This is a genomic window from Enterococcus sp. DIV0086 (genome assembly GCF_050498705.1).
Classification (GTDB): domain Bacteria; phylum Bacillota; class Bacilli; order Lactobacillales; family Enterococcaceae; genus Enterococcus; species Enterococcus faecalis.
Window position 1 is genome coordinate 2460687 of sequence record NZ_JBNIDN010000001.1, and the last position, 57671, is coordinate 2518357.

Here is a 57671-nt window from a genome sequence, read left to right on the forward strand (position 1 = left end):
GTTGTCGTTCTTCGGCACATGGTCTTAGCCCACCATGGATTGTTGGAATATGGCTCACCTGTGCGACCAAGAATTATGGAAGCGGAAATCTTACATCAAATTGATACCATGGATGCGTCCATTCAAATGATGCTAGGGGCAATTCGTCAAACACAGCCTGGGGAGTATACGGAACGAATCTTTGGTTTAGATAACCGCAATTTCTATGTTCCAAAAGATAAATAAAAAAAGAGAGTGGTCAATCGACCACTCTCTTTTTTATGCTTATTTAGAAGAAGATTCTGTTGTTTTGCTTGAAGAATCTGTTGCTTTTTCAGAGTCGCTTGTTTTGGTATCGCTTGTTTTAGAATCACTTGATTTTGATTCTTTTTTCTCTGAAGAAGCGCTTGAAGATTCAGTTTGCATGTAGCCTGCTAAAGCGTTCTTGAAGGCATCATCTTTAATTTTCACATTGGCCGCTTTTAATTCATCGCTAATAACTGTTGTTTGGAATGTTGTATCGGATAATTTTTCTTTTTCAGCAATTTTCTTGATCTCTTTTTCATAAGGTTTCATGTCATTGCCTTTTGCTTTGTTTTTCGTCATTTTCACTACATAGTAAGTTGTTTGGTACGTTTGTGCGTTTGTTGCAGCAATTGGTTCTGATACTTCGTCATCTTTTAGTTTGAAGGCTGCTTCTTTAACTTCTGCAGGAACAGTTGTTGATTGTGAATCAAATTTAATTTTACCGCCGTTTTTTTTCGTTGCAGCATCTGTTGATTTGTCTTTGGCAATTTTTGCGAAATCACCGCCGTCAGTGATTTCTTTCTTGACAGCTTTTGCATCATCTTCTGAAGCAACTTGTATAATTTGTGCTTCTACTTCTGGATGGAAGTTTGCCCAAGCTGTTTTCAAGTCTTTATCTGTAATTTTAAGATGTGCTTTCATGCCTTCTTGGAAAGCAGCAGTTTGTTTTAATTGTTTTTTTAAATCTTTTTCAGTTAAGCCGTATTGTTTTAAAGCATCAGTGAATTTTGTACCTTGTGCTTCCAGTTGTTCTTTAGTATCGTCAAATTTCTTTTGAACATCTTTATCAGTGACTTTATTACCATATTTATCTTCAAAGACTTTATAGACAACCATTTGGCTAAACACTTGTTGGCTAGTGCTTTGCCCTTTAATTTGGTTATAAAAATCATCAACAGTAATTGTTGAACCTTTCATTGTTGCGATATCTTTTGAACCGCTTGAACACGCTGCTAAACTAAAAACGGCCATTGCGCCCGCTGCAGCTAAGATTAGTTTTTTCTTCATTCTCTTATGCACTCCTGTTTTTTTTAGTTTTATTTCTGTTATAACTATACCATACCTTATTTTGAAAAAGAAAGAGTCTCAGGCATAGTTTCAAACAAAATTCGTATTTACGTCACACTTTTTATTTTTTTAATAACAAAAGAAATAATTAACATCAAAGACTTTACTTTTGCTTGTTGGTTTGTGTGTCAGGTAATTCAGCCGTGATTTTGGCAATTTGTTCTTTAATTTGAGCAATCCGAGGTTCCGCTTGGAATTTGAAATCAGTGATTTCTTGTTGCAGGTCTTTTGAAAATTCAGTTGCCAGAGGAACGTTTTCTTCGACAACTGCCAAATTTCGTTGCACCTGATCCCAGTCATTCGTGACTTGATTTTTCAGTGAACGATAGTCCTCTAGCTCATTGATTAAATGTTGGCGTGTTTCTTTCCCGCTTCTTGGAGCAGCCAACAAGCCGCCAATGGTACCAGCAGCTGCGCCAAAAAAGAGACCTTTAATAAATTTTTTCATTTAGTTCACCTGCTTTGCAATGGTCTCAGCAATTTCTTGCATCGCTTCGGCGGAGTAGTCCTCTTGATGGTTGCCAAAATGAATAGAGAAATCATCTTCTTTTGAATAACGGGGAATCAAATGAATGTGGGAATGGAAAACGGATTGATAAGCCACTTCCTTATTGTTATTTAAAATGTTTAATCCTTCCATTTCTGGAAAAGCTTTTTCTAATGCTCGTGCTACTTTAGGAATACGAGCAAAGACGTCGCTTGCTAAAACGTCATTATATTCAAAAATATCAGCAACGTGTTGTTTTGGAATCATTAAGGTATGCCCTTTGGTCACTTGTGTAATGTCTAAAAACGCGTAGACTTTCTCGTCTTCATAGACTTTATAACTTGGGATTTCGCCGTTGATAATTTTACAAAAAATACAATCATTCATGAAAAATTCCTCTTTTCTCTAGGTTCTTTCCTTTACTTTACCACAAGTTGATTTCTCTGTGGATGAAAAAGTACGTGAGTTCGCTAAAAAGTTCGTTTCATTTCGTGTATAATAAGAGAAAGAAAAAAATCCATTTAATTAAGGGAGTAATTTTTGAATTCTTGGTTCGCTTAGGGTTTAATAATGGTAGAGAGAAAAGGTTGGAGGCAAAAGAAATGAGCTTAACAATTGAACATTTAACAGGAGGTTACGGCCATATTCCTGTCTTAAAAGATATTAATTTTGACGTCAAGTCTGGTGAAATGGTTGGTTTAATCGGCTTGAATGGTGCGGGAAAAAGCACCACCATCAAAAATATTATTGGGTTACTTATGCCACAAAAAGGCAAAATTATGATTGACGGGGAAACATTGCAACAAGCCCCTGAAGAATATCGTAAAAAAATCGGGTATATTCCGGAAACACCTTCTTTATATGAAGAATTAACATTGAAAGAGCATATCGAAGTAACGGCCTTGGCTTATGATATTCCATTAGAAGAAGCGTTCAAACGAGCAGAACCATTACTAAAAACGTTCCGTTTAGACAATAAATTGGAATGGTTTCCTGCTAATTTTTCAAAAGGCATGAAACAAAAAGTCATGGTACTTTGTGCATTCTTAATTGAACCGAGTTTATATATTATTGATGAACCTTTTCTAGGCTTAGATCCTTTAGCAATTCATGCTTTATTAGAATTAATGGATACGATGCGTAAGCAAGGGGCAGCGATTTTAATGTCCACGCATATTTTAGCAACAGCTGAAAAATATTGTGATCGCTTTGTGGTGCTACACGAAGGGAAATTACGGGCAAACGGTACAATGGCTGAATTACGTGCAGAATTTAATTTACCAGAGTCTTCTTTAGATGATATTTATCTTGCCTTGACAAAGGAAGAAAAGGTGGGGTAACATGGGCGAATTTTTTAGTCAACGTTTGTCACGGCATTTCCAAAAAATGTCCAAGTACTTGCGCTATATTTTAAATGATCATTTTGTTTTAGTCTGTATGTTTTTATTAGGCGGATTAGGTCTGTACTATTCCCAGTTGTTAAAAGAATTACCTCGTGATTTTGTTTGGGGCAGGCCGTTAATTCTGTTGGGTTGGCTGCTACTCATTCAAGTTGGTAAGTTGGCCACTTTGACAGAAGAGCCAGACAAGGTGTTTTTATTACCAAAAGAAAAACAATTCGCTGCTTATCTGAAACGAGCACTGCGCTACTCTTTACTTTTACCGATTGTGGTCAGCTTTCTAGGAAGTGGCCTATTGATGCCGTTGATTGTAGTGACAACAGGCTGGTCGTTTCAAACCTTCTTTTTATTTTTGGTCATGCTAGTTTGTATGATTTATACACATCTTAGTTTACAAAGCTATGGGCTCTATCATCTTTCGCCAACCACTTACCGTAGTTGGTGGTTCGTTTGGTTGATCAGTAGTCTCTTGATTATGACGGGAGCCATTTACTGGACGCCTTGGGTTGGTGTGATTGGTGGTATCGTTCTGGCCGTTTGTTTATCGAATATTTGGCAAAATAAGATGAAACAGAGTTTCTTGGATTGGGAAAAAATGATCCAAAAAGAACAAAACAGAATGCATAGAATTTATAAATTCATTCAGCTGTTTACAGATATTCCTGAAGTGAGTAGTACAGTGAAACGCCGTAAATACTTAGATCCTCTCCTCGGAGTAGTCAAAAAAACATCTGAGAACACGTATGCTTACTTATTCATTCGGAGCTTTTTACGAGGTAGCGAATATAGCGGCTTATTGTTTCGTTTGATTTTGGTTGGTGGCGTGCTACTCTTCTTTTTACAAGAATTCTGGATTGCGTTGGTAGTTGCTTTATTGTTTGTCTATTTAATCGGGTTCCAGTTGATTCCCATGTACACGCAATTTGATTATATGGTGATGACACAGCTATATCCAATTTCAATAGAAAAAAAACAAGCAGCGATTCGCCGGTTAATTAGCGGCGCATTATCTGTTGCGGCCATTATTTTTGGTGGGATTGTCTGCCTTCGTTTAGGCAGTTTGCAAAATAGCTTGATCATTCTGGGTGCCTTAATTGTAGAAGTTGTGATTTTCACTAAAATGTATGTTCCAATGCGCTTGAATAAGTTATAAAGATGAGAAAACCCAGCAAAATTTACAAAAGAACCACATAGAAGCTTGACGAAGCAAGGTTTGGCGACTAAAATGGTAATTGCTGTAAAAATTGCAATAAAATTGTGTTGAGATAGGAGATAATTTCCATGGAATTTCAGTTGGATAAAGACTGGCGTCTGCAGCCGATAAAGGGCGCAACTGGTCAAACATACATGGGAATAAAAGAAACAGAGAAAGTGTTCATTAAACGAAACACTTCTCCACTTCTTGCAGCATTGTCTAAAGAAGGGTTAGCCCCGAAGATGATTTGGACAAAGCGGACAGCGAATGGCGACGTACTAACAGCCCAAGAATGGCTGGAAGGACGTTTATTACATGCGGACGAAATTGGCAAACGCAATGACGTGATTGACGTGTTATACCAATTGCATCATTCCAATTTGCTGAAAGACATGTTGAAAAAAATTGGTGGGGAAGTTTGTACCCCGCTAACAATGTTGAAAGAGTATAAGCGTCAACTACCTAAAGAATTAAAACGAAACAGTTATTTAAAAGAAGTAATCACTTATTTATATAATCATTTACCAGAATATCCAGAAACTAGTTATGTAGCTGTTCACGGCGATGTGAATCATCGGAATTGGTTAGTCTCGAATAATTATCTCTATTTAGTAGATTGGGATTCTGTGATGGTCGCGGACCCAGCGGTAGATTTAGGAATGATTTTGAGTCATTATGTCCCTCGTTCCGGCTGGAATCAATGGTTACTATCTTATGGTTTAATCCCGAATGAAAGTACGGTTCAACGAATTTATTGGTATGGTTTATTTAGCTTTTTACAAGAGATTGTTCGTCATCACCAAGAGGGCGAAAGAAGAGCAATGACTGCAGAAATTTTACAATTAAAACGAATGTTTAGTAGTTAAACTAATTCATTTAACATCCACACAGGCTGGCGAATTTCACCAGTCTGTTTTTAAAAGAAAGGAATTTTAAATATGCGTGTAAGAAATAGACCCGGAGCAGCAGAATATATGGCAAAATATCCACAATATGTGGTAGAAGGTCCTGAAAAATGGCAAGGGAAATGGCAAGAACGTTTTGGCAATAATCATCCCATTCATATTGAAATTGGTTCAGGTAAAGGTCGTTTTATTTATGAAATGGCTAAAGCACATCCTGAAATTAATTATATTGGTATCGATATGCAATTAAGTATTTTATCGATTGCATTAGATAAGCTAGTGGCCGAGCCGTTACCTAATCTACAGTTATTGCGAGTAGACGGCGAAGCATTAACAGAATATTTTGCTGAAAATGAAGTAGATTTAATCTATTTAAATTTTTCAGATCCTTGGCCAAAGAAAAAACATGAAAAACGTCGTTTAACGTATAAAAACTTTTTAGCGACAGATGAAATTATCTTAAAACCAAATGGAGAAATTCATTTTAAAACGGATAATCAAGGGCTCTTCGAATACTCATTAAGTAGCTTTTCTAAATATGGCATGATTATTGAACGTGTATGGCTAGATTTGCATAATAGCGAGTTTGAAGGCAACATTATGACAGAATACGAAGAAAAATTTTCTAGTCGTGGTCAACGAATTTATCGAGTAGAAGCACGTTTTGTTGCAAAATAAAAAACAAGCATTCCTTTATTTTAAGTGAAGGAATGCTTGTTTTTTATTATTTAAGAAAGCCTAAGTTGTCGTTCTTAAAGCATAGGCGTCCAATAAAATTCTTGCCAGAATGGATAATGGTAACCGTGAACGCACTTCATAATCGGGGAAAAAAGAGCCTTCTGATTTGAAACCCACGAACGGAATTTCAATATATTTCATTAAACTAGAGTGTTTGCTTGCAGTTAAAAGGATAGTCCCAATTTCTGAGTCGTAACAGTTTTTACCAGCGACAACTAATTCTTGGGTTTCTCCGTTTAAAGAAACAAAAAGAGCCACATCTTTTTTTGATAACTTTTTACTAATATTTTTAATAATTTCTGGGTCCGTATGCAGTTCACAGTATTTGCCAGCCAATTGAAACTTAACCATCATTTCCTGAGCAATTAATTCTGAAAAACCTCTAGCAAAGATAATAATCCGTCGAGAAGCCTTGATTTTTTGGATCGCATCTTCGATATTACCAATTTCAATCATGTTAATCGTGCGAGTTACTTCTTCTTCATTCTTTAAAATGGCTGTCCGAATTCCTCGGTCTACTTTTTCTAATGCTGAAAAATTTATATTTTGGTTTTCTTTATCTTTCAAGTGATGCTTGAAGGATGTGAAACCTTCATAGCCTTTCTTTTTCATGGTTCTTACAATCGTCGCAGTTGATACGTTGGCTCGTTCGCTTAATTTTACAATGGAATAATCAGGGATTTCTAAAATATGTGTTTCGATAAAATGCCAGAGATATTGCTCTGACTCACTCAATTTTTGTTCCATAATGACCAGCCCTTCTTTCTTTCACTAAAAAAACATTTATAAGCCTATTTTTAATGAAAAAAAATAAAAAAGCTAGAGAAATTATGAAATTGTAAATGTTTTCTATATTTTTGCGAAAGAATGAAAACCTTTACATGGCATTTTGAGACATAATAAAGAGGAGAAAGGAGGAACTACAGTGACTATTTATACATGTACATTAAATTTAGCCATTGATTTATTTATCGAAACAGAAGAGCTAGTTCCTTTTGTCGTGAATCGCACGAAGGAAGATGATATTCAAGCAAACGGGAAAGGAGTCAATGTTTCCCTAATTTTAAAGATGTTAGGGATTGATAATACCGCTTTGGGAGTCAAAGCTGGTTTCACTGGGAACTATGTCGAGGATTATTTAAAAGAAAAAGAAATAACCACTGATTTTATCGAAGTCGCTGGCACAACGAGAATCAATGTGTTTACAAAAGTTACCCAAGATCAAAAGGAATACAAATTAGTCAATAAAGGACCAAAATTATCTGAAGAACATGTACAACGTTTTTTGAAAAAAATTTCAGAGTTACGTAAAGGGGATTATTTGTGCGTATCAGGAAGTTTACCACAAGGGGTTTCGCCAAGTATTTTGATTGAAATTAGCCGAATTTGTTTTGAAAAGCAGGTGTTCTTAATTTTAGACAGTAGTTATGAAGAAATTTTAGATTGTTTGCCTTATCAACCATTTTTATTGAAACCAAATGAAGAAGAACTTCAAGAGTGGTTTCATACAGAAGTGCAGACTAAGGACGATTACATTTTTTACGGACAAGAATTACTGAAGCGGGGAGCCAAAAATATTTTACTTTCTTTAGGTAGTGAAGGGGCTTTATTTATAAATAATGAAAAGGTTCTTTCAGGTAATTCACCAACTGGAATGGTTGTGAATACAGCTTGTTCAGGGGATGCAATGTTAGGTACCTTTTTAGCTGGCTGGCATCAAGGACTTTCATTGGAAAAAAATTTAAAAAGAAGTATTGCAGCAGGTAGTTCAACAGCATTTCGCAAAGGATTGACAGATTTTTCAGATGTTCAGGAGTTAGAGCAACAAATAAAGATTCAAGAGGAGGAATAAACAGATGGCTACGTATCAATTAATAGCTGCTACAGGTTGTCCGACGGGAATAGCGCACACGTATATGGCACAGGAGGCATTGGAACAAGCTGCGAAACGTAAAGGTATTACGATTAAGGTTGAAACACATGGTCAGATTGGTATAGAAAACGAGTTAACACCTGCAGAAATCCAAGGAGCGGAGGCAGTAATTATTGCCGCCGACAAAGACGTTCAAGCAGAACGTTTTGCTGGGAAACGAATCATTGATGTCCCTGTCAGTGTGGGGATTAAAGAAGCAGATCGCTTAATTGAAGAAGCGCTCGCAGGAAAAGGATCGATTGCGGCCGAAAACCAAGCAGTGGACGAACTTGAACAGGAAACACAAATTTCTTCAGGAAATGTTGGACATAGTATTTATAAAAACTTAATGAATGGCGTCTCTCACATGTTGCCGTTTGTAGTAGCAGGCGGCGTTTTAATTGCTCTTTCTTTTGCTATTTGGGGTATTTATTCATTTGATCCAGAAAGTAGTCAGTATAATGCTACCGCTGCTATGTTAAAAAGTATTGGTGATGCCTCAATGGGCATGATGGTGCCAATCTTATCTGCGTATATCGCAGAGGGGATTGCCAAACGACCTGGTTTGGTTGTGGGCTTTGTCGGTGGTTTGATTGCTAACACTGGTGGCACTGGCTTTTTAGGAGGGATATTATCTGGTTTCCTTGCTGGGTATTTCATTCTTTTATTACAAAGAGTATTTAAAGGTTTGCCTAAATCATTAGATGGTTTAAAAGCAATTTTCCTTTATCCAGTCATTGGCGTTGCAGTTATTGGTATCACTATGTCTTTACTAGCAGATCCGATGAAAGCTGTTAACGAAGGAATGATGAGCTTTTTAGCTAGTTTCCAAAACTCCAGTCCATTGGTTTTAGGAATTATTGTGGGTTGTATGTGTGCCTTTGATATGGGAGGTCCAGTTAATAAAGCGGCCTATGTTACTGGGACGGCACTCTTAGCTCAAGGAAATACTTCTTTTATGGCAGGAGTTTCTGCTGCCTGCATAGCGCCACCTTTAATTACAGGCTTTGCTACATTATTCTTTGGAAAATACTTTGACACAAATGAACGCAATGCGGGGCTAGTGAACTTTATTTTAGGCTCCACACATATTACAGAAGGCGCTATTCCGTTTGCGGCAAAAGACCCATTGAAGGTTTTACCAATTATGATGCTCGGATCTTCAATTGCGGCAGTCCTAACGTATATGTTTGGGGTACAAGTGCCAGCACCTCATGGAGGATTTCTTGTTCTACCAGTTGTTACTCACGCTGTTCAATGGGTTTTGGCAATTTTAGCTGGTTCATTGGTAGGTGGCTTATTGCTAGGTTTTGTACAAAAAAGTAGAATCGCCAAACAAGAGCAATCGTTATCAAAAAAATGAAATAACAGGAATTAGGAGTGGATGGAATGGCTTTTATTAAAGAAAATCATATTTTTTTAAATCAACAGTTACAAACGCAAGAGGATGTTTTTCACTTTTTAGCAAAAAAATCAACAGAATTGGAAGTTGCTCAGGACGCACAGGAAGTTTTCGATAAACTGAACGAGCGAGAACAAGAAGGAACAACGGGGATGATGAATGGATTTGCGATACCTCATGCAAAAGCAGCAACGATTCAACAAGCGGCCATTATCATCGTTACCTTGGACCAAGGTGTTGAGTGGCAGAGCCTTGACAACCAATTAACGGAGTTTGTGATTGCGCTGTTTATTCCAGATGCCGAAGCTGGCACGACACATTTGAAATTACTCTCTTCCGTTGCGCGCCTCCTATTAAGAGAAGAAGTTACTTCTGGACTGAAACAAGCAAGTTCGCCAGCTGAAATTGCTACGTTACTAAATAATCAATTAGGAGAGGGAACAGAATGAAAAAAATTAGTGAACAAAAACGTAAACATTTAGAAAATCTGGTAGATGATCAAGGGATTATTGGAGCACTAGCCATTGATCAACGTGGGGCCTTAAAACGCATGATGGGAAAATACAAAGAGGTGACTGCGCAAGAAATCAGTGACTTTAAAGTATTAGTATCTCGTTGCTTAACACCAGAGACTTCAGCAATTTTGTTGGATCCAGAATATGGCCTAGCTGCTGCTGAAAATCGAGCACAGACTTCAGGTTTGTTACTTGCGTATGAAAAAACGGGCTACGATGCTTCGACACCAGGACGGTTACCCGATAGTCTTGATGTTTGGTCGGTTAAGCGTTTAAAAGAAGCGGGCGCAGACGCGTGTAAATTTTTACTTTACTACGATGTTGACGAAAGTGAAGCAATCAATGAACGAAAGAAAGCTTATATAGAACGGATTGGTTCAGAGTGTTTAGCCGAAGAAATTCCATTCTTTTTAGAAATTGTCTCTTATGATGCAAACAATTCGGATAGTGCTTCAAAAGAATACGCTAAAGTAAAACCGCACAAAGTAATTGAAGCGATGAAAGAATTTTCAAAGGATCGCTATAATGTTGATGTTTTAAAAGTAGAAGTCCCTGTGAACATGAATTTTGTAGAAGGTTTTGGCACTGAAAGTCTTTATAGCCAAGATGAAGCGCAGGCCTTTTTCAACATGCAAAGTGAAGCAACACAACTTCCATTTATTTTCTTGAGTGCAGGGGTTAGTGCTGCGATGTTTCAGGAAACATTGAAATTTGCAAAAAAAGCAGGTTCCTCGTTTAATGGAGTCTTATGTGGTCGCGCAACTTGGGCAGACGGCGTGCTTCCATTTGTTCAACAAGGTGCTGAAGCAGCCGTTGCGTGGCTTGAAACAACTGGTAAAACAAATGTTGACGAATTAAATCAGGTTTTAAGAGAGAGCGCAGTATCAGTCTTTGAAAAAATCCAGTAATTAAGCTGAAAATATATACTGAATTTAAACTATTTGGTCATCTGAATTAAATTTTTTCAGAAATCGTCTTCTTTAAGTGAACTCAATGTACGCAAACTCAAAAGATATGATATAATTATTTCGATATCGATGTATGAACACCCAAAAAGTAACATTGCTTTACTTTATTTGGGGAAAGTTGGGGTATTATGGGAATTCCTAAAGAAGGCGAGTTTGTAACCATTCAGAGTTATAAACATGACGGACATTTACATCGAACGTGGCGTGATACGATGGTACTAAAAACGAGCGAGTATTCTTTAATTGGTGTGAACGATCACACGTTAGTAACGGAATCCGACGGACGTCGGTGGGTGACTCGTGAACCAGCCATTGTTTATTTTCACAAGAAATATTGGTTCAATATAATAGCAATGATTAGAGAAAAGGGGGTTTCGTATTACTGCAATCTGGCTTCGCCATATGTTTTAGATGACGAAGCGTTGAAGTATATTGATTATGATTTAGATATCAAGGTTTTTCCAGATGGTGAAAAACGTTTACTAGACGTTGATGAATATGAATTTCATAGCAAACTAATGGATTATCCAGAAGATATTGACTTCATTTTAAAAGAAAATGTCAAGACTTTAGTGGATTGGATTAATAACGAAAAAGGCCCCTTCTCGCCCGAGTATGTAGATATCTGGTATCAACGTTATCAACAGCTATCAAAAAAATAGCCGATGTAAACAGCCCACAAAAGGAGCTTGGAGCATTAGCCAAAATGGCTAATGCTCCAAGCTCTAAATTTTCCGATTTAATTGGTGTTATAGTTCTTTATTCATTTCGTAGTGTTCAATGCCAGCATCCATAAAAGGTGCTCCTGTTTTTTGATAACCTAAACGTTCATAGAAGCCTACAGCGGTGACTTGTGCTCCTAGAGTAATCTTGTGGTAGCCTTGTTCTTTGGCAAAATTTTCCGCCGCTTCCATAATCATTCGTCCATAGTCGGCGCCACGGTAAGCTTTTTCAACGGCCATTCGTTGTAATTTCATAACGCCATTTTCTAGTGGAAGCAAGCGACAAGTTGCGACAGCTACATGGTTCGTGTACAAAACAAAGTGAATACAATGTGCTTCATATTCATCGATTTCCATCTCTTCTGGTACCCCTTGTTCCGCTACGAATACGCGTTGACGAAGCCGGACAGCATCTAAATAAAGATCACTCATGGTATCTTTTGTTTGAGCTACATGCATAGAAAAACCCCCAAGTTCAGAATCTGTTTCTATTTTATTATACCACGAAAAAGTTCTAGCAATGAAGTATTCTCAATGACTGAGGGGGGAAGGTGTGATAAAATAAAACAGCAACAATTGAATAAAAATAAAGGAGGAGCCGCTGTGATTAATCGATTTAAAGAATCGAAATTATTTTTCTGGTCAGTTGAATTACTTGTCGTGGCCATGCTATTATTTATTGCTTCGAAAATTAATTTCTTATTTGCACCGATTGGGACATTCTTTTCAACGTTGTTTGCCCCAGTCTTAGTAGCAGGCTTTTTGTATTATTTACTAAATCCTGTGGTCAATCTACTAATGAAGACGAAAATGAAACGAATTTATGCCGTCTTACTGGTATTTTTATTACTAATCATCGCATTAGTTCTGATCTTATTAACAATTATCCCTAAGTTGGCAGATCAGCTAGCTAGTTTAGCATCAAGTATGCCGGATTTCTTTAAACAAGTGGAGACCTGGATTTATGAGATTGCGGAGTTACCTATTTTTAAACAAATTGATTTAACAAGCTATATTGAAAAAATGGATATTTCTTATGCAAATATTATCCAACAATTTTTAAGTAGTTTATCAAGTAGCTTAGGTTCAATCGTATCAACGGTGGCGTCAACCACCATTGTTTTGGTCACTGCGCCATTTATTTTATTTTATATGTTAAAAGATGGAGACAAGCTAGTACCAGCGATTCAACGTTTTTTACCTGAAAAAAGAAAAGATGATATCGTGGATCTTTTAGGACAATTGAACCAAACCTTATCCAGTTATATTAGTGGACAAGCGATTGAATGTTTATTTGTCGGTACATTTACGATTATTGGGTATTCATTGCTTGGCGTTCGTTATGCCTTTTTATTTGGTGTCATTGCCGGCTTTACGAATTTGATTCCCTATTTAGGCCCTTATCTAGGATTAGCGCCCGCTGTCTTAGTGACCATCTTTAATGAACCCGTCAAAGCAGCCTTATGTTGTTTAGTGGTGCTAGTGGTTCAACAATTGGACGGAAATATTATTTATCCAAACGTTATCGGAAAATCTCTAAAAATCCATCCATTAACGATTATTTTAATTTTATTGGTAGCAGGAAATTTAGCAGGTTTACTAGGTATTTTCCTCGGCGTCCCATTTTACGCAATCTGCCGGACCATTATCTACTATGTTATTGATATGGTCAAAGCGGGTCGTAGTGAAAAAGTTACCAATGCTGTTCTTTTAGGGAATGAAACAAATACGAAAGAAAATAACGGTTAATGATTGAATCCGCTAATCTTTCGTGCTATGATTTTATGGATTAGGATAGAAAATAACCTGTCATAATACTGATTGTGTCTGTTTCTAAGCCTAACCATAAAAAGAGGAAGAACGTTAAAAGAGTACGAAAGTACAGCCTCGGAATTATCAACAATTAAGGAGAGAGAGAACATTATGAATAATGCTGACCCTGAGAGTCAGTCGCTAATTGCGCAACTTCTATTATTAGTCGTGTTGACGTTTATCAATGCCTTTTTGGCAGCGGCGGAAATTGCAGTCGTATCTGTTAACAAGAATCGTGTGGAACAAAAAGCGGAAGACGGCGACGCAAAAGCTCAAAAATTGCTTAAGGTATTGCAAGATCCCAATAACTTTTTATCCACAATCCAAGTAGGGATTACTTTGGTTAATATCCTATCTGGTGCTTCATTAGCAGAGACTTTATCTAGTCGTTTGGCCCCTGTATTAGGTGGCGGCGCCGCAGCTAAGAGTCTTGCCAGTATCATTATCTTAGCATTGTTAACGTACGTTTCTATTGTATTTGGTGAATTATACCCTAAACGAATTGCTATGAATAAATCAGAAGAAGTCGCTCAATTGACTTCTGGTGCAGTCCGCTTTTTAGGAGTTATCGCGCGTCCCTTCGTTTGGTTGCTATCGGCTTCGACCGATTTATTATCCAAAATCACACCAATGACTTTCGATGATGCCGATTCGAAGATGACACGAGATGAAATGCGCTACATGCTTGAAACAGAAGGTGTTTTGGAAAACGAAGAACTAGAAATGCTACAAGGTGTCTTTTCATTAGATACAAAAGTGGCACGAGAAGTAATGGTTCCTCGGACAGACGCATTCATGGTTGACATCCAAGATGATGTCCAAGAAAACATCAATTTAATTTTAGGAGAAAATTATTCTCGGATTCCTGTTTATAGTGAAGACAAAGATAAAATTGTTGGTATTTTACATACCAAAACGTTACTAAAAGCTGCACGTAATTTAGGCTTTGAAAACATTGAATTAGGCGCAATCATCCAAGAACCATTATTTGTCCCAGAAACCATTTTTATTGATGATTTACTTTATGAGTTAAAACGAACACAAAACCAAATGGCGATTTTACTAGATGAATATGGCGGTGTTGTCGGTTTAGCAACACTGGAAGATTTACTAGAAGAAATCGTTGGTGAAATTGACGATGAAACAGATGAAGTAGAAAATTTATATACACAAGTGGCCGACAATGAATATTTGGTTCAAGGACGCATGTTAATTGACGAATTTAATGAAGTATTTGAAACAGATTTACACATGAGCGATGTTGATACAATGGCAGGTTACTTAATTACAGCATTAGGAACCATTCCTGATGAAGGGGAAAAACCTTCTTTTGAAGTGGGCAATATTAAGTTAACTGCTGAAGAAATGGAAGGCACACGTTTGCTAGTCTTACGCGTTCATTTCTACGATGAAGAAACTGTCGATGAAGAACCAGAAGAAAATCGTCGTTTTTTCCGTAAAGAAATGGAAGATGACGAACCAAGACGTTAAAAATAACCTGTGACATCAGTCGTTTTGACTAATGTCGCAGGTTTTCCTTTTAAAAAACAGCCAACAGCAGCTCTTTATTCTCAAGGCTTGACATGATATACTAGCAAAGGTTAATCAAAAATTATGCTGAAGAAAATAAATAAATAAACATCACAAGTGATAAGGAGATTTTTATGACGATCAATCAAAAAGAAGCAGTCGATAGTCGCCGTACGTTTGCGATTATTTCCCATCCGGATGCTGGGAAAACAACGATTACTGAACAATTATTATTATTTGGGGGCGCCATCCGCCAAGCTGGAACAGTCAAAGGGAAAAAAACAGGGAACTTTGCCAAATCTGACTGGATGGAAATTGAAAAACAACGGGGAATTTCGGTAACGAGTTCTGTGATGCAATTTGACTATCAAGACAAACGGATTAATATCTTGGACACCCCAGGGCATGAGGATTTCTCAGAGGATACGTATCGGACCTTAATGGCCGTGGATAGTGCTGTGATGGTTATTGATAGTGCCAAAGGGATTGAAGCACAAACGAAAAAACTTTTCCAAGTTGTTAAAAAACGTGGTATTCCAATTTTTACTTTTATTAACAAATTGGACCGTGACGGACGGGAACCATTGGAACTTTTAGAAGAATTGGAAGAACTATTGGATATTGAATCTTATCCAATGAACTGGCCAATTGGTATGGGAAAAGGCCTAGAAGGTCTATACGATATTTATAATGAACGTGTGGAATTATATCGTCCAGAAAATAATGGCGGGGAGCGTTTTATTCCTTTAAAAGATGGCGATATCCCAAGCGATTTACCATTGCACAATAACAGCGTTTATCAACAAGTGTTGGAAGATGTTGAGTTATTGGTAGAAGCAGGCGATGAATTTAGCGAGGAAAAAATCGCTCGTGGTGATCAAACGCCAGTCTTCTTCGGTTCTGCTTTGACAAACTTTGGGGTTCAAACATTTTTAGAAACCTTCTTACAATTTGCGCCTGCGCCACATGCGCATAAAACAGAAGAGGGTGGCGAAGTAAGTCCTTATGAAAAAGAATTTTCAGGCTTTGTCTTTAAAATTCAAGCGAATATGAACCCAGCCCATCGTGATCGAATTGCCTTTGTTCGAATTTGTTCAGGTGTTTTTGAGAGAGGCATGGACGTGACTTTAGGTAGAACAGGCAAAAAAGTCAAATTAAGTAACGTGACGCAATTTATGGCGGATGCCCGCGAAAACGTCACAGAAGCTGTTGCAGGCGATATTATCGGCGTGTATGACACAGGAAATTACCAAATTGGCGATACTTTATATGAAGGGAAAATGAATGTTCAATACGAAGAGTTGCCGTCATTTACCCCTGAATTATTCATGAAAGTGACTGCCAAAAACGTAATGAAACAAAAATCTTTCCATAAAGGAATTTACCAACTGGTTCAAGAAGGAGCCATTCAATTATATAAAACATATTTAACAGAAGAATATATCATTGGTGCAGTAGGTCAATTGCAGTTTGAAGTTTTCCAATACCGAATGTCCAATGAATACAATGCTGAAGTAGTAATGACGCCAATGGGTTCTAAAATTGCCCGCTGGATTAATCCAGAAGATTTAGATGAACGCATGAGCTCTAGCCGAAACATTTTGGCACGGGACCGTTTCGACCAACCATTGTTCTTATTTGAAAACCAATTTGCGGAACGCTGGTTTGCGGATAAATATCCAGATGTTGAACTGAAAAGTTTGATGTAAAATTAATTTGTAATCAATCAGTAGCTGAATCTTTAGAAGATTGAAGCTCGGCGCAGTCATTCTCAAGATGATTGCGCTGAGCTTTTCTTGTTATAAGGTATTAAAGCAGGCGTGATTGTTTTTTTTTGAGATAGAATACTTACTATAACGAACCTATCAAGGAGTGGACAAGAACATGAATTTTTATGGCATCGAGTATTTAAAAAGCCAATCTAATTTAAATGATTACTTAAAGTATTTTTTTATTTTTGCTTTGTTAATCGGGCTAGTCATTGTGTTTAGTTTTTATGTGCGACATCAAATTCAAACGAAATATCGTGAATTAAGTATTATTATTTTTTTATCATTATTATTTGTTTTAGGGGTTCAATATTCCAATTATCAACTGAACCAAAATCAGCATTCACAATCTTCACAAATGGTACATTTTGTCGAACAAGTGGCACAGGAAAAAAAGGTTTCTCCAGAAAAAGTTTATGTCAATGGTACACAATTGGCTGACGGAACCATAGTTAAAATTGACGAAGTCTTTTATAAAATGAGTTTAAGTACGGATCAGCAGTCTTATACATTACAAGAAACGTATTTATTAACACCAACGATTGAAATCATAAAGTAAAGTGAGGGAAAATTAATGCAGTTTTATAGTCCAATTATTATTAAATTTGCTTTAGGTATTATTTGTTTAATTGTCCAAATTAATTTGATGGGAAAAGGCAATTTGGCGCCCACATCGGCTATGGACCAAGTGCAAAACTATGTATTGGGGGGCATTATTGGTGGTGTTATTTATAATGATTCAATTACGGTGCTCCAATTTGTATTAGTGTTAATTTTGTGGACATTATTAGTCTTAATTTTAAAATTTGCAAAAGAACACAATCGCTATGTGAAGCAAATTGTGGATGGTAAACCCATTACTTTAATCAAGGATGGACAGGTTGTGGTGAAGGAATGTTTGAAAAATGGTATTTCTGCAAATGATCTAATGTTTAAATTACGAGCAAATGGTATTTATGAAGTCCAGCTTGTTAAACGGGCGGTTTTAGAACAAAATGGTCAATTAACAATCGTCGAATATGGCGATGAAAGTATTCGTTATCCGATTATTGTGGACGGTCAAGCCAACATGGATGTCCTAGAGTTAATCAAAAAAGATGAGCACTGGCTATTAACGCAAATCCAAGAACAAGGATTCCAAAGATTACAGGAAATCTATTTAGGTGAGTATTTATCTGGACAGTTAAGTTTATCGCCGTATGAAGAAAAAACGATTGCTTAGCTATACTTTTCATTCTACTTATATTAAAATTAAATGGTAATTCAATGAGTTTTAAAAGGAGGAAAAATGAAAACTAAAAAGATAGTTGTCGGGTTATTTTGTTCAATGATTATTTTAATGGGGTGCCAACCAGATCAACGAACTGAAAAAATGAAAGAAAGTACTGAAGCAGAAGCAGTCCAAGTAACGAGTGGTGCCTCGGCAGCCACTAATGCCACTTCTGTAAAGCAGGAGGAGCAGACAAACACGAATGATCAACCGAAGGAGAGTGCTGCCAAAGTGAGTTATGAGCGTAATGGACATACCTTTGAAGTTGATGCTGTTTCTGGCGCTACAGTAGAAGCTAATAATGGACAATCAGGAATTAGTCCAGAAGAAAAAGCCCAGAAGATGTATTGGTCAGGTCGTCCAGAAATCGGAGAAGTTCAAGGGGATTATTATCATCATGAAGTCGTGTTTGATGGCGGCTATACGGCTTTAATTGATGTCGTTGTTAAGGATCAACAAATTCAGTTAGTGGAATTTGATGAACGTGGACCTAAAAACTATTATTCTGAAGAATGGGCAGGAGTGACAAAACGTTTATCCGGCTATGCAAATTTTCAAGCGAACAACGCCCGAACTGATCAATCGTTAGTGACCGTTGTTAATACGATGACTTTTCTAGAAAATCAAATGGTTGCTGAAAATCGCCTAGATGGCGCATTCCAGACAGCCAAAGGTCAATCCAATAGCGCTAATAATGGTTATCTTCCTGCTGCTAGGGCTTTAGCCAAGGAAATCAAAGAACCTTCAAAAGAACATTATACAAGTCTAACAGAAGATTTTGGGGAGGGGCTTTCTGGACGTTTAACTGTTATTACGTTAAAAGATTCAGGGAAAATAACCGATCTTCGTTATGATGAATATTTTGCAGATACAGAAGAAGAGATTAAAGATGCGAAACTGAAGGCTTATTCTCGCCAATCAAAATATTTTTCAAAAGATTATGCTCAAAAATCGGGGGAAAATTTCAAAAAAGAAGTGGATGACTTAAGAAAAAAAGCAATCGAGAAAAATAAATTAGTCAGTCCGACAAATGAGGAAGCCTGGTCGAAAAATTATCAAAGGCTTGTAAAAAAATAACGTCACAATAAATTAAAAAAACTGCCGAAGTGGGGAAACTTCGGCAGTTTTTTTAGTTTTCCATGAGGGAAACTTTTAATGGAACAGACACTTCGGTCACATGGTTTAACTCAATGATAGAAATTTCATCTGGGTCATAAGCCTCTTTAGGTAATCGTTTTAACAGTTTTGCTAAAATTTCTTTTACTTCTGTCGGACGAATGCGACGATTTTTATTCATAATCAGAACTTCCACATGGTGAGCTGCTTCTGAATAGACAGCGGTCGTGTTTCCTGCTGAGTAGACTTTTACAAAGTAAGCATCCGTGTTTTCCAATTGTTTATTTACTAATTGTTTGTAGCTATTGGTCACATTCACTAATTTCATTTTATCACCTCATTATAGTTGTGTGCTGCAAAAGAGCGTTTCCAATTATGTACAGGAGTTCCAGATTGAATTTTTTCTATGAGGAACAAGTATACGAATATCTTTCTTCTATTATAGTTTTTTTTGATGAAAATAAAAAGTGAAAAGCATAAAAAAATCCGCACGCATTGTTATTAATGCGTGTGGATTTTTGATTATTCTGCTTGGTCAGATGTTGAAGTTTCTGTTTTAGTCACTTCTTGTGCGCCAGTTACGATAATTTTACCTTCGTTATCTAACGCTGCGACTAATTGATGATTTTCAGGATGATCTAGATAGTATTCAGCAATGCCGTCTTCAATTTGTTCTTGAATCGTTCGGCGTAAAGGACGAGCGCCCATTGCAGGATCATAACCTAAATCAACGAGTTTCTCTTTGACTTCTGTTGGAACCTCAATGTGTAATTTTTGTTTAGCTAATAAGCCATTTACTTCTTCTAACATCAAGCTGACAATGTTCATCAGGTTTTCTTTGCTTAATGCTTTGAATTCGATAATACCATCGAAACGGTTAAGGAATTCGGGGGTGAAGAAGTTGTTCAATTGACCTAAAACAGATTTAGTCACACCTTCACGGGCAGCGCCAAAGCCAACGTTAGCTTCCACAGCTCCTGTTCCAGCATTACTTGTCATGATAATGATGGTGTCTTTAAAGCTGACTGTACGACCTTGTGCATCTGTTAAACGACCATCGTCGAGAATTTGTAAAAACATGTGTAAAACATCAGGATGTGCTTTTTCAATTTCATCCAATAAAATTAAACTATAAGGATTACGACGGACTTTTTCTGTGAGTTGTCCAGCTTCGTCATACCCAACATAGCCTGGAGGAGAACCAATCAGTTTAGAGACACTGTGTTTTTCCATATACTCACTCATATCAAAACGAACCATCGAATCTTCTGAACCGAATAGCTCAAAGGCTAATTGTTTTGCTAATTCAGTTTTACCAACGCCTGTTGGCCCAACAAATAAGAAGGAACCAATTGGGCGGTTTTGTTTGCCTAGGCCTACACGATTGCGACGAATCGCTTTAGCTACTTTATCGACGGCATCATCTTGTCCGACAACATGAGCTTTTAAGTCAACAGCTAAATTTTTCAATTGGGTTTGTTCTTTTTCTTTTAAGTCACCAACAGGAATGCCAGTTTTTTGTTCCACAATGGCTTCAATATCTTTTTCAGTGATGACGGGTGTTTCTTCATCGCTGATTTGTTTTTCTTTCATTGCTTGTAATTTATTGATTTGATCACGATAATAAGCCGCTTTTTCAAAATCTTCTTCTGCGGAAGCTTGTTGTTTTTGTTGTTCCGCTTCTGCTAATTTTTTATCAATTGTTTTTGGATCGACGAGTTGGATAGTTAGATTCATTTTTGAACCAGATTCATCTAACAAGTCAATCGCTTTATCTGGTAAAAAGCGATCTTGAATGTAACGATTGGATAAGTTTGCTGCTGCGTTAATCGCTTCATCTGTATATTTAACATGATGATAATCTTCATAACGTTTTTGCAAACCATGTAAAATCGTTATGGTTTCGGCAACGGTTGGCTCATCTACTTGGACTGGTTGCATCCGACGTTCTAAGGCAGCATCTTTTTCAATAATACGGTACTCATTTAAAGTTGTGGCACCGACTAATTGTAATTCACCACGTGCTAAGGCTGGTTTTAAAATATTGCCAGCATCCATATTGCCATCACCAGCAGCACCAGCACCCACAATTTCATGGACTTCATCAATAAATAAAATGACATTTTCAGCTTCAGTGATTTCTTCAATCAATTTTTGCATCCGTTCTTCAAATTGTCCGCGAATACCAGTTCCTTGAACAAGTGAAACCACATCTAAACGAATGACTTCTTTGTCCAATAATTTTTGGGGTACATCGCCATCGACAATTTTTTGGGCTAAACCTTCGACAACGGCTGTTTTACCAACACCTGGTTCACCGATTAAAACGGGGTTGTTTTTTGTACGGCGATTTAAGATTTCAATGACACGCTTAATTTCTTGGTCACGTCCTACCACAGGATCGATATCTCCTTGGCGTGCCGCTTCGGTGATGTTAATCCCATACTCGCTTAGTAAACCTTGACCAGCGCCAGCGCCTCCGCGAGGGGGTTGACCTCCATTACCACCATCACCAAATTGAGTGGGTGGTGTTTGTTGTTCATAAGGATTACCTTGTTGCATTTGGCGAGAAAGAGAACGATATAAATCGTCTAAACTCCCAAAGCCAAAAGGGTCTTGTCCCATATTTTGAGGGGAATTATTTGCTTGATTTTTTAATTTTTGATAGCAGCTTTGGCAATAGTCCAGTTGTTTTCTTTGACCATTCACATTTGCATATAAATGAATTGTTGCTTCATTTTGTTGACAATTTTGACAAATCATTGAATGAAACACATCCTTTCAAAATAACTGAGGCCAGAAAAATAGCTGTTTGCTCTATTATTTCTAGTAAACAGACCATTTTTCCTCAAACCAGCCAAGTGCTAGATAGCAAGAATAAATTCTGTCTACAAAACCACTTGACCATTTTTGACCTTTGAGGTTATTATAGCATTTTTTGTAAGAGAATCAAGTAAAAGACCTTGTTTAAAAAAAGGCAAAGATTCGATTTTTTTACAGACAATTGCGCCATTTTCAAGTAAACTATAAGAGTTGATATTTAAGAGAAAGAGTGGTGAAATCAATGGCTGAAAATCCTTTTGTAGAAAAAATTGCTTCATTAAAAGCTGGAGAAATCTCTGAATTAATCGTGGAGCAAAATGAATTTTTCCAATTTCGTGATGCTTGGATTTCTTTGCCTGACCGCGCGGAAATTGTTGGAGAAGCGGGGTTAAATGGACGAATCATTTATCGTTACCAAAAAGAGGAAGAATAGTCAGTGCAAAACATCACGAAATTTAAGCAAAAAGTGTTGTGTAAGATAGAAAAAAATGGTAATCTTAGAAACTGAAAGGGTCTTTTTTCGAGTAGACGTTTGATTTTAGCGTATCAAGAAAGGAAAACCCTAACATAAAAATTTTTTATTTACGAAGGAGACCGATTTATATGGAAAAGAAAGAATTTCACATTGTAGCAGAAACAGGAATTCACGCACGTCCAGCTACTTTATTAGTACAAACTGCAAGCAAATTTAACTCAGATATTAACTTAGAATACAAAGGTAAATCTGTTAACTTAAAATCAATCATGGGCGTTATGTCTTTAGGCGTTGGTCAAGGTTCTGACGTAACAATCACTGTTGATGGTGCTGACGAAGCTGAAGGAATGGCAGCAATCGTTGAAACATTACAAAAAGAAGGATTGGCTGAATAATGTCTGAGATGCTAAAAGGGATTGCCGCAAGTGATGGCGTTGCTGTTGCTAAAGCTTACCTGCTAGTTCAACCTGACTTGTCTTTCAACAAAACTTCCGTAGAAGATACTGATGCAGAAGCAACTCGCTTAGACGATGCTTTAGCAAAATCTACTGAAGAGTTGCAAGCAATTCGCGACAAAGCAGCTCAAAGCCTTGGTGAAGCAGAAGCGCAAGTTTTCGATGCTCATTTAATGGTTTTATCTGACCCAGAAATGGTTGGTCAAATCAAACAAAATATCCAAGACAACAAAGTCAATGCAGAAGCTGCCTTGAAAGAAGTTACGGATATGTATATTGGTATGTTTGAAGCAATGGACGACAATGCTTACATGCAAGAGCGTGCAGCAGATATTCGTGACGTTGCCAAACGTATCTTAGCACATTTATTAGGTGTGACTCTTCCAAATCCTTCAATGATTAACGAAGAAGTAATCGTGGTTGCCCATGACTTAACACCTAGTGATACTGCACAATTAGACCGTACGTATGTTAAAGCCTTTGTTACAGACATCGGCGGACGTACTTCTCACTCAGCAATCATGGCTCGTTCGTTAGAAATCCCTGCAATCGTTGGTACAAAAGAAATTACTGACAAAGTAAAAGCAGGCGATATTTTAGCAGTGAACGGAATCATTGGGGATGTTATTATTGACCCAACAGATGCTGAAAAATCTGAATTTGAAGCAGAAGCAAAAGCTTATGCAGATCAAAAAGCAGAATGGGATAAACTAAAAAATGCAGAAACAGTGACAGCTGACGGCAAACATGTTGAGTTAGCTGCAAACATTGGTACACCAAAAGATTTAGAAGGCGTACACAAAAACGGCGGCGAAGCTGTTGGTTTATATCGTACAGAATTCTTATACATGGATTCATCTGACTTTCCAACTGAAGAGGACCAATACCAAGCGTATAAAGCAGTTCTTGAAGGAATGGAAGGAAAACCAGTTGTGGTTCGTACAATGGATATTGGTGGGGACAAAGAGCTTCCTTACCTAACATTACCACACGAAATGAACCCATTCTTAGGTTACCGTGCATTACGTATTAGCTTATCAGAACTAGGTGACGGCATGTTCCGTACACAAATGCGTGCATTATTACGTGCGTCTGTTCATGGTAACTTACGTATCATGTTCCCAATGGTTGCTACTTTGAAAGAATTTAGAGCAGCGAAAGCAATCTTTGAAGACGAAAAACAAAAATTAGTCAACGAAGGTGTTGAAGTTTCAAACGATATCCAAGTAGGTATTATGATTGAAATTCCAGCAGCTGCCGTATTAGCTGATAAATTTGCCAAAGAAGTTGACTTCTTTAGTGTTGGAACTAACGACTTAATCCAATACACAATGGCGGCAGACCGTATGAACGAACGCGTTTCTTACTTATACCAACCATACAACCCATCAATCTTACGTTTAATTAAAAATGTAATTGATGCAGCACACGCTGAAGGTAAATGGGCTGGTATGTGTGGTGAAATGGCGGGCGATCAAACAGCTGTTCCATTACTATTGGGTATGGGCTTAGATGAGTTCTCAATGAGTGCTACATCTATCCTTAAAACACGTAGCTTGATGAAACGTCTAGACACAACTAAAATGGCTGAACTTGCTGACCGCGCATTAAAAGAATGCGACACGATGGAAGAAGTCGTTGCATTAGTTGAAGAATATACAAAATAATTAAGTGATTATGAAAGCACATCGACAATTGTCGATGTGCTTTTTTATTGTTGCGCTTCACGTATTTTTTTCTTGAAATAATAAATCGTGCTTCCCAAAATGAATAGAAAAATCAGCGTGATGCTACTCACCAGTTTCCAAGGGAAATTGGTGTGTTTTTCAGGTGGGAGGTTGACGGCGGTAGCATTGTATTTTTTAGCTTCTTTTTCTTGGATGACTAAGTGTTTTTCCCACGAATAGTCTTGATAGCCATCGTTTGCTTTGATTTTTACAGTATAATTTCCAGGAACAAAAGGTTGTTCCTTTAAGTCAATCCGATAATTAAAATTTGTATTAGGGGCCATTGTTAACGACTCTTGGTGATTTTCGTAGCGAGGTTTAGCTTCTTTTTCATAATATAAAGAGGCATCGACTTGTAATTTTTTAATCATAGCCGCTTGTTTGTTTTGGAGATTCATTAATACGCGGTTACGACCGTTAGCTTGATCGGTTTTTACTTCATTTAAAGATAATTCTGGCTGAACAGGTTCATCTGTTTCACTAAGTAAGACGCCGACTACATAAGAAAAACGATTATTGATGGCCACGCCGTTTTCTGAGTGAGCAGGTTGTTCATCTGACTTTTGTTCAAAGTAGAGTCCTCCTAAAACGTACCCATTAAATGGTTTTTCCGGTAAAGTAAGCTGACATTCAACAGTCTTGGTTGAGTGTTTAGGTAGGTGGATTTCTTTTGGTAATTGCGCAATCTCATTAAAAGTAAAAGGTGCAGATGGGTCTTTTTTTGTTTCAGCATGAGAATAATCTGCCAAGCCATTATCATTAGTAATCGCTGCATTGGCTGAAGCTAGCACGGTAATGTCGTTGGCTGTTTGATTCGTTAGTTCGATTTGTAGCTTTTGTGTTTGGTTTGGAGCGACACGTAAATCAAAATAACTTGTTTCTTTGGTTCGTTGATTGTCGGGTAAAATGGCTTTTACAGAAAAAGTCATTTCGCTTGCTTCTACAGAATAAGAGCCAATAAAAAATAAAAAAATGATGACGCTAATAACATGGAGCCATTTAAAAAGCTGCTGATTCATAGTGTGCACTCCTTTTTGACAATTTTTTATAACAAGGTATTGCATGAAACAACTTCATGCAATACCTTGTTTGTTTTCTTTTAAAGTGGTGTATCATCCAAAATCCAAGTAAGCGTTGTTTTATATTGTTTAGCTGCAACTTTTTTCGTTGTCGCAGGAACAGTTAATTGAATGCCTTGAGCAGCGGTCGCTCCGCTACCAAAAGCTAATGTCCAAGTGCCCATTCCTGTTGAAAGAGCGGCAGTCGCCACAGGAGAAGTGGCGGCACCAGTTGGATCCAAGGTTACTGGGACCGTTAATGGCGCCAAAGAAAGTAACTGTGTTGAATTGGGTGTTGCTGCTAAAAAGGTCAAGGACGCATTATCCAAAACAGCGGGTGTTGAATCACTTGTAGCAAATTGCGCACTCTGTTTAACTGATAATTTCCAGCCAAGATTTAGACCACGTTTGTCAGTTACTTGGACATAGTTTGGCACGCTAATTAAATCGCCAGTACTATTTTGTACTTGGTCCAGTTGTGCCGAATAGATTGCTGTTCCGGCTTGAATTTGTTTTGATCCAAAATGGATATTTGAAACATAGTCAATACTAAGGGGTCCGGCTGTACCAGGTTGATGAGGATCAGCAGGATTAGGTGTCACAGGCTGAGAAGGGTTCGTCGGGTTGACAGGTGGCGTGACAGTATTATCAAGAGCAAACGTAATATCAGCGTTGGATTGAATAGAAGCGACTTGGGCTGCTTCAACTTTTGGACTATTTAAAAGCATAAGAGGCGTAGCAACGAACAAAATGCTTGAAATGCGCACGATCTTTTTCATTTTTTATTCCTTCTTTCTTGTTTATTTTTAACTTTTAAAAAAGCTAAATCCTAATTAGAGGGGTGTATCAGAAAGAATCCATTGTAATTCGGCAGTGTAAGATTCTTTGACCGTTAAGTTAAGGTCAGGAGCAACGCTTAAAAAAAGTCCATTTTGTTGGTTCCAAGGAATTTCTACATTGTTATCGTCCGTTGCGGTGTATTGATAAACTTCGGTTGCTAAAGAGGAGATAGGAAAATCACTGCCATTTTTTCGATAAATGAAAGCTTGCTGGATCGTTTTATTTGTAGAAGTTGAATGCATGGGCTGACTCTCTCTTACCAACAAATGCCATGGTGTTTTTGCAACACGACCATCGGCAATGAGGAAAGGAGCGCTAATGGTCGATGGTGAGTAGAGGGTTCGTTTGCTGGGAAAAGGTAAATTTTTAAAGGAAACTGTAGTTGGCATCTGCACAAAACGGAGGGTACCGTTTTTGATAGGTAAAGACTGTTCCTTAGTGATTGGCGTAATTGGCGTTCCGCCACCATCATTGCCAGTAACCGTGCTAGAAAATAAAAGAAATTGGTTTATCCATTCTTCTGTAACCGTTGCTGTATATTGTAAGGTGAATTGTGTATTGGCTTCCGTAAAATTATCTGCTGGCAGCGAATTGTGATAACTCCAATACGGCAAACCAGTGGAACTATCAGTTAAAAGTTGAAGCCCAGCTATTGGCGTACTTAAACCTGCTGCTGATTGTTTTGTTAATGTAGCAGCTGAAAGTTGGGACAGTCCTTTAGGCACCGTTGCTCGTAATTGCTGATTCATCCACGTTGCTGGTTGATTGGTTAAACGTGTGGTTAACGCAAAACGAATGATTTGACCACTTACGACAGAGTTTGCAGCTTCCCAGAGCCCTTGTGCATTTTTCCGCTCAATGATTTGCGTGACCGTTAGTTGAGGCACAGGATAAGCAACTGTTTGAGAAACAGTAGAACTGGTTAGCAAAGGCAGGCCAGTGCGATTGCTGAGCCCTTGGACCCACAAGCTGACCGTTTCTCCTCCTTGGAAAGTGGGTAAATTAGCAAATTGAAAATGGCCATTGGAATCTAAGGACGTTGTGTAAATAGAACCACCATTTATTTGTACTTTAACTTGATAGGTTCCGTTAGATACTTGAGAAGCTTTACCTGAAAGTTGAGTTGAGCCGGCATTGGCGACTACGTTTGTGACTGGTTGGATTGACCAATTGACACTTTGGTCAGCTGAGGGGCTGCTTTGAATATAGTCGGTTGACGTTTTGGAACGAGCAAAGACAATTGTAGAGAGCGTGTCGCCATATTCTAATGGTGAAGCTAACGATGTCGAGAAATTTCCGGCTGCATCGACAGAAATCCCTTTCACCACAATGGGGGTAGTGGTGCCATCATGGCGGTTCAAGGTTAATTGAACAGAGTAGTTATAGTTTGGGTCTTGTACTTGTTGAATGGTCCCTGTTACAGTAGTGTCCAGATGATTTGGTTGAGTTAGTTTGGCTGGTGTGACTTGAGGAACGGGATAATTACCTAAACTAAGTTGAGCTTTGCTAATTATGCCTGTTTTTGTATTATTCCCAATAATAATATTAATTGCGCCTAATCCAGTGCCGACATCTGTAAAGGTTCCTCGAATCGGATAGTCTTTGCCGTTAAGAGCAGAAGGGATTGAAATTCCTCGTTTATAAAGTGCGCCGACATCAAATGAAATGGCGGCAGACCATTTGGTTCCGGGAAGTAACACCAAGGTGCTACTTGGAAAAGTCAGATAAACAGAATGATAAGTGCTACTATAAGAGAGGCTGACGCCGTTAGTTGAACTGTGAATATCTTGAGTGGCTGTTCCTGGATAACTGACAGTCCCTGTTAAAAGAGTCAGAAAATCTTGTTGCTTTAGAGTGTCGTTATCTAACTGGCTTGAAATTTCTGTAGGAAGTTGAATAGCAATAATCGGTCGATCATTAATTGCTAAGCCGATAAGTGTCACACTGTATTCATACGAAAGTGTGATAATATCTTGGTTATACGTTCCCGTGCTTAAGGTACTTTTTAAGGTGCTATTACCAACAGAAACACTAGCTGGCGTAGGTACCATAGGTTCATCGTTTTCAGAGGAAGCATGGGTTTGCTCGGTTTCTTGTTCCACGATATCGGTTGCTTGAGTTGTTTGTTGTTCTGTTGAAACTGAAGTAAATGTTTCACTAAAAGTAGAGGCGTGAGTTGTAGGGTTCAGTGTTTCAGAATGAGCTATCAAAGGTTGAGTCAGCGATAAAAAAAGCCATGATATGATGCAAGAAAAGATTCCCCAGACGAACTTATTCAAAACCATCCTCTCCTTTTTTGATATTATATGTATAATGACGAAAATATATAATGCGTAAATATTGAGTACATACATTCTATAATGGGCCATTCATAAAGTAAAGCGATTACATCCGATGGTGAACAAGATATTTTGTTCACAATCTTTTAGTGTTTTAAGAAGGAAATTTCTCGAAATTCTATGCTTTTTTAATCCGAAAAAATTAAAAAACTGATAGTTTGCTAAAAATCGAGTCTTTCTTTCACTTCTTAGCACTTAAAATATTTACATTTTCCTAGGGATAGTGTACTATTTAAAGGTATGCATAAATAAAGTTTGATGTATAAAATTAAATGTTATTCGGAGGGAAACAAATGTCTGCGAAATGGGAAAAAAAAGGCACTAATGATGGTGTATTAACTTTTTCAATCGAACAAGCAGTAATCGAAAAAGGATTAACGCAAGCGTTCAATAAAGTGAAAAAAAACTTAAACGTACCTGGTTTCCGTAAAGGAAAAGTATCACGTACTGTTTTTAACCGTATGTATGGAGAAGAAGCGTTATACGAAGATGCGTTAAACGCTGTTTTACCAGAAGCATATGAAGCGGCTGTATTAGAAGCAGGAATTGAACCAGTAGCACAACCAAAAATTGATGTTGAAAGCATGAATAAAGGGGAAGACTGGGTTATCACTGCTGAAGTAACTGTAAAACCTGAAGTAAAATTAGGCGAATACAAAAACTTAACAGTGTCTAAACAAGACCGTGAAGTAACAGATGAAGACGTGGAAGCACGTTTGAAACGCGAACAAGAATCTCAAGCTGAATTAGTAATCAAAGAAGATGCCGCTGCTGAAAATGGCGACACTGTAGTTATCGACTTTGAAGGCTTCTTAGGCGACGAAGCATTTGAAGGCGGCAAAGGCGAAAATTACTCATTAGAATTAGGTTCTAATTCATTTATTCCAGGCTTTGAAGACCAATTAGTTGGCAAAAAAGCTGGCGAAGAAGTAGAAGTAAACGTTACTTTCCCTGAAGATTACCAAGCAGAAGATTTAGCTGGTAAAGAAGCAGTCTTCAAAGTAACTGTTCATGAAGTAAAAGCAAAAGAATTACCAGAATTGGATGATGAATTTGCAAAAGACGTTGACGATTCAGTAGAATCATTAGACGAATTAAAAGAAAAATTCCGTAAAGAATTGACAGAAGCAAAAGAAGCAGCAGCTGAAGAAGCAAAAGACGAAGAAGCAATTCGTTTAGCTGTTGAAAATGCTGAAATCGTTGAATTACCACACGTAATGGTTCACGACGAAGTTCACCGTTCAATGGATGAATTCTTAAACAACATGCAACGCCAAGGAATTTCTCCTGAAATGTACTACCAATTAACTGGTTCTACAGAAGAAGATTTACACAAACAATTTGAAGGCGAAGCAGAAACACGCACAAAAACAAACTTAGTGATTGAAGCAGTTGCCAAAGCTGAAAACATCGAAGTAACACAAGAAGACATCGATGCTGAAGTGAAAGATTTAGCAGAACAATACAACATGCCTGAAGCGCAAGTACGCAAAGTATTAAACAACGACATGTTAGAACACGATATTCGTATGAAACGTGCTGTTGAAACAATTACTGAAACAGCTGTTGAAAAATAAACATTTTTAATAAGCTCTTCATTCGATAGAGTTTTCTAAAACTGTAGATGGAAGGTGTCTTTCATCTACAGTTTTTTTCATATAAAATAACTTTTGAAAGGGTGTGTCAAAATGGATAAAAATTATTCGAAAATTAAATATGGATTAGTGGTGTTTGGCATCTTATGCTTGACGTACAATCTCTGGGAATTTTTTACGGCTAAGTATTCAACAAAACAAGGTGTGACGTTTGTTATCGAATGTTTACTTGGAATTGGTCTAATCTTTTTACCGGATCTTGTCAATAAATTTTTAAAAATTATTATGCCACCGACTATCGTTTATTTTTACTGGTTTTTCTTATTTATTTCAGTATTCCTAGGAACCTCGTTGCATATGATCTCAATCATTTCGTTCTGGGATAAAATTTTACACTTTGTTAGTCCGATGCTGTTAACTGCTGTGGGTTATGGTATTGCTGCTTTCCTATTGAAGAAAACGAAGTACGCCGATGTTTCCCCGTGGTTATTTTTATTATTTGGGTTTGCATTTGCAGGGCTTTGTGGCGTCTTCTGGGAATTCTGGGAATTTATCTGCGATTCATTAGGAAACATGAACTTACAACGCTATAATATGTCCAACGGCCAACCATTTATTGGGCGTGCTGCTTTGATGGATACGATGGGGGATTTATTTACCAATACCCTTGGGGCCTTTGTGATGGGCGTGTACACGTATATCAGAAGCAAAGGAAATCCTGAGTATTTAGAAAATTATGCGATAAAGAGAAAATAATAAAAAAGCGATTCAACCATGGTTGAATCGCTTTTTTGCTGTTTTTTTAAGCAGGTACTTCGACAGGTTTTTTCAAAAGTCCGTAGACAATTCCTGAAATAATCGCCCCAATTAAGATGAACAATAGATATAGTAATGGATTACTTAATAGGAAGACGACGAAGATTCCTCCATGTGGTGCCAATAATTTGATACCAAACGCACCAACCAACGCACCAGTAAAGGCAGAACCTACCACGAAACTTGGAATCACACGTAATGGGTCAGCTGCTGCAAAAGGAATTGCCCCTTCAGTGACAAAAGAAAGTCCCATTACAATATTGGTTAAGCCGGCATCTTGTTGATCTTTTGTAAATTTATTTTTAAATAAACGAGTTGCTACGAAAATTGCTAATGGAGGAACCATTCCGCCAGCCATTACAGAAGCCATGACCACGCTGCCACCTTCTGCAACAGTACTTGCTAGCGTAGCTGTACCGAAAACATAAGCAGCTTTGTTAACTGGTCCACCTAAGTCGATGGCCATCATACCAGCTAATAAGGCACCAAGTAAAGCTGCATTTGTGCCATCTAAGCCAAGTAGGAAATGATTTAACGCATCATTAATTGCTTTCATCGGGATGTTAATGACTAACATTAATAAGCCTGTAATAATCAAACCAAAAACTGGATAGAATAAAATGGTTTTAATTCCATCTAATGATTTTGGCAAGCCTTTGAAAACTTTACGTAAAAGAACCACTACATAACCAGCTAAGAAACCACCGATTAGGGCCCCAAGGAACCCAGCTCCTCCAGCGTTTGCTAACGCACCAGCGGCGAAACCAGCAACTAAGCCTGGACGATCCCCGATACTAGAAGCAATAAAACCAGCTAAGACAGGTAACATAAAGCCAAATGCTGCGCCACCAATTTGGTTAAACCAGCTAGCTACGTCATTGTAATTCCCTAAGTTGGCTAATTGATCTTGAGGAACTCCGATAAATTGATCAATCATAAAGGAAAGAGCAATGGCAATTCCGCCACCAATAACGAAAGGTAACATATGAGAAACACCATTCATTAAATCTTTATAGATACGAGAACCGATTGAACCTTCCGCTGAATCCTCTTGGTCGCTTGCAGCCGAGTCACTGCCATGGAAAGTAGGAGCTTCACCACTAATGGCTAAGTTAATTAGTTCTTCGGTTTTACGAATTCCATCACTGACGGGACGATTGACTAATTTTTTACCATCAAATCGATTCATTTCTACTTTTTTATCGGCTGCAACAATCACGCCATCAGCACGAGCAATATCTTCAGCAGTTAAACGATTTTTAATTCCTTCTGAACCGTTTGTTTCTACTTTAATGTCTACGCCCATTTCTTTTGCTTTTTTCTTCAGCGCATCTTCGGCCATGTAAGTATGAGCAATTCCTGTAGGACAAGCAGTCACAGCAATAATATATTTACGATTGCTTTCTGGTGCTGGCGTTGTTTGTTCTTGTTCTGCTTTTTCTTCCGCTTCTTTTTGATCTTCTGCTGCTTGGAAAAGAGCTTGTACTGCTTCTGGAGTTTCCGCTTCTTTCAATTTGCCAACAAATTCTGGATCGATAAGTAATCGAGAAAGGGCCGCAAGCGCTTGGAGATGTGTATCATTGGCGCCTTCTGGAGCAGCAATCATGAAGAATAGATAAGTAGGTTGTCCATCTAGTGCTTCATAATCAACACCTTTTTTACTTTTAGCAAAAAGAACTGTCGGTTCTTTTACGGCACTATTTTTTGCGTGAGGCATAGCGATGCCGTCGCCTAAACCAGTCGATGTTTGTGCTTCGCGTTTTAAAATTCCCTCTTTGTAAGTGTCAATGTCAGAGATGCGGCCACCATCGTATAATTTTTGGACCATTTCATCAATCGCGCCTTTTTTATCAGTAGCTTGTAAATCCATAATCATGACATCTTTTATTAATAAATCATTAATGTTCACTCTATTTTCCTCCCTTAGTGGATTTATTCTGAAATTTTTTCAATTGTTACTTCGTGAATAAGTTCTTGGATAAAATCTTCTGAGGCTAAATCATCAGAAAATGCGGTCGCGCTACCGCAAGCGACACCCCATTTGAAAGCCTCTAAAGGATCTTGTGTTTTTGAAAAGTTGCCAATAAAACCAGCAATCATTGAGTCGCCAGCGCCGACAGAATTTTTCAGTGGACGTTTTAAAACGTTGGAACGATAAACACCTTCTGTTGTGAAAAGTAATGCACCATCACCAGCCATTGAGATAATTACGTGTTGTGCTCCTTCTTCTAGTAACCGATGTCCATAAGGTAAAATATCTTCAACACTTGTAAAGGTTGTATGATATAATTCTGCCAACTCATGATTATTTGGCTTGACCAATAAAGGCTTTTGTGACAAAGCGTTCATTAAATCTTCACCTGTCGTATCAATAACAAATTCTGCGCCTTTTTCCTTCACAATTTGGATTAACTCTTCGTAAAATCCTTTGCGTAGAGAAGCAGGTGTACTTCCTGAAAGAACAACAATATCACCAGCCTGAACACGACTAACTGCTTGTTTTAGTTCTTGAATTTCTTCGTTTGTTAGGGCAGGTCCTAAGCCGTTAATTTCTGTTTCAGTATCTGATTTCAATTTAATGTTGATTCGTGTATCAGCAGACACGGGAGTGAAATTCGTTTGGATTTCTTCTTTTTTCAACCAATCGGCAATGAATGAGCCTGTAAAACCACCTAAAAAACCTAAGGCAGTGGATTCTGTCTCCATACGTTTTAAAATACGTGAAACGTTGATTCCTTTGCCGCCAGGTAATTTAAAATCATTCGTCATCCGATTCAAATCACCAATTTGTAGATGATCGACATGAACGATAAAGTCGATAGAAGGGTTTAAAGTCACTGTGTAAATCATTTGTTTGCCTCCATTAAAATAGTTTTTTGCTGGAATCCTTGAAGCGATTCAGCAGGGCAGTAGTCAGTTAGTAAAGTAACTGACTCTAATTCTTCCACTTTGGTAAACGTTACTTCATTAAATTTTGTATGATCCAGTAAAACATAGGCTGTTTCTGCTTGATGAATAGCCAAGGCTTTTAGCGCTGCTTCTTCGGGATCAGGCGTCGTTAAACCAAACTCTAAATGTGCGCCGTTAGTTCCTAAAAAAGCTTTGTTAAAACGAAAATGTTGTAGCTGTTCCATACTAGTGGCACCAATGATTGCTTTAGTGGAGAGCTTCAAAGTACCACCGAGCATAATAGTGGGAATTTCCATATCGCTAAGTTTTGCAGCGTGATGCACGGAATTCGTCACTACATGGATTTGTTTCCCAACTAAAAAAGGGATCATTTCTAACGTGGTTGAACCAGCATCTAAATAGATCATATCGCCATCTTGTACACAACTAGCGGCTAAAGAAGCAATCTTTTGCTTTTCGTGCGTGTTTTTGATTGATTTTTCCGTCATGTTTTGTTCAAAGCCTAAATTAAGAATACGCTTAGCTCCGCCGTGAATGCGTTCTAACAAATTGGCGTCTTCTAATTCTTGTAAATCGCGGCGGATTGTGGATTCTGAAGCATTGAATAAGTTAGCAAGTTCTTGTGATTTGACGACTGATTTTTGATCTAACAATTGTAAAATTTTTTGATGTCGTTCTTCCGTAAGCATTTTCATCCCTCATTTCATGGATATAATAGCACAAATGAAAACGCTAATCAATCTAAAACGGTCAAAAACATTCAAAAAAATTAAAAAACAGTCATAAGAGAAAAAGAAAGCTGCTGAACTCAGGTTCAGCAGCTTTCTTTAATTCACTAAATCATTCGGTAAAGTTTTTTGATAAATCTCTTTTTTGACTTGGTAAGCGAGTTTTTCATCGGTCAAAATAATGAGCACATCGCCAACATGCATAACAGTATCACCATGTGTTAAAATTTCCGATTCGCCACGCCGAATGGAAGTGAGCAACATTTGTTTAGGCCAGACAAAATCACGTACCATCGTATCATCTAAGGAACTTTCTGCAGTGATAGGTAATTCGATAATCGTTTTGTGGCCACGAATATTACTTACTTTAGAAGGAACCAAACGTTCTAATAAGCTTTCATAAATTGGCTTGCCGCCAAGACTATCGATGGTAATATAACTAACTAAAGCGACAACCCCTAAAGACATTAAATGAGAAAAATTGCCGACCATTTCTGTTACTAAAATAATCGCTGTTAACGGTGCTTTACCAATCGCAGTAAAATAACCAGCCATGGCAAAAATTAAAAAGTTTTTCACAAAAATTGGATCCATCCCTACGTATTGGACAAGTAGACTGCCATACAATGTTCCGATAATGGCACCTAAAGTTAGAATAGGCAAGAAAATACCACCAGGGAGATTCGAACCGTAAGAAACCATTGAAAAAACAAAACGTAAAACCAGTAAGCCGACTAAAGCCCAAATCGTGGCCGGTTGATTGCCTAAAGCTAAAACAATTTGATTCCCACCGCCAAGTAAATGTGGAAAGAAATAACCAATCGGTAAAATCAAAATAAAAGGAACAAAGCCATAATAATTAGAAGAAAGGCCTTTGATTTTTCCATATACTTTTGGTAAGGACAACAATGTTTTTTGATATATCCAACCTAATAATCCTAGCAAAACGCCCAGCAGTACTAATGTCCAATAGTACTCTAAAGGCAAAGATTTAACCGGACCAATATAAAGAACTGGCTGCAATCCGAAGAAATGCAAAGAAACAAAGTTAGCGGAAATGGCCGCAGAAAAAGAGGTTAACCAAACTAAAGGTGAAAAGGAATGGTGAACCTCTTCTAGAACAAATAAAAGTCCTGCGATTGGTGCATTAAAAGCGGCGGCTAAACCAGCACTGGCACCACTACTGATTAAAATTTTTTCTTCAGACTTGGTGCTTTGCCGCCATTGACTATAGCCTTGTCCAACCACTGCACCTAGTTGAATTGAAGGACCTTCACGTCCCAAAAATAGCCCAGGACTAATCGCTAAGATCCCACCGATAAATTTTTTCCAAAGCACTGGAAACCAGTGAATTTCTAATTGACCTTGAAGTTGTCCTTCCACTTGGGGGATGCCACTGCCTTTAATTGCTGGTTCGCTCTTAATCAGTCGTCCTAATAAATAAGCAAGTACGAGAGAAAATAAGAACCAAGGAATCATCCAAAAGGGTTTTTCGTGAAACGTTTGATACAGATGAACGACTTGTTCGCCAATTTTTTCAATGCCTAAGCGAAATAAGCTGACAACAAAGCCGACCAGGATTCCGACGACGATGCCTTTAAGGATAAAGCCGATTCGGGTACCATCTAATTGTTTAATTTCATGTACATCATTATTCATTTCATTTTTAGCCTCCATCACTACTTACTAATGTACTGCGGTTTGACTTGATTTACAAGAAAATTTCATATAAAAAGAAAAAGATTTTTTGTTCTTTTCTAAAGAACTTCAAAGGGATTTTTGGTATACTGTATAAGATTGAAAAAAGAGAGAGGACGTTTAATATGACACAAAAACATGCCTTGGTTCAGGGAATGAATCCTCGACAAGAAGAAGCCGTTTTGCATACAGAAGGACCACTGTTAGTCATGGCTGGTGCTGGTAGTGGAAAAACGCGGGTTTTAACACACCGAATTGCCTATCTAATTGAGGAAAAAGAAGTAAATCCATGGAATATTTTGGCGATTACGTTTACCAATAAAGCTGCTAAAGAAATGAAAGAGCGTGTAAATAAATTACTGGAAACGGGTGGTGAAGATGTATGGGTCTCCACTTTTCACTCCATGTGTGTAAGAATTTTACGTCGTGATGTGGATCAGATTGGTTACAACCGTAATTTTACAATTATTGACCCATCGGAACAAAAAACATTAATGAAACGCATCTTAAACGACTTAAATATTGATTCAAAAAAATATGATCCTCGCTCAATTTTAGGTACGATTAGCAATGCCAAAAATGAATTACAAACGCCTGAAAAAGTTGCTGAAATGCAAGGTTCCTTATATGAAGAAATTGTCGCAAAATGCTATGAAGCCTATCAAAAAGAATTACGTAAAAACCAATGTATGGATTTTGATGATTTGATTATGAATACGATTCGTTTATTTAATGAACAACCAGATACGTTGGCTTTCTACCAAAATAAATTTCACTATATTCATGTGGATGAATACCAAGATACCAATCATGCACAATATACCTTAGTCAATTTATTGGCTGCACGTTTCAAAAATCTGTGTGTCGTAGGTGATGCCGACCAAAGTATCTATGGTTGGCGCGGGGCGGATATGCAAAATATCTTGGATTTTGAAAAAGATTATCCAGATGCCAGTGTAATTTTGCTAGAACAAAATTATCGATCCACCAAAAACATTTTGGCGGCTGCGAATGATGTCATCAAAAATAACCGTAACCGCCGCGAGAAAGAACTGTGGACAGAAAATATAGACGGTGAAAAAATTGTCTATTATCGCGGGGACACAGAACGGGATGAAACACAATTTATTGTGAGCCAAATCCAAAAAGAAATGCGGGAAAATGACCGAATTTATGGTGATTTTGCGGTATTATATCGGACCAATGCCCAATCCCGTGTAGTGGAAGAAATGCTCTTGAAATCTAATATTCCGTATACCATGGTGGGCGGACATAAATTCTACGACCGTAAAGAAATTAAAGATATTTTGGCTTATTTAAGTTTGATTGCCAATCCAGATGATTCGATTAGTTTTGAACGAATTGTCAATGAACCAAAACGAGGAATCGGTAAAAGTTCAATTGAAAAATTACGACTATTTGCGGATACGCATGGTTGGGCTTTGCTGGAAGCTGCCCAAAATGTTGATTTGGCAAATATTTCAGGAAAAGCGGGTAAAGAGCTTGGTAATTTTGGCATGATGATTCAAGACTTAATGAAAACAGTGCCCTATTTAACGATTACAGAATTGGTGAAAGAAACTTTACAACGTAGTGGTTATCGGGAAGCTTTGATGGCGCAAAATAATTTAGAGTCTCAAGCTCGCTTAGAAAACTTGGACGAATTTTTATCTGTGACACAAGAATTTGATAAACGTTTTGAAGCGCAAAACAACGACGATCCAAATGGCGAAGAAACAAAATTGGCGGATTTTTTAACAGATTTAGCCTTGGTTTCTGATCTAGATAATTTAGAAGAGAGCTCTTCACAAGTAACCTTAATGACGTTGCATGCGGCCAAAGGGCTGGAATTTCCAGTGGTCTTTTTAATGGGCTTAGAAGAAGGGGTTTTCCCATTATCACGTGCCATGCTAGAAGAAAGTGAACTGGAAGAAGAACGGCGCTTGGCTTATGTTGGTATCACACGAGCGGAAGAAGCCTTGTTCTTAACGAATGCTTATTCGAGAACATTATATGGTCGCACGCAATATAATCGACCAAGTCGCTTTTTAGAAGAAATTGAGGCGGAGCGTTTAATGAAACAAGGGGCGGCGGCCAATTTACAGAAAGCTCCAGCGCGCACCTTTGATCCTAAAGTATTCAAGCCCAGCGCAAGTAAACCAGCTTATACACAGCCAGCTACAAAATCAGTTAGCAACAAAGTGGCAAGTGGTGGCGAAAAAGTTTCTTGGCAAGCAGGTGATAAGGTCCAACATAAAGCATGGGGCGTTGGTACAGTCGTTCGTGTAGGCGGTTCGGCCAAAGACTTAGAGTTGGACATTGCTTTCCCAGAAAAAGGCATAAAACGGTTGTTAGCGGCATTTGCACCAATTGAAAAAATTTAACATGCAAAATAGGTCAGCGATTTAATGAGAAATCACCATTAGATAAATTCTTTTTATTTTCTATCTTAGTGTAAATGTGTTAAAAAGACGATGAGAGCATTACACTTATGAGGAGGAGTTCTACGATGGAACAACAACCATTAACATTAACGGCGGCGACAACTCGTGCGCAAGAATTAAGAAAACAACTCAATCAATATTCCCATGAATATTATGTCAAAGATCAACCATCCGTAGAAGATTATGTTTACGATCGTTTGTATAAAGAGTTAGTCGATATTGAAACGGAGTTTCCTGATTTAATCACGCCAGATTCGCCGACACAACGTGTAGGTGGCAAAGTTTTATCTGGTTTTGAAAAAGCTCCGCATGACATTCCAATGTATAGTTTAAATGATGGGTTTAGCAAGGAAGACATTTTTGCTTTTGATGAACGTGTTCGTAAGGCGATTGGTAAACCCGTTGCTTACTGTTGCGAGTTGAAAATTGATGGGTTAGCAATTTCATTACGTTATGAAAACGGGGTGTTTGTACGCGGAGCAACACGAGGCGATGGAACGGTTGGTGAAAATATTACAGAGAACTTACGAACGGTTCGCTCTGTACCGATGCGTTTAACGGAGCCCATTTCAGTGGAAGTTCGTGGCGAGTGCTACATGCCTAAACAATCCTTTGTCACATTAAATGAAGAACGTGAAGAAAATGGCCAAGATATTTTTGCCAATCCTCGGAATGCAGCGGCGGGAAGCTTGCGCCAATTAGATACAAAAATTGTGGCGAAACGGAACTTAAATACGTTTTTATACACAGTTGCTGACTTTGGACCAATGAAAGCGAAGACGCAGTTTGAGGCATTAGAAGAGCTTTCTGCAATTGGTTTTAGAACCAATCCCGAACGGCAATTATGTCAGTCAATCGATGAAGTTTGGGCCTACATTGAAGAATACCATGAAAAGCGGAGCACTTTGCCATACGAAATCGATGGAATTGTGATTAAAGTGAACGAATTTGCGTTGCAAGATGAATTAGGTTTCACTGTCAAAGCACCTCGCTGGGCGATTGCCTACAAATTTCCACCAGAAGAAGCAGAGACAGTAGTGGAAGATATTGAATGGACAATTGGGCGCACGGGAGTGGTCACTCCTACTGCGGTCATGGCTCCTGTACGAGTGGCGGGAACCACGGTTAGTCGGGCAAGTTTGCATAATGCAGATTTTATTCAAATGAAAGATATCCGTTTAAATGATCATGTTATTATTTACAAAGCCGGCGATATTATCCCAGAAGTAGCGCAAGTCCTAGTTGAAAAACGTGCAGCCGATAGTCAACCTTATGAAATACCGACACATTGTCCAATTTGTCATAGTGAGTTGGTGCATTTAGATGAGGAAGTGGCGTTACGTTGTATTAATCCAAAATGCCCTGCGCAAATTAAAGAAGGGCTGAATCACTTTGTCTCACGAAACGCAATGAACATTGATGGCTTGGGGCCACGAGTGTTAGCACAAATGTATGACAAAGGATTAGTGAAAGACGTAGCGGATCTGTATTTCTTAACAGAAGAACAATTAATGACTTTGGATAAAATCAAAGAAAAATCAGCAAACAACATTTATACTGCCATTCAAGGGAGTAAAGAAAACTCTGTCGAACGTTTGATTTTTGGCTTAGGGATTCGCCATGTGGGTGCGAAAGCGGCGAAAATTTTAGCGGAGCATTTTGGTGATTTACCAACCTTAAGTCGTGCAACCGCGGAAGAAATTGTGGCTTTGGATTCAATTGGCGAAACAATCGCAGACAGCGTTGTGACGTATTTTGAAAATGAGGAAGTTCATGAATTAATGGCTGAACTGGAAAAAGCCCAAGTGAACTTGACATATAAAGGTCTCCGGACAGAACAATTAGCAGAAGTGGAGTCACCTTTCAAAGACAAAACAGTTGTTTTAACAGGGAAATTAACGCAGTACACTCGCGAAGAAGCCAAAGAAAAAATTGAAAATCTTGGTGGAAAAGTTACAGGGAGTGTTTCGAAAAAAACTGACATTGTGGTTGCTGGCGAAGATGCTGGCAGTAAATTAACCAAAGCTGAAAGCTTAAGCGTGACCGTTTGGAATGAACAAGAAATGGTCGATGCGTTAGATGCAAGTCATTTTTAAGAAGAAAAATTAACGTTGTCAGATTTTATGTAGTAATTTGATGGTATACTTATTTTAGTCATAAAAGTTATATGAACGAGGACTTTCTGAGTTGAGAAAGGAGGTTGATGCTTATGCGCAATTCTTCTTACTTTAACGAAAGGAGCAATGTTTTTGTCCGTTGAAGCAGCGCTAGGACTGATGATTGGTTTTGCAACACTTGTTGTGACCATTATCTTCGGTATCTTAGCGCTTGTCTTAGACAACAAAAATAACCGTTCATAAGCTTTGAGGAGCTGAACGGTTAAGCGTTTGAAATAAAACCAATAACTCAGTAAGCCACCAGTTCTTATAACTGGTAGTGGCTATTAGAGAGGTATGTTCCTGCATATCTCTCTTTTCATTTTCATAATAACATATTTCCGTCATTTTTGCGAGCGACAAATTATCAATGAAATTCAAGGTTTCATCTAAAATATCCGACCATTTTATGGTAGAATGGGAACAGAGTGAGCAGCTGTGCTAAGCTGTTTAAAGAAATACAATCCAATTGATTAATCTGAAAATGAAAATTTCAGTAAATGATAGAAAGAAGGGTATCTATGGCAATTACAGAAGAACAAGTCAAACATGTCGCTAAATTATCAAAATTATCTTTCTCCGAAGAAGAATTAGCGGACTTTACCAATCAACTAGATAAAATTATTGATATGGTGGAATTACTAGAAGAAGTAGATACAACAGGGGTTCCTTTTACTTCAAATGTGAATGAATCAATCAATGTCATGCGTGAAGACGTAGCGACACCAGGAATGGACCGTAAAGAATTAATGCGGAATGTTCCGGAATCAGAGAATGGTTACATTAAAGTGCCTGCAATTATGGATAACGGGGAGGCAGGAGCCTAATGGAAAAATTATACGACAAATCGTTAACAGAGTTACATGATTTATTGGTCTCAAAAGAAATCACTGCAGTTGATTTAACCGAAGAAACATTAAATCGTATTCAAGATACAGAAGAACAACTAGGTTCTTTTATCACAGTTAGTGAAGAAAAAGCAATGGCATTAGCCAAAGCGATTGACTTAAAAGGCATCACTGAAAGTAATCCATTAGCTGGGATTCCTATTGGGATTAAAGACAACATTGTCACAAAAGATATTTTAACAACAGCTGGCTCAAAAATGTTACACAATTTTGACCCAATTTATGATGCGACCGTGATGGATAAAGTCTATCAAGCAGATATGATTCCAGTCGGAAAATTGAACATGGATGAATTTGCCATGGGCGGAAGTACGGAAACGTCTTACTTCAAGAAAACAAAAAATGCTTGGGATCAAACCAAAGTTCCTGGCGGTTCTTCTGGTGGTTCAGCTTCTGCTGTCGCAGCCGGACAAGTCCCAGTTTCTTTAGGGAGTGATACAGGTGGTAGTATCCGCCAACCAGCCGCATTCAACGGTATTGTGGGCCTAAAACCAACTTATGGACGTGTGTCTCGTTTTGGTTTGATTGCTTTTGCTTCAAGTTTAGACCAAATTGGTCCATTGACACGAAATGTTAAAGACAATGCCTTAGCTTTAAACGCAATTAGTGGTTATGACGAAAAAGACGGCACTTCTGCAGGCGTTTCTGTTCCTGATTTTACGGCAGATTTAACTGGCGACATCAAAGGCATGAAAATTGCTTTACCAAAAGAATACTTAGGTGAAGGGGTACAACCTGATGTTCGTGAAGCGGTATTAAAAGCAGCAGAAACATTTAAATCTTTAGGAGCAACGGTGGAAGAAGTTAGTTTGCCACATTCTAAATACGGCGTAGCGGTTTATTATATTATTGCCTCTTCAGAAGCAAGTTCAAACTTACAACGCTTTGATGGTATTCGTTATGGTTACCGTTCCGAAAATGTCCAAAATCTAGAAGATGTCTATGTTAATTCACGTTCTGAAGGTTTCGGAACAGAAGTTAAACGTCGGATTATGTTAGGAACCTTCTCTTTAAGTGCTGGTTATTATGATGCGCACTTTAAAAAGGCTGGTCAAGTCCGTACACTAATCAAACAAGATTTTGAGAATGTCTTTGCGGATTATGACTTAATCATTGGCCCATCCACACCAACAGTTGCCTTTGGTCTAGGGGAAAACATCAATGATCCAATCACAATGTATATGAATGATATTTTAACCATTCCTGTCAACTTAGCAGGACTACCAGGCATGTCAATTCCAGCAGGCTTCTCAGAAGGCTTGCCAGTTGGTTTACAAATTATTGGGAAACATTTTGACGAGCATACAATGTATAAAGCAGCCTATGCTTTTGAACAAGCGACAGATTTCCATACGAAAAAACCAGTCATTTTAGGGGGGAACGATTAATGAACTTTGAAACTGTCATTGGATTAGAAGTCCACGTAGAATTGAAAACCAACTCTAAAATTTTCTCCTCTGCGCCAGCGCATTTCGGAGCAGAACCAAACAGCAACACAAATGTGGTTGACTGGAGTTACCCAGGTGTTTTGCCTGTCATGAATAAAGGTGCCTTAGAATTTGGCATGAAAGCAGCACTTGCGTTGAACTGTGAAATTTCAAAAGAAACACATTTTGACCGTAAAAACTATTTTTACCCAGATAACCCGAAAGCATACCAAATTTCTCAATTTGATCAACCAATCGGACATGATGGTTGGATTGAAATTGAAGTCGAAGGCAAAAAGAAAAAAATTCGCATTGAACGGGTGCATTTAGAAGAAGATGCTGGGAAAAATATTCACGGCACAGATGGCTATTCTTATGTAGACTTGAATCGTCAAGGCACGCCTTTAATTGAAATCGTTTCTGAAGCAGACATGCGTTCACCAGAAGAAGCGTATGCTTATTTAGAAGCGTTGCGTTCAATTATCCAATTTACAGAAGTTTCTGATGTGAAAATGGAAGAAGGTTCTATGCGTTGTGATGCCAATATTTCTTTACGTCCGTATGGTCAAGAAGAATTTGGTACTAAAGCGGAATTAAAGAACTTGAACTCTATGAACTTTGTAAAAAAAGGTTTAGCTTATGAAGAAAAACGCCAGGCCAAAGTCCTATTATCTGGTGGCGAAATTCAACAAGAAACACGCCGCTTTGATGAAGCAACTAGTACAACGTTGCTTATGCGTGTTAAAGAAGGCTCAAGTGACTACCGTTACTTCCCAGAGCCAGATGTTCCTCGTTTTTCAATTGATGATGAATGGATTGAAAAAGTTCGCGCTAGTTTGCCAGAAATGCCAGCCTCACGTCGTGCCCGTTATATCAGTGAATTAGGGTTACCTGAATACGACGCAATGGTCTTGACTTTAACGAAAGAAATGTCAGATTTCTTTGAAGCAACTTTAGCAAACGGTGCAGATGCGAAACAAGCATCAAACTGGTTAATGGGCGAAGTTTCTGCTTACTTAAACAGTGAAAAAGTTGAATTAGCCGATACTAAACTAACACCAGAAAATCTAGCGGGTATGATTACTTTGATTAACGATGGCACAATCAGCTCGAAAATTGCGAAGAAAGTGTTCAAAGAGTTAATTGAAAACGGTGGAGACGCTAAAGAAGTTGTCGAAGCAAAAGGCCTTGTTCAATTATCTGATCCAGCGCAATTATTACCAATGATTAACGAAGTTTTAGACAACAACCAACAATCAATTGATGACTTTAAAAACGGAAAAGACCGTGCAGTTGGTTTCCTTGTTGGACAAATTATGAAAGCAACTCGTGGACAAGCAAACCCAGGTGTGGTTAACAAGTTATTGCAAGAAGAGCTTTCAAAACGATAAGAAAGTAGCAGGCAAACCATGAAAAAAGCTAGAGTGATTTATAATCCAACGTCAGGAAAAGAGTTAATCAAAAAGAACTTAGCCGATATTTTATCTATTTTAGAAGAATGTGGTTATGAAGCCAGTGCATTTGCGACCACACCAGAAGAAAATTCAGCACGCAATGAAGCACATCGTGCTGCGCGTGCAGGATTTGATTTACTAGTAGCTGCAGGTGGAGATGGGACCATTAATGAAGTCGTGAATGGGATTGCTCCGTTGAAGCGGCGCCCTAAAATGGCCATTATTCCCGCTGGAACGACGAATGACTATGCACGGGCATTGAAGATTCCTCGTGATAATATCGTTAAGGCAGCAGAAGTGATTAAAAAAAATCAAACTGTCAAAATGGATATTGGCCAAGCCGGCAAAAATTACTTTATCAATATTGCGGCGGGTGGTCATTTAACGGAACTGACGTATGAAGTTCCATCAGAGTTGAAAAGTATTTTTGGTTACTTAGCGTACTTAGCCAAAGGAGCCGAAATGTTGCCGCGAGTGAAGCCGATTAAAATGCGCATGACGTATGATGAAGGTGTGTACGAAGGCAACGCATCAATGTTTTTCCTAGGGCTGACTAACTCGGTGGGTGGTTTCGAGCAAATCGTACCAGACGCTAAATTAGATGATGGTAAGTTTTCATTAATCATTGTAAAAACAGCCAATATTTTTGAGATTCTTCATTTAGTTGCGTTAATGTTAAATGGTGGAAAGCATGTTGAAGATCATCGACTAATCTATACAAAGACCAGCTATTTACATGCAGAAACGTTAGAAAAGAACAATAAAATGATGATTAATTTAGATGGTGAATATGGAGGCGATGCTCCAATGACCTTTAAAAATATGCATCAACACATTGAAATTTTTGCAAATGGTGATGCACTGCCGTCCAATGCAATTATGGGTTCTGTCTTAACTGGTAGCGATGAGATTGTCGTAGAATCAGAAGACGAAGAGGAAGAAGCATATAACGAAGCTAGCAAAGAATTTGTCAAAGAAGTTGAACGACTAACAGACGAAGATATTGATGGCGATGGAAAGATTGCCGAAAAAGAAAAGCACTAGGTAGTCCGTGAATAGCTAATGAAAGATTTAGTTGATAAGATCTTTCATTGGCTATTTTTTGACTAAGGGAAAGGGTCTCATTCTTTTATTTACCTAAAAAGCTCAAACGGAATTGCTAAATCGCCATGAAAATTCGTTGTTGCTTTTCTTAGGTATTTTCATTAGAATGAGTGAAGTGTATAAAAAGAAGGAGCGACTTATGAAAAATTATCCAGTAAAGAAAAATGACGTCATTGAAGTAGAAATCATTGACTTGACGCATGATGGTTTAGGCGTGGCAAAAGTGGACCATTATCCATTGTTTATTGAAAATGCCTTACCAGGTGAAAAACTTGAAATCAAAGTCTTAAAAACAGGCAAAAGTTTTGGTTATGGGAAAGTATTGACTGTCCTAAAAAGCAGTGAACAGCGTGTTCCCGTGAAAGATGAAAACTTTACAAAAGTCGGGATCAGTCCGTTGCAACATTTAGCGTACGGCGCCCAACTATCATTTAAAACGCAACAAGTAGAAAATGTTATGCAACGTGTCGCTAAATTGCCAGAAGTCCCTGTTTTACCAACAATTGGGATGAACGATCCGTGGCATTACCGGAACAAAGCACAAATTCCCGTGCGTAAAATTGACAACCAACTACAAACAGGTTTTTTCCGGAAAAATAGCCATGATTTAATTCCGATGGAACATTTCTATATTCAAGACCCAGAAATTGATGCAGCAATTGTTAAAATCCGTGACATTATGCGTAAATATAGCGTAAAACCTTATAACGAATCTGATAATACAGGGAACTTACGCCATATTGTCGTTCGTCGTGGCTACCATACTGGGGAGATGATGGTTGTTCTAATTACGAGAACACCGAAATTATTCCCAATTAGTAAAATTGTGCCAGATATTTTGGAAGCTATTCCGGAAGTAGTCAGCATTGTACAAAATGTAAATTCAAAACGAACCAATGTCATTTTTGGCGACGAAATCATCTTATTACATGGGTCTGAAAAAATTACAGATACTATTTTTGATTTGAAATTTGAAATTTCCGCGCGTTCATTTTATCAAGTAAATCCACAACAAACAGAAGTGATGTATCAAAAAGTTAAAGAGTATGCGGCTTTAACAGGCAATGAAATTGTGGTGGATGCCTATTGCGGGATTGGGACGATTGGCTTAACTTTAGCCCAAGATGCAAAGCAAGTTTACGGTATTGAAGTAATTGAAGAAGCGGTCAAAGATGCAGAAAATAATGCTAAATTAAACAACATTGAGAATGCCACTTTCACGGCTGGTTTAGCGGAAGAATTATTGCCAAAATTAGTTGAAAATGGCTTGCAACCAGATGTTGTGGTGGTGGATCCACCACGGAAAGGGTTAGATGGTCAATTAGTAAACACATTAATTGAAACGCAACCTGAACGAATTGTTTATGTCAGCTGTAATCCAGCCACACTCGCTCGCGACATTGCATTATTAACAGAAGGTGGCTATGAAGCAAAAGAAATTCAACCAGTGGATAATTTCCCACAAACGACCCACATTGAATCTGTCACGTTATTAACAAAGGCGGTGGATTAAATGAATGAAAAAGAAAAAATGTTAGAATTAATTAAAAAGAAACAAGGTGGTGGCCGTTCTAAAAAAATGGAAACTCCCAAAAATGATCGTAAAAACATGCGCAAAGGGCCTAAAATTTTTAATAAATAAGCGGTTATCAGTAAAAAGTTGTCGCCCATTAATGAAATGGGCGACAACTTTTTTGTTAAAGCATTCCTAGCCAAACAAATAAGTTGTTATTTTGCTAGTAAATCTGTTATTTTAGACAAAAGACAAGGAGGGCTATTCAGTGGAATATGTAACAACATTAGAAGAATTAGAAGAAAAAATTACAGACAATCGTCTACAAGCCGTCTTTTTGACAGCAAAAAATTGTAGTGTTTGTACAGTTGATAAACCGATTGTCGAAAAAATTGCAACAAAATATGAATTTCCTACATACATTGCAGAAGCTGATAAAAGTCCAGAAATAATTGGACAATTAAATGCTTTTTCTGCACCGACCATTATCTTATACTATGAAGGAAAAGAAATTCATCGCCAAGCTAAAATTATTAACTTTCAAGAAATTGAAAAGAGAGTTCGACAAGTACAAGAAAATAGTTAATCAAAAAGGAAGCCACCGATCACGGAGAGGCTTCCTTTTTAATTATCTCGCTAAATGTTCAGTTTGTTGTTGAGAAAAAAGTTGATAACTGACAAAAACTTCTGCTCTTTTATTTACTTCTAATTTAACGAAAATATTGTGGATATGTGTTTTTACTGTCCCGATTGATAGGAATAATTCGTTGGCTATATCTTGATTTGTTTTGCACTCTAAAAGTAACGAAAGCACTTCTCGTTCTCGCTGCGTTAATTGATAGGCATCACAAAAAGGCGCCAAAAGTACGGGTTCATCTGATTGATTTTCTTCCAATTTAGCAGCGTCTTTTTCAAGAACCGACAGAGGAAAATCACGATTACAGAAGTAGATAATGGCGATGGAGAGAATGATTGTATAAATATCTTCAGAAACGTTTCGGTTGTTAATTTTAAAGACAATATCAGAATATTGGTCAATGTTAAAAATAACGAAGGTATCTTCCAAAAGAATCGCCACACCGAAACCAATGCTTAGCCAACCAATAAAACGAAGATATTTTTTCGCAAGGGCTGATAAAGGATCTATTCGTAATTGATAGAGCGCATAGCATCCAAGGTAAATTAAAAATAGCTGATTGGGTAAATAGTACAACCAAACTTTTAAGGCGGAATTTTGTGAAAATGGAATAGCTAGCATCCATAAACCAATTAAAAATAACCAGACAAATTGATAATTTTTAAAAGGACGACCACTAATAGTATTGATAATAGCCAGATAGGCAAAATTACAACAAATAAAAATGATGGTCTTTAAAAAAGGTGCGGTCATAAAAGTCTGATTATATTCGGTTGCAAACGAATTAATGAACTCAGTCATATAAACAATCACATTGTCACAAATAAAAATAACCATTAAAAAGAGAAGCAATAAAAAAATCGGTTGTTTATTTTTCAAGTAAAGATTTAAGGTAAAGGTTGAAGTAAACGAATATAAAATAATCAACAAGATGTTATAAATAAAAACAAATGTCACGATTGGAAACCCCTTTCATCTTTTATTTTAAGTGAATGATTTTTCAAAATAATTATACCATTTTCAAATCTATGATTGGTCAGAAATTAGAGAGAAATCCGCCTAAACTTTTATAAACCCCTGGTGTACCAACGGTTTATAACCATAAATAAACTTTTTTTACTGAAAAATCACGCCGAAAAAGAAAGCGTTTTCTAACTTTTGGCGGATAGTAAACTCTTCGCTAAACTTGGTAAAGTCAATGTGCAAACAAAAACAACTTTTAGGAGGAACACATCATGAAAAGAGATTACGTTACAACAGAAACATATACGAAAGAGGAAATGCACTACTTAGTCGATTTATCATTAAAAATTAAAGAAGCGATTAAAAATGGGTATTATCCGCAACTGTTAAAAAACAAATCTTTAGGAATGATTTTCCAACAATCTTCAACTCGAACACGAGTATCTTTTGAAACTGCAATGGAACAATTAGGTGGACATGGCGAATATTTAGCACCTGGTCAAATTCAATTAGGGGGACATGAAACGATTGAAGATACCAGCCGTGTATTGTCACGTTTAGTAGATATTTTGATGGCTCGTGTGGAACGTCACCATAGTATTGTTGATTTAGCTAATTGTGCTACCATCCCAGTCATTAACGGTATGTCTGATTACAATCATCCAACCCAAGAATTAGGTGATTTGTGTACCATGGTTGAGCATTTACCAGAAGGCAAAAAATTAGAAGATTGTAAAGTTGTCTTTGTCGGAGATGCGACACAAGTTTGTTTTTCTTTAGGATTAATCACAACAAAAATGGGCATGAATTTTGTTCACTTCGGTCCAGAAGGCTTCCAATTAAATGAAGAGCATCAAGCGAAATTAGCAAAAAATTGTGAAGTTTCAGGCGGTAGCTTTTTGGTCACAGATGATGCAAGTTCTGTTGAAGGCGCTGATTTCTTGTACACGGATGTTTGGTATGGCTTGTACGAAGCGGAATTATCTGAAGAAGAACGTATGAAGGTTTTCTATCCAAAATATCAAGTGAATCAAGAAATGATGGATCGGGCAGGTGCCAATTGTAAATTCATGCACTGTTTACCAGCAACACGTGGGGAAGAAGTAACTGATGAAGTGATTGACGGTAAAAATTCTATTTGTTTCGATGAAGCAGAAAACCGTTTAACATCTATTCGTGGCTTATTAGTATATCTTATGAATGATTATGAAGCAAAAAATCCTTATGATTTAATCAAGCAAGCAGAAGCGAAAAAAGAACTAGAAGTTTTCTTAGACACTCAAAGCATTTAACGGCCAACTGTCCACTGATTGAAAAAATGAATCAGTGGACAGTTTATAAAGAGAGGAAGAGTCTTCATGGAGGGGAAAAAGAAATTTAGTTTAACGAGTGCCATTTTATCAGTCATCTGTGTGGTTTTCGTTGCTGAAGCAGCGGCGCCTGTTGCTGCAATTGGTAATTCTCAGTTTTTTTGGTGGATTTTCTTATTAATTGCATTCCTATTGCCATATGGGTTAATTTCATCAGAATTAGGAACAACTTATATTGGTGAAGGGGGCATCTATGATTGGGTGACCAAAGCATATGGTCATCGTTGGGGTGCCAGAGTTTCTTGGTATTATTGGATTAATTATCCATTGTGGCTAGCTTCATTAGCCGTTATGACGCCAGAACTATTAACGACAATTACAGGTATTAAGTTTTCAACACCGATGATGATTATTGTTGAATTAATTTTTACTTGGATTGTGGTTTGGATTAGTTTTTATCCAGTCAGCGACAGTATCTGGATTCTAAATGGAGCTGCCGTAATCAAGATGGTTTTAGCTGTCTTAATTGGTGGGCTAGGATTGTATGTAGCCTTGACGAAAGGTGTTGCCAATGAATTTACCTTGAAATCAATGCTGCCAACGTTTGACTTAAGGAGTTTATCTTTTATTTCTGTAATCATTTTTAATTTGTTAGGGTTTGAAGTCATCTGTACGTTTGCAGATGATATGGAAAATCCTAAGAAGCAAATTCCACAAGCTATTGTAGCAGCGGGGTTAGTCATTGCGGCCATTTATATTTTTTCAGCCTTTGGAATTGGGGTAGCGATTCCCACCGATCAAATTAGTACCGGCAGTGGTATGATGGATAGCTTTAAGCTATTGACAGGCTCGACAGAAGGTTGGTTCATTATGTTGATGGCTTTCCTATTCCTTCTTACGTTGTTCGGAAACATGATTTCTTGGTCATTAGGAGTCAATAATACAGCTTGTTATGCTGCTGAAAATGGTGACATGCCTAAATTTTTTGAAAAACGTAGTAAGAAAAATGACATGCCAATTGGGGCTGCTTTGATGAATGGCATTGTGGCATCGGTGGTCATTGTATTAGCACCAATTTTACCTAATCAAGATTTATTCTGGGCCTTTTTCTCCTTGAATGTCGTCCTATTCTTGTTATCGTATATCCCAGTTTTCCCAGCTTTTTATAAGCTTAGAAAAATTGATCCCGATACACCACGTCCGTTTAAAGTTAACGGAAAACCAGGATTTTTAAAAGTTTTAGTGGTTTTGCCAATGATTATGATTATTATTTCACTGATTTTCACAGCAGTGCCTTTAGATTTTAGTCCCGCAGCATTAAATGAAAAATTACCAATCACAATTGGGGCAATCATTTTTATTCTGTTTGGTGAAGTAATTATTTACGTGAAAAAAATTAAGAAGGGAACGAAAGAAAATGGCTAAACGAATTGTAGGAAGTACCCCTAAACAAGATGGCTTTAGAATGCCAGGAGAATTTGAACCACAAGAGAAAGTTTGGATGATTTGGCCAGAAAGACCGGATAATTGGCGTGATGGTGGTAAACCTGTCCAAGAAGCTTTTACTAATGTGGCCAAAGCAATTAGTCAATTTACACCGATGAATGTGGTGGTTTCTCAACAACAATTTCAAAATTGCCGTCGCCAATTGCCGCCAGAAATTACGGTTTACGAAATGTCAAACAATGATGCCTGGGTTCGTGATTGTGGACCATCATTTGTCATTAACGACCATGGAGAAATCCGTGGTGTGGATTGGACATTCAATGCTTGGGGGGGATTAGTAGATGGTTTATATTTCCCTTGGGACCAAGACGATTTGGTTGCACAAAAAATTTGTGAAATTGAGCATGTAGATTCTTATCGTACAGATGATTTTGTTTTAGAAGGCGGTTCATTCCACGTAGATGGACAAGGAACAGTCTTGACTACAGAAATGTGCTTATTAAGTGAAGGTCGAAATCCACAACTTTCAAAAGAAGCAATCGAACAAAAATTATGCGACTATTTAAATGTTGAAAAAGTTCTTTGGCTAGGTGATGGAATTGACCCAGAAGAAACCAATGGTCATGTGGATGATGTAGCTTGTTTTATTGCACCTGGTGAAGTGGCTTGTATTTACACCGAAGATCAAAATAGCCCATTTTATGAAGCGGCACAAGATGCGTATCAACGTTTGCTTAAAATGACTGATGCTAAAGGACGCCAATTAAAAGTCCACAAATTATGCTGTCCTGTCAAAAATGTAACCATTAAAGGCTCCTTCAAAATTGATTTCGTGGAAGGAACCATGCCACGAGAAGACGGCGATATTTGTATCGCATCTTATATGAACTTTTTAATTACAAATGATGGCGTGATTGTGCCACAGTATGGTGATGAAAATGATCATTTGGCTTTAGAGCAAGTTCAAACGATGTTCCCAGATAAAAAAATTGTCGGCGTTAATACGGTAGAAGTTGTTTATGGGGGCGGCAATATTCACTGTATCACACAACAAGAACCAAAGCGCTAGGAGGGAAACAGATGTCAAAAATAGTGATTGCATTAGGTGGAAATGCGTTAGGAAATTCTTCGAAAGAACAATTGGCAAAAGCACAAACCGCTGCAAAATCCATTGTTGATTTAATTGAACAAGGCCATCAAGTGGTGATTGCTCATGGCAACGGGCCACAAGTTGGCAAAATTCGCTTAGCTTTTGAGGAAACGAGTCAATCTCCAGAAGATGTCGTGCCGTTTCCTGAATGCACAGCAATGAGCCAAGGCTATATTGGCTATCATTTACAACAAGCAATTGATGAAGAACTAGTAGCCAGAAATTTAGGGGAACAACCAGTTGTTACGTTAATTACACAAGTCGTGGTGGATCCGAAAGACCCAGCGTTTACAAAACCAACAAAACCAATTGGTGGTTATTATGACGAAGAAACAGCCAAACAGTTGATGGAGGAAACTGGGAACGTCTATCAAGAAGATGCGGGTCGAGGCTGGCGACGGGTAGTTCCTTCACCAAAACCAGTCGATATTTACGAAAAAGTTAGCTTGCGAACACTTGTTGATGCAGGACAGATCGTAATTGCTTGTGGTGGTGGCGGGGTTCCTATTGCCTATGATGGTCCAGTCTATCATGGTGTAGATGCAGTCATTGATAAAGACTTTGCGGCAGCTAAAATGGCTGAACTCATTGAAGCAGATGTTTTTGTGGTATTAACTGCAGTAGAACATGTTTTTGTTAACTTTGGTCAAGCAAATCAACAAGCTTTGACCGATGTTACGGTTACGGCAATGCAACAATATATAGAAGAAGATCAATTTGCGCCAGGTAGTATGTTACCTAAGGTGGAAGCGGCCATCAGTTTTGCAGAAAGTAAACCAAACCGCCAGGCGATTATCGGGCTTTTAGAATTAGCTTCGGAAGCAATCAAAGGAGAAAGTGGTACACGAATTACACAATAAATTCTCAGTATTTAACTTTCACAAAAGACTAAAACAAACGCATTTAGCGGACTATCTTAATCGTTAGAGAGTAGGACATCGGTCGTTTTGACGGATGTCCTACTCTCTATTTTGTCTTTTTAACGAACAAAACTGTTAGTTGTCATGCAAAAATAAACATAGTAAGATAATCTTTAAATGGTATAGGAGGATAAAAATGTCTAAATTTTTAAAAGTAATCGGAATAATTGCTGTTTTGTTAGTCATAATAGGCGCTGCAGCGTATTGGTTTATACTCAAAAAGTTCACTCCTGAGGCAGAAACCCCAGCAATGTACAATCAAGAGAGAATCGTTAAAACGATTGAAGACCAATTAAAAGAAACGGATGTACAAAAAGCTCGGACCAAAGCACCGTTGATTATTGAAAAAAATATCACTGAATTACAGCAAGCGATTGCCGACGGAGCATTGACCTATGAAGAACTTACGGCGTTTTATTTGGACCGTATTTTACAGTTCGATCAAATAGATAATGGCATGAACAGCATCTCTGAAATCAATCCGCAAGCAATTAAGGAAGCAAAGGCATTTGACCAACAAGTCTCTCAAACACCGAAGAAGCCTTTGTATGGTATTCCTGTGACTTTGAAAGAAAATATAAATACGACCAACATGATTTCAAGTGCAGGAGCGTATGCCTTACGCACGTTCAAGCCTAAGGAAGATGCGGAAGTAGTTAAGAAGTTAACAGAGGCGCAAGCTTTGATTTTAGGAAAAGTAAACTTATCTGAACTAGCGAATTATATGTCAATGAAAGCACCAAGTGGCTATAGTTCCAAACATGGACAAACACTTAATCCTTATGGGCCACTCAAAATAACACCTTCAGGTTCAAGTTCTGGGAGTGCGGCTAGTGTGACGATGAATATCGGCGCCTTCTCTTTAGGCACTGAGACGATGGGATCGATTGTTTCCCCCGCTTCTCATCAATCAGTGGTTGGTTTTAAACCGACCCACAGTTCAGTAAGTGGCGAAGGTGTTTTGCCATTGGCACCGTCATTAGATACAGTTGGCCCGATTGCCCGAAGTGTCGTTGATGCTGCACAAGGCTATAATGCGTTTAAGAAAGACACGGTTCCGAGCATTGATTCAACGAAATTTACTAAAAATAACTTACAAGGCCAACGCATTGGGTTGCTAGAAATGCCAAGTGCTGAAGAAGAATTTGCGACTGCTAAAAAGGCCCTCCAAAAAGCAGGAGCAGAAGTGATTCCGGTAACACCAGATATGGAAGGGATTGATGGCGGGGCAGTTATTTCCAATGAATTTAAGTTTGCATTGGAAAAATTTGCGAAACGTTATGACTTACCATTTAAAACACTGGAGGAACTAATTGCGTATAATCAACAAGATAAAAAGGTTCGTGCCAAGTATGGGCAAGATTTATTAGAAGCAGATGTTAAAAAGAAACAACCAGATAAAGAAATCATTCAAACAACCATTAAAAAAGCACAGCAAACGTTTGATGCGTTGCTAAAAAAACAACAATTAGACGGATATGCCTTTATTGATTCTGAAGGTACGGGTTTAAGTGCTGTGGCAGGATATCCTGAATTGACTGTTCCTTTGGCGAAAAACAGTGAAGGACAACCTTATGGGCTGACTTTTACACAAACTGCCAATAAAGAGCAAACGTTATTTGAGCAAGCTTACAGCTTTGAACAAAGTACAAAAGGACGGATAGTACTTTCAGACAACGAGCTGTTGGCAAACAGTAAAAAAATAAATAGAGATGAGCAGTAAAGGGAAACTAGGAATGGCGAAACATCCGTATCAAACCTAATAAAGATAATCGACCTACAAATGAAAGGAATTGTTTGTAGGTCGATTATTTAGGTTAGTCGTTTTTTTTTTGCTTTTTTAGGCGAATGTTTTCATGTAATAAGTTAATAAGTGGCCAGATTCGAGAAATAAGGCCGTCAATTTTTAAGCATTTCAATAAAAAGAGTGAACGATGGCTGTGTTTGAAGTATAAATATGTGCGGTTGCTTCCGCTTTCACAACATTAATTTGGAGCGCTACCGTCGTAAAGGGTTCTGCTGCAGGAATTATTAGATGGAAACAAATCCATGAATACATAGAAGATTAAAACAAGATGAAGAAAATATTGTGGCAATAAAGGATATCAGAAAGCTTGCGTAATAACTATATGTAGTGTTTTGATATTTTTCGAATCAATATATAGTATTAAAATATTCTTTTTATTCCGAAATCTGATTGACTTGTTTTTTAAAACGGAGTACTCTTATTGAGACGTCAACAGAGAAAAGTTTGGTTTTAGGAAGGTCGGAAATTTGTCGTGAATAAGAATTTTTTGGTGAATGATTTTAAAGGTTGGGAAACGAGAAGTTACTTGTTTTTAGCTTTGATGGTGGGGGTACAGTTGGTTGCGTTCGCTATCAATCCATCGAATTGGATTACGTTAGTAGGTGGTTTAGCCGGCATCATTTGTGTGAATTTAATTGCCCAAGGAAAAGTCAGCAATTACATTTTTGGGTTAATCAGTGCAGTGATTATTGGCTATTTTGGGTTAGTGACACGGGTATATGCGGAAGTTCTTTTACAAAGCTTCTATATTATTATGGACATTACAGGGCTTTATGCTTGGCTTCGGGCTAGCGAGGATGGCTCGGGTCAAGTAACCGAAGTAAAAGTTTTAAAAGGTATTCAGTGGTTGTATGCTTTTTTCACGTGGCTGCTCATTGGCGTAGCTGCATATATTTTGTTAGGTTTTGTAAATGATGCGCAACAAACATTAGATGCAATCACGTTCAGTGTTTCAGCGACAGGGATGTTATTGATGATTAAACGTTATCAATCGCAATTCGTGTTTTGGCTACTAGGAAATATTTTTTCAATTTTGTTATGGTTCCGAGCAGGGACGCACGCTGGTGGTGATTATGCGATATTTGTTATGTATTGTATGTATACTTTTAACTCAATTTTTGGTATGTTTAATTGGTTGAAGATAAAAAATAAAATGGAAAAAAATAGGTAGGGAGTTCGATGGCAGTGATTGTTTTAGCAGGTACGATTGGCGCTGGTAAATCTAGTTTAACAGCTTTAATTGCAAACCGTTTAGGTTCAGAAGCCTTTTACGAATCAGTTGATGATAATGAGGTATTACCTTTATTTTATGCGGAACCGGAAAAGTACGCATTTTTATTACAAATTTATTTTTTAAATAAACGTTTTGATAGTATTAAACAAGCATTAACGCATGAAAATAATGTATTGGATCGCTCGATTTATGAAGATTCATTACTTTTTCATTTAAATGCAGATTTAGGTCGTGCCAACGAAACAGAGGTCAAAGTGTACGATGACTTATTACAAAACATGCTCCAAGAATTGCCGTATGCTGCGCATAAAAAAAGACCTGATTTGTTAGTTCACATTCGTATTTCATTTCCCAAAATGTTGGAACGCATCAAAAAACGTGGCCGTCCTTATGAACAAATTGAGACAGATCCAACGTTGTATGATTACTATCAAATGTTGAACGAGCGTTATGATCAATGGTACGAAGACTATGATGAAAGTCCTAAAATTCAAATTGATGGCGATAAATATGATTTTGTCGAAGATCCTGAAGCGTGTCAATATGTCTTGGCGTTAATTGAGAAGAAAATTGAAGAATTAGAAAGATAAATAAAAAGAAGCAAGTCCGGACTTGCTTCTTTTTGACTTAAAATGTGGAT

General features: G+C 37.8%; 54 protein-coding genes (1 of these 54 only partly in view). 38 read left to right on the forward strand and 16 right to left on the reverse strand.

Annotated elements, in window-relative coordinates; all coding sequences use genetic code 11:
• Nucleotides 1-225, forward strand: the 3' end of a protein-coding gene (locus tag IGI63_RS11945) for a 3'-5' exoribonuclease YhaM family protein (RefSeq protein WP_429975849.1). 720 nt of this gene lie to the left of the window's left edge; 225 of the gene's 945 nt are visible here — the last part of the coding sequence; its start codon lies beyond the left edge, outside the window; it ends in the stop codon at nucleotides 223-225.
• A 39-nt stretch (nucleotides 226-264) separates the two neighbouring features.
• Here IGI63_RS11945 and IGI63_RS11950 read toward each other — a convergent pair whose 3' ends face one another.
• From IGI63_RS11950 to IGI63_RS11960, 3 genes are all read right to left on the reverse strand, one after another.
• The gene (locus IGI63_RS11950) at nucleotides 265-1293 is read right to left on the reverse strand and encodes a peptidylprolyl isomerase (RefSeq protein ID WP_429975850.1); all 1029 of its coding nucleotides are present in this window, start codon (nucleotides 1291-1293) and stop codon (nucleotides 265-267) included.
• A 163-nt stretch (nucleotides 1294-1456) separates the two neighbouring features.
• Nucleotides 1457-1801, reverse strand: a complete 345-nt coding sequence (locus tag IGI63_RS11955; RefSeq protein ID WP_002355526.1) for a YtxH domain-containing protein — start codon at nucleotides 1799-1801, stop codon at nucleotides 1457-1459.
• Nucleotides 1802-2227, reverse strand: a complete 426-nt coding sequence (locus tag IGI63_RS11960) for an HIT family protein (RefSeq protein WP_002409159.1) — start codon at nucleotides 2225-2227, stop codon at nucleotides 1802-1804. It lies immediately after the preceding gene.
• 215 nt (nucleotides 2228-2442) lie between these two features.
• Between IGI63_RS11960 and IGI63_RS11965 the strand changes: the two genes are divergently transcribed.
• The 4 genes from IGI63_RS11965 (at nucleotide 2443) to trmB (ending at nucleotide 6018) form a co-directional block, all read left to right on the forward strand.
• On the forward strand, nucleotides 2443-3180 hold the full coding sequence (locus IGI63_RS11965; protein ID WP_010826382.1) for an ABC transporter ATP-binding protein: 738 nt from the start codon (nucleotides 2443-2445) through the stop codon (nucleotides 3178-3180).
• A gap of 1 nt (nucleotide 3181) precedes the next feature.
• The gene (locus IGI63_RS11970) at nucleotides 3182-4393 is read left to right on the forward strand and encodes an ABC transporter permease (protein ID WP_010826383.1); all 1212 of its coding nucleotides are present in this window, start codon (nucleotides 3182-3184) and stop codon (nucleotides 4391-4393) included.
• Between the two features lie 128 nt (nucleotides 4394-4521).
• Complete coding sequence (locus IGI63_RS11975; protein ID WP_002355531.1) at nucleotides 4522-5301, forward strand: phosphotransferase family protein; 780 nt, start codon at nucleotides 4522-4524, stop codon at nucleotides 5299-5301.
• Between the two features lie 72 nt (nucleotides 5302-5373).
• On the forward strand, nucleotides 5374-6018 hold the full coding sequence (gene trmB, locus IGI63_RS11980) for a tRNA (guanosine(46)-N7)-methyltransferase TrmB (RefSeq protein ID WP_002355532.1): 645 nt from the start codon (nucleotides 5374-5376) through the stop codon (nucleotides 6016-6018).
• Between the two features lie 60 nt (nucleotides 6019-6078).
• On the opposite strand, the gene IGI63_RS11985 is transcribed toward trmB, so the two are convergent.
• On the reverse strand, nucleotides 6079-6825 hold the full coding sequence (locus tag IGI63_RS11985; protein WP_002363162.1) for a MurR/RpiR family transcriptional regulator: 747 nt from the start codon (nucleotides 6823-6825) through the stop codon (nucleotides 6079-6081).
• Nucleotides 6826-7003: 178 nt separating this feature from the next.
• Here IGI63_RS11985 and pfkB (IGI63_RS11990) point away from each other — a divergent pair, with 178 nt between their 5' ends.
• The 5 genes from pfkB (IGI63_RS11990) to bph all read left to right on the forward strand — a co-directional run bounded on the left by pfkB (IGI63_RS11990) (nucleotide 7004) and on the right by bph (nucleotide 11537).
• Nucleotides 7004-7930: a 1-phosphofructokinase gene (pfkB, locus tag IGI63_RS11990; RefSeq protein ID WP_002375928.1), complete on the forward strand. Its 927-nt coding sequence runs from the start codon at nucleotides 7004-7006 to the stop codon at nucleotides 7928-7930.
• A gap of 4 nt (nucleotides 7931-7934) precedes the next feature.
• Complete coding sequence (locus IGI63_RS11995) at nucleotides 7935-9353, forward strand: PTS fructose transporter subunit IIC (protein WP_002355535.1); 1419 nt, start codon at nucleotides 7935-7937, stop codon at nucleotides 9351-9353.
• Between the two features lie 26 nt (nucleotides 9354-9379).
• On the forward strand, nucleotides 9380-9841 hold the full coding sequence (locus tag IGI63_RS12000) for a fructose PTS transporter subunit IIA (RefSeq protein WP_002358680.1): 462 nt from the start codon (nucleotides 9380-9382) through the stop codon (nucleotides 9839-9841).
• Entirely contained in the window at nucleotides 9838-10815 is a 978-nt protein-coding gene (lacD, locus tag IGI63_RS12005; RefSeq protein WP_010824416.1) for a tagatose-bisphosphate aldolase, read from the forward strand. Before IGI63_RS12000 ends, lacD begins: the two co-directional genes overlap by 4 nt.
• Nucleotides 10816-11003: 188 nt before the next feature.
• Nucleotides 11004-11537: a biofilm phosphatase Bph gene (bph, locus tag IGI63_RS12010; RefSeq protein WP_002355538.1), complete on the forward strand. Its 534-nt coding sequence runs from the start codon at nucleotides 11004-11006 to the stop codon at nucleotides 11535-11537.
• A gap of 87 nt (nucleotides 11538-11624) precedes the next feature.
• Here the strand turns inward: bph and IGI63_RS12015 are convergent, their stop codons facing one another.
• Nucleotides 11625-12056, reverse strand: coding sequence for a GNAT family N-acetyltransferase (locus tag IGI63_RS12015; protein ID WP_429975851.1), 432 nt, complete (start codon nucleotides 12054-12056; stop codon nucleotides 11625-11627).
• Nucleotides 12057-12131: 75 nt separating this feature from the next.
• Here IGI63_RS12015 and IGI63_RS12020 point away from each other — a divergent pair, with 75 nt between their 5' ends.
• The 6 genes from IGI63_RS12020 (at nucleotide 12132) to IGI63_RS12045 (ending at nucleotide 19055) form a co-directional block, all read left to right on the forward strand.
• Complete coding sequence (locus tag IGI63_RS12020) at nucleotides 12132-13346, forward strand: AI-2E family transporter (RefSeq protein WP_002384914.1); 1215 nt, start codon at nucleotides 12132-12134, stop codon at nucleotides 13344-13346.
• A 174-nt stretch (nucleotides 13347-13520) separates the two neighbouring features.
• A complete protein-coding gene (locus IGI63_RS12025; RefSeq protein WP_002363168.1) occupies nucleotides 13521-14900 on the forward strand; it encodes a hemolysin family protein in 1380 nt (459 codons plus the stop codon).
• A 173-nt stretch (nucleotides 14901-15073) separates the two neighbouring features.
• Nucleotides 15074-16648 (forward strand): peptide chain release factor 3, encoded by a 1575-nt coding sequence (locus IGI63_RS12030; RefSeq protein ID WP_002355543.1) that lies wholly within the window; start codon nucleotides 15074-15076, stop codon nucleotides 16646-16648.
• A gap of 175 nt (nucleotides 16649-16823) precedes the next feature.
• Nucleotides 16824-17267: a DUF3290 domain-containing protein gene (locus tag IGI63_RS12035; protein WP_002355544.1), complete on the forward strand. Its 444-nt coding sequence runs from the start codon at nucleotides 16824-16826 to the stop codon at nucleotides 17265-17267.
• 15 nt (nucleotides 17268-17282) lie between these two features.
• Entirely contained in the window at nucleotides 17283-17930 is a 648-nt protein-coding gene (locus IGI63_RS12040; RefSeq protein ID WP_002368017.1) for a DUF421 domain-containing protein, read from the forward strand.
• 66 nt (nucleotides 17931-17996) lie between these two features.
• Nucleotides 17997-19055, forward strand: a complete 1059-nt coding sequence (locus tag IGI63_RS12045) for a hypothetical protein (RefSeq protein WP_429975852.1) — start codon at nucleotides 17997-17999, stop codon at nucleotides 19053-19055.
• 52 nt (nucleotides 19056-19107) lie between these two features.
• Here IGI63_RS12045 and IGI63_RS12050 read toward each other — a convergent pair whose 3' ends face one another.
• Both IGI63_RS12050 and IGI63_RS12055 read right to left on the reverse strand, forming a co-directional pair.
• Nucleotides 19108-19422, reverse strand: coding sequence for a DUF1827 family protein (locus IGI63_RS12050; RefSeq protein ID WP_002355547.1), 315 nt, complete (start codon nucleotides 19420-19422; stop codon nucleotides 19108-19110).
• A gap of 194 nt (nucleotides 19423-19616) precedes the next feature.
• A complete protein-coding gene (locus tag IGI63_RS12055; RefSeq protein ID WP_429975853.1) occupies nucleotides 19617-21857 on the reverse strand; it encodes an AAA family ATPase in 2241 nt (746 codons plus the stop codon).
• A 301-nt stretch (nucleotides 21858-22158) separates the two neighbouring features.
• Here IGI63_RS12055 and IGI63_RS12060 point away from each other — a divergent pair, with 301 nt between their 5' ends.
• The 3 genes from IGI63_RS12060 to ptsP all read left to right on the forward strand — a co-directional run bounded on the left by IGI63_RS12060 (nucleotide 22159) and on the right by ptsP (nucleotide 24514).
• A complete protein-coding gene (locus tag IGI63_RS12060) occupies nucleotides 22159-22350 on the forward strand; it encodes a hypothetical protein (protein ID WP_002366170.1) in 192 nt (63 codons plus the stop codon).
• Between the two features lie 170 nt (nucleotides 22351-22520).
• A complete protein-coding gene (locus IGI63_RS12065) occupies nucleotides 22521-22787 on the forward strand; it encodes a phosphocarrier protein HPr (RefSeq protein ID WP_002355551.1) in 267 nt (88 codons plus the stop codon).
• Nucleotides 22787-24514, forward strand: a complete 1728-nt coding sequence (gene ptsP, locus IGI63_RS12070; protein WP_002361251.1) for a phosphoenolpyruvate--protein phosphotransferase — start codon at nucleotides 22787-22789, stop codon at nucleotides 24512-24514. Before IGI63_RS12065 ends, ptsP begins: the two co-directional genes overlap by 1 nt.
• Before the next feature lie 44 nt (nucleotides 24515-24558).
• Here the strand turns inward: ptsP and IGI63_RS12075 are convergent, their stop codons facing one another.
• The 3 genes from IGI63_RS12075 to IGI63_RS12085 are packed head-to-tail and all read right to left on the reverse strand — an operon-like array spanning nucleotide 24559 to nucleotide 28841.
• Complete coding sequence (locus IGI63_RS12075) at nucleotides 24559-25638, reverse strand: DUF916 and DUF3324 domain-containing protein (protein WP_429975854.1); 1080 nt, start codon at nucleotides 25636-25638, stop codon at nucleotides 24559-24561.
• 35 nt (nucleotides 25639-25673) lie between these two features.
• Nucleotides 25674-26411: a WxL domain-containing protein gene (locus tag IGI63_RS12080; RefSeq protein WP_002358689.1), complete on the reverse strand. Its 738-nt coding sequence runs from the start codon at nucleotides 26409-26411 to the stop codon at nucleotides 25674-25676.
• A 54-nt stretch (nucleotides 26412-26465) separates the two neighbouring features.
• Nucleotides 26466-28841, reverse strand: a complete 2376-nt coding sequence (locus IGI63_RS12085) for a hypothetical protein (RefSeq protein WP_429975855.1) — start codon at nucleotides 28839-28841, stop codon at nucleotides 26466-26468.
• A 263-nt stretch (nucleotides 28842-29104) separates the two neighbouring features.
• On the opposite strand from IGI63_RS12085, the gene tig reads away from it, so the two are divergent.
• Both tig and IGI63_RS12095 read left to right on the forward strand, forming a co-directional pair.
• Complete coding sequence (gene tig / locus IGI63_RS12090) at nucleotides 29105-30388, forward strand: trigger factor (RefSeq protein ID WP_002355556.1); 1284 nt, start codon at nucleotides 29105-29107, stop codon at nucleotides 30386-30388.
• 111 nt (nucleotides 30389-30499) lie between these two features.
• Nucleotides 30500-31162 carry a hypothetical protein gene (locus IGI63_RS12095; protein ID WP_002355557.1) on the forward strand — a complete coding sequence of 221 codons (663 nt, stop codon included), beginning with the start codon at nucleotides 30500-30502 and terminating at the stop codon, nucleotides 31160-31162.
• Between the two features lie 46 nt (nucleotides 31163-31208).
• Here the strand turns inward: IGI63_RS12095 and IGI63_RS12100 are convergent, their stop codons facing one another.
• The 4 genes from IGI63_RS12100 to IGI63_RS12115 all read right to left on the reverse strand — a co-directional run bounded on the left by IGI63_RS12100 (nucleotide 31209) and on the right by IGI63_RS12115 (nucleotide 36519).
• Nucleotides 31209-33131, reverse strand: coding sequence for a PTS fructose transporter subunit IIABC (locus IGI63_RS12100; protein WP_002366176.1), 1923 nt, complete (start codon nucleotides 33129-33131; stop codon nucleotides 31209-31211).
• A gap of 23 nt (nucleotides 33132-33154) precedes the next feature.
• Nucleotides 33155-34072, reverse strand: a complete 918-nt coding sequence (pfkB, locus tag IGI63_RS12105) for a 1-phosphofructokinase (protein ID WP_002363177.1) — start codon at nucleotides 34070-34072, stop codon at nucleotides 33155-33157.
• Nucleotides 34069-34821, reverse strand: coding sequence for a DeoR/GlpR family DNA-binding transcription regulator (locus tag IGI63_RS12110; RefSeq protein ID WP_002389626.1), 753 nt, complete (start codon nucleotides 34819-34821; stop codon nucleotides 34069-34071). The genes pfkB (IGI63_RS12105) and IGI63_RS12110 overlap by 4 nt, the downstream gene beginning before the upstream one ends.
• A gap of 138 nt (nucleotides 34822-34959) precedes the next feature.
• Nucleotides 34960-36519 carry a ClC family H(+)/Cl(-) exchange transporter gene (locus IGI63_RS12115; protein ID WP_002358694.1) on the reverse strand — a complete coding sequence of 520 codons (1560 nt, stop codon included), beginning with the start codon at nucleotides 36517-36519 and terminating at the stop codon, nucleotides 34960-34962.
• A gap of 164 nt (nucleotides 36520-36683) precedes the next feature.
• Between IGI63_RS12115 and pcrA the strand changes: the two genes are divergently transcribed.
• On the forward strand, nucleotides 36684-38942 hold the full coding sequence (gene pcrA, locus IGI63_RS12120) for a DNA helicase PcrA (protein WP_010708284.1): 2259 nt from the start codon (nucleotides 36684-36686) through the stop codon (nucleotides 38940-38942).
• Between the two features lie 125 nt (nucleotides 38943-39067).
• On the forward strand, nucleotides 39068-41098 hold the full coding sequence (ligA, locus tag IGI63_RS12125; RefSeq protein ID WP_429975856.1) for an NAD-dependent DNA ligase LigA: 2031 nt from the start codon (nucleotides 39068-39070) through the stop codon (nucleotides 41096-41098).
• Here the strand turns inward: ligA and IGI63_RS12130 are convergent.
• The gene (locus IGI63_RS12130) at nucleotides 41095-41310 is read right to left on the reverse strand and encodes a hypothetical protein (RefSeq protein ID WP_002382998.1); all 216 of its coding nucleotides are present in this window, start codon (nucleotides 41308-41310) and stop codon (nucleotides 41095-41097) included. The genes ligA and IGI63_RS12130 overlap by 4 nt on opposite strands.
• Between IGI63_RS12130 and IGI63_RS12135 the strand changes: the two genes are divergently transcribed.
• The 8 genes from IGI63_RS12135 to IGI63_RS12170 all read left to right on the forward strand — a co-directional run bounded on the left by IGI63_RS12135 (nucleotide 41276) and on the right by IGI63_RS12170 (nucleotide 48150).
• Complete coding sequence (locus IGI63_RS12135) at nucleotides 41276-41362, forward strand: hypothetical protein (RefSeq protein ID WP_306173767.1); 87 nt, start codon at nucleotides 41276-41278, stop codon at nucleotides 41360-41362. The two genes, IGI63_RS12130 and IGI63_RS12135, sit on opposite strands and share 35 nt — an antisense overlap.
• Before the next feature lie 317 nt (nucleotides 41363-41679).
• A complete protein-coding gene (gene gatC, locus IGI63_RS12140) occupies nucleotides 41680-41985 on the forward strand; it encodes an Asp-tRNA(Asn)/Glu-tRNA(Gln) amidotransferase subunit GatC (RefSeq protein WP_002355569.1) in 306 nt (101 codons plus the stop codon).
• A complete protein-coding gene (gatA, locus tag IGI63_RS12145; RefSeq protein WP_002368026.1) occupies nucleotides 41985-43454 on the forward strand; it encodes an Asp-tRNA(Asn)/Glu-tRNA(Gln) amidotransferase subunit GatA in 1470 nt (489 codons plus the stop codon). The genes gatC and gatA overlap by 1 nt, the downstream gene beginning before the upstream one ends.
• Nucleotides 43454-44884: an Asp-tRNA(Asn)/Glu-tRNA(Gln) amidotransferase subunit GatB gene (gatB, locus tag IGI63_RS12150; protein WP_002358703.1), complete on the forward strand. Its 1431-nt coding sequence runs from the start codon at nucleotides 43454-43456 to the stop codon at nucleotides 44882-44884. The genes gatA and gatB overlap by 1 nt, the downstream gene beginning before the upstream one ends.
• Before the next feature lie 18 nt (nucleotides 44885-44902).
• Nucleotides 44903-45991 (forward strand): diacylglycerol kinase, encoded by a 1089-nt coding sequence (locus tag IGI63_RS12155; RefSeq protein ID WP_002355572.1) that lies wholly within the window; start codon nucleotides 44903-44905, stop codon nucleotides 45989-45991.
• Between the two features lie 199 nt (nucleotides 45992-46190).
• The gene (rlmD, locus tag IGI63_RS12160) at nucleotides 46191-47564 is read left to right on the forward strand and encodes a 23S rRNA (uracil(1939)-C(5))-methyltransferase RlmD (RefSeq protein ID WP_429975857.1); all 1374 of its coding nucleotides are present in this window, start codon (nucleotides 46191-46193) and stop codon (nucleotides 47562-47564) included.
• Nucleotides 47565-47693 (forward strand): hypothetical protein, encoded by a 129-nt coding sequence (locus tag IGI63_RS12165; RefSeq protein ID WP_002355577.1) that lies wholly within the window; start codon nucleotides 47565-47567, stop codon nucleotides 47691-47693.
• Nucleotides 47694-47832: 139 nt separating this feature from the next.
• Nucleotides 47833-48150, forward strand: a complete 318-nt coding sequence (locus IGI63_RS12170) for a thioredoxin family protein (RefSeq protein ID WP_002355583.1) — start codon at nucleotides 47833-47835, stop codon at nucleotides 48148-48150.
• Nucleotides 48151-48192: 42 nt separating this feature from the next.
• Here the strand turns inward: IGI63_RS12170 and IGI63_RS12175 are convergent, their stop codons facing one another.
• Nucleotides 48193-49038, reverse strand: a complete 846-nt coding sequence (locus IGI63_RS12175; RefSeq protein WP_002392183.1) for a helix-turn-helix domain-containing protein — start codon at nucleotides 49036-49038, stop codon at nucleotides 48193-48195.
• A 398-nt stretch (nucleotides 49039-49436) separates the two neighbouring features.
• Here IGI63_RS12175 and ptcA point away from each other — a divergent pair, with 398 nt between their 5' ends.
• The 7 genes from ptcA to IGI63_RS12210 all read left to right on the forward strand — a co-directional run bounded on the left by ptcA (nucleotide 49437) and on the right by IGI63_RS12210 (nucleotide 57621).
• Nucleotides 49437-50456 (forward strand): putrescine carbamoyltransferase, encoded by a 1020-nt coding sequence (ptcA, locus tag IGI63_RS12180; protein WP_002355587.1) that lies wholly within the window; start codon nucleotides 49437-49439, stop codon nucleotides 50454-50456.
• A gap of 66 nt (nucleotides 50457-50522) precedes the next feature.
• A complete protein-coding gene (locus tag IGI63_RS12185; protein WP_002355588.1) occupies nucleotides 50523-51899 on the forward strand; it encodes an APC family permease in 1377 nt (458 codons plus the stop codon).
• Complete coding sequence (aguA, locus tag IGI63_RS12190; RefSeq protein ID WP_002363185.1) at nucleotides 51892-52989, forward strand: agmatine deiminase; 1098 nt, start codon at nucleotides 51892-51894, stop codon at nucleotides 52987-52989. The genes IGI63_RS12185 and aguA overlap by 8 nt, the downstream gene beginning before the upstream one ends.
• 11 nt (nucleotides 52990-53000) lie before the next feature.
• Nucleotides 53001-53930, forward strand: a complete 930-nt coding sequence (gene arcC / locus IGI63_RS12195) for a carbamate kinase (RefSeq protein WP_429975858.1) — start codon at nucleotides 53001-53003, stop codon at nucleotides 53928-53930.
• A 196-nt stretch (nucleotides 53931-54126) separates the two neighbouring features.
• The gene (locus IGI63_RS12200) at nucleotides 54127-55713 is read left to right on the forward strand and encodes an amidase family protein (protein WP_429975859.1); all 1587 of its coding nucleotides are present in this window, start codon (nucleotides 54127-54129) and stop codon (nucleotides 55711-55713) included.
• Nucleotides 55714-56269: 556 nt separating this feature from the next.
• Nucleotides 56270-56968 carry a nicotinamide riboside transporter PnuC gene (gene pnuC, locus IGI63_RS12205; RefSeq protein WP_002364798.1) on the forward strand — a complete coding sequence of 233 codons (699 nt, stop codon included), beginning with the start codon at nucleotides 56270-56272 and terminating at the stop codon, nucleotides 56966-56968.
• An 8-nt stretch (nucleotides 56969-56976) separates the two neighbouring features.
• A complete protein-coding gene (locus IGI63_RS12210) occupies nucleotides 56977-57621 on the forward strand; it encodes a deoxynucleoside kinase (protein WP_002355594.1) in 645 nt (214 codons plus the stop codon).
• Nucleotides 57622-57671: the final 50 nt, after the last annotated feature.

Coding starts and splice junctions, on each gene's coding strand:
- IGI63_RS11995 (WP_002355535.1), top strand. CDS start 7,935: ATGGCTACGTATCAATTAATAGCTGCTACAGGTTGTCCGACGGGAATA.
- IGI63_RS12155 (WP_002355572.1), top strand. CDS start 44,903: ATGAAAAAAGCTAGAGTGATTTATAATCCAACGTCAGGAAAAGAGTTA.
- gatC (WP_002355569.1), top strand. CDS start 41,680: ATGGCAATTACAGAAGAACAAGTCAAACATGTCGCTAAATTATCAAAA.
- IGI63_RS12085 (WP_429975855.1), bottom strand. CDS start 28,841: ATGGCCCATTATAGAATGTATGTACTCAATATTTACGCATTATATATT.
- IGI63_RS12040 (WP_002368017.1), top strand. CDS start 17,283: ATGCAGTTTTATAGTCCAATTATTATTAAATTTGCTTTAGGTATTATT.
- IGI63_RS12115 (WP_002358694.1), bottom strand. CDS start 36,519: ATGAATAATGATGTACATGAAATTAAACAATTAGATGGTACCCGAATC.
- trmB (WP_002355532.1), top strand. CDS start 5,374: ATGCGTGTAAGAAATAGACCCGGAGCAGCAGAATATATGGCAAAATAT.
- IGI63_RS12025 (WP_002363168.1), top strand. CDS start 13,521: ATGAATAATGCTGACCCTGAGAGTCAGTCGCTAATTGCGCAACTTCTA.
- IGI63_RS12210 (WP_002355594.1), top strand. CDS start 56,977: ATGGCAGTGATTGTTTTAGCAGGTACGATTGGCGCTGGTAAATCTAGT.
- IGI63_RS12030 (WP_002355543.1), top strand. CDS start 15,074: ATGACGATCAATCAAAAAGAAGCAGTCGATAGTCGCCGTACGTTTGCG.
- bph (WP_002355538.1), top strand. CDS start 11,004: ATGGGAATTCCTAAAGAAGGCGAGTTTGTAACCATTCAGAGTTATAAA.
- IGI63_RS12055 (WP_429975853.1), bottom strand. CDS start 21,857: ATGATTTGTCAAAATTGTCAACAAAATGAAGCAACAATTCATTTATAT.
- IGI63_RS12075 (WP_429975854.1), bottom strand. CDS start 25,638: ATGCAATACCTTGTTATAAAAAATTGTCAAAAAGGAGTGCACACTATG.
- IGI63_RS12095 (WP_002355557.1), top strand. CDS start 30,500: ATGGATAAAAATTATTCGAAAATTAAATATGGATTAGTGGTGTTTGGC.
- IGI63_RS12045 (WP_429975852.1), top strand. CDS start 17,997: ATGAAAACTAAAAAGATAGTTGTCGGGTTATTTTGTTCAATGATTATT.
- gatB (WP_002358703.1), top strand. CDS start 43,454: ATGAACTTTGAAACTGTCATTGGATTAGAAGTCCACGTAGAATTGAAA.
- IGI63_RS12200 (WP_429975859.1), top strand. CDS start 54,127: ATGTCTAAATTTTTAAAAGTAATCGGAATAATTGCTGTTTTGTTAGTC.
- rlmD (WP_429975857.1), top strand. CDS start 46,191: ATGAAAAATTATCCAGTAAAGAAAAATGACGTCATTGAAGTAGAAATC.
- IGI63_RS12035 (WP_002355544.1), top strand. CDS start 16,824: ATGAATTTTTATGGCATCGAGTATTTAAAAAGCCAATCTAATTTAAAT.
- pcrA (WP_010708284.1), top strand. CDS start 36,684: ATGACACAAAAACATGCCTTGGTTCAGGGAATGAATCCTCGACAAGAA.
- ptcA (WP_002355587.1), top strand. CDS start 49,437: ATGAAAAGAGATTACGTTACAACAGAAACATATACGAAAGAGGAAATG.
- IGI63_RS11950 (WP_429975850.1), bottom strand. CDS start 1,293: ATGAAGAAAAAACTAATCTTAGCTGCAGCGGGCGCAATGGCCGTTTTT.
- IGI63_RS12060 (WP_002366170.1), top strand. CDS start 22,159: ATGGCTGAAAATCCTTTTGTAGAAAAAATTGCTTCATTAAAAGCTGGA.
- ligA (WP_429975856.1), top strand. CDS start 39,068: ATGGAACAACAACCATTAACATTAACGGCGGCGACAACTCGTGCGCAA.
- IGI63_RS12020 (WP_002384914.1), top strand. CDS start 12,132: ATGACTGAGGGGGGAAGGTGTGATAAAATAAAACAGCAACAATTGAAT.
- pfkB (WP_002363177.1), bottom strand. CDS start 34,072: ATGATTTACACAGTGACTTTAAACCCTTCTATCGACTTTATCGTTCAT.
- IGI63_RS11955 (WP_002355526.1), bottom strand. CDS start 1,801: ATGAAAAAATTTATTAAAGGTCTCTTTTTTGGCGCAGCTGCTGGTACC.
- IGI63_RS12080 (WP_002358689.1), bottom strand. CDS start 26,411: ATGAAAAAGATCGTGCGCATTTCAAGCATTTTGTTCGTTGCTACGCCT.
- IGI63_RS12130 (WP_002382998.1), bottom strand. CDS start 41,310: ATGGTCACAACAAGTGTTGCAAAACCAATCATCAGTCCTAGCGCTGCT.
- IGI63_RS12015 (WP_429975851.1), bottom strand. CDS start 12,056: ATGCATGTAGCTCAAACAAAAGATACCATGAGTGATCTTTATTTAGAT.
- IGI63_RS12165 (WP_002355577.1), top strand. CDS start 47,565: ATGAATGAAAAAGAAAAAATGTTAGAATTAATTAAAAAGAAACAAGGT.
- IGI63_RS12065 (WP_002355551.1), top strand. CDS start 22,521: ATGGAAAAGAAAGAATTTCACATTGTAGCAGAAACAGGAATTCACGCA.
- lacD (WP_010824416.1), top strand. CDS start 9,838: ATGAAAAAAATTAGTGAACAAAAACGTAAACATTTAGAAAATCTGGTA.
- IGI63_RS12000 (WP_002358680.1), top strand. CDS start 9,380: ATGGCTTTTATTAAAGAAAATCATATTTTTTTAAATCAACAGTTACAA.
- IGI63_RS12175 (WP_002392183.1), bottom strand. CDS start 49,038: ATGGTTATTTTTATTTGTGACAATGTGATTGTTTATATGACTGAGTTC.
- gatA (WP_002368026.1), top strand. CDS start 41,985: ATGGAAAAATTATACGACAAATCGTTAACAGAGTTACATGATTTATTG.
- ptsP (WP_002361251.1), top strand. CDS start 22,787: ATGTCTGAGATGCTAAAAGGGATTGCCGCAAGTGATGGCGTTGCTGTT.
- IGI63_RS11960 (WP_002409159.1), bottom strand. CDS start 2,227: ATGAATGATTGTATTTTTTGTAAAATTATCAACGGCGAAATCCCAAGT.
- IGI63_RS11965 (WP_010826382.1), top strand. CDS start 2,443: ATGAGCTTAACAATTGAACATTTAACAGGAGGTTACGGCCATATTCCT.
- aguA (WP_002363185.1), top strand. CDS start 51,892: ATGGCTAAACGAATTGTAGGAAGTACCCCTAAACAAGATGGCTTTAGA.
- IGI63_RS11985 (WP_002363162.1), bottom strand. CDS start 6,825: ATGGAACAAAAATTGAGTGAGTCAGAGCAATATCTCTGGCATTTTATC.
- IGI63_RS12110 (WP_002389626.1), bottom strand. CDS start 34,821: ATGCTTACGGAAGAACGACATCAAAAAATTTTACAATTGTTAGATCAA.
- IGI63_RS12050 (WP_002355547.1), bottom strand. CDS start 19,422: ATGAAATTAGTGAATGTGACCAATAGCTACAAACAATTAGTAAATAAA.
- IGI63_RS11975 (WP_002355531.1), top strand. CDS start 4,522: ATGGAATTTCAGTTGGATAAAGACTGGCGTCTGCAGCCGATAAAGGGC.
- arcC (WP_429975858.1), top strand. CDS start 53,001: ATGTCAAAAATAGTGATTGCATTAGGTGGAAATGCGTTAGGAAATTCT.
- tig (WP_002355556.1), top strand. CDS start 29,105: ATGTCTGCGAAATGGGAAAAAAAAGGCACTAATGATGGTGTATTAACT.
- IGI63_RS12185 (WP_002355588.1), top strand. CDS start 50,523: ATGGAGGGGAAAAAGAAATTTAGTTTAACGAGTGCCATTTTATCAGTC.
- IGI63_RS11970 (WP_010826383.1), top strand. CDS start 3,182: ATGGGCGAATTTTTTAGTCAACGTTTGTCACGGCATTTCCAAAAAATG.